Source organism: Caulobacter sp. GW821-FHT09B11, from assembly GCF_059418205.1.
Window position 1 is genome coordinate 1 of sequence record NZ_JBWKPK010000001.1, and the last position, 57,671, is coordinate 57,671.

General features: G+C 69.3%; 48 protein-coding genes (1 of these 48 running past the window's edge). 24 read left to right on the plus strand and 24 right to left on the minus strand.

All coding sequences use genetic code 11. From position 1 onward, the window contains the following. The 17 genes from AC07N1_RS00005 to AC07N1_RS00085 all read left to right on the plus strand — a co-directional run. On the plus strand, positions 1-717 hold a 717-nt coding region (locus AC07N1_RS00005), incomplete at its 5' end, for an efflux RND transporter periplasmic adaptor subunit (protein WP_494669881.1). Positions 718-720: 3 nt separating this feature from the next. Further along, positions 721-3,906 carry an efflux RND transporter permease subunit gene (locus AC07N1_RS00010; protein WP_494669882.1) on the plus strand — a complete coding sequence of 1,062 codons (3,186 nt, stop codon included), beginning with the start codon at positions 721-723 and terminating at the stop codon, positions 3,904-3,906. A 284-nt stretch (positions 3,907-4,190) separates the two neighbouring features. Beyond that, a complete protein-coding gene (locus AC07N1_RS00015; RefSeq protein WP_494669883.1) occupies positions 4,191-4,379 on the plus strand; it encodes a Flp family type IVb pilin in 189 nt (62 codons plus the stop codon). A 96-nt stretch (positions 4,380-4,475) separates the two neighbouring features. Next, a complete protein-coding gene (gene cpaB, locus AC07N1_RS00020; RefSeq protein ID WP_494669884.1) occupies positions 4,476-5,372 on the plus strand; it encodes a Flp pilus assembly protein CpaB in 897 nt (298 codons plus the stop codon). Between the two features lie 71 nt (positions 5,373-5,443). Continuing rightward, positions 5,444-6,829 (plus strand): type II and III secretion system protein family protein, encoded by a 1,386-nt coding sequence (locus tag AC07N1_RS00025; RefSeq protein WP_494669885.1) that lies wholly within the window; start codon positions 5,444-5,446, stop codon positions 6,827-6,829. Further along, positions 6,801-7,109, plus strand: a complete 309-nt coding sequence (locus tag AC07N1_RS00030; RefSeq protein ID WP_494669886.1) for a hypothetical protein — start codon at positions 6,801-6,803, stop codon at positions 7,107-7,109. Before AC07N1_RS00025 ends, AC07N1_RS00030 begins: the two co-directional genes overlap by 29 nt. Positions 7,110-7,165: 56 nt before the next feature. Further along, on the plus strand, positions 7,166-8,596 hold the full coding sequence (locus AC07N1_RS00035; protein ID WP_494669887.1) for a pilus assembly protein TadG-related protein: 1,431 nt from the start codon (positions 7,166-7,168) through the stop codon (positions 8,594-8,596). Then, the gene (locus tag AC07N1_RS00040; protein ID WP_494669888.1) at positions 8,589-9,095 is read left to right on the plus strand and encodes a TadE/TadG family type IV pilus assembly protein; all 507 of its coding nucleotides are present in this window, start codon (positions 8,589-8,591) and stop codon (positions 9,093-9,095) included. Before AC07N1_RS00035 ends, AC07N1_RS00040 begins: the two co-directional genes overlap by 8 nt. Then, the gene (locus AC07N1_RS00045; protein ID WP_494597110.1) at positions 9,092-9,691 is read left to right on the plus strand and encodes a TadE/TadG family type IV pilus assembly protein; all 600 of its coding nucleotides are present in this window, start codon (positions 9,092-9,094) and stop codon (positions 9,689-9,691) included. Before AC07N1_RS00040 ends, AC07N1_RS00045 begins: the two co-directional genes overlap by 4 nt. Continuing rightward, positions 9,688-10,902 (plus strand): CpaE/TadZ family protein, encoded by a 1,215-nt coding sequence (locus AC07N1_RS00050; RefSeq protein WP_494669889.1) that lies wholly within the window; start codon positions 9,688-9,690, stop codon positions 10,900-10,902. The genes AC07N1_RS00045 and AC07N1_RS00050 overlap by 4 nt, the downstream gene beginning before the upstream one ends. 2 nt (positions 10,903-10,904) lie before the next feature. Continuing rightward, positions 10,905-12,251 (plus strand): TadA family conjugal transfer-associated ATPase, encoded by a 1,347-nt coding sequence (locus AC07N1_RS00055; protein ID WP_494669890.1) that lies wholly within the window; start codon positions 10,905-10,907, stop codon positions 12,249-12,251. 4 nt (positions 12,252-12,255) lie between these two features. Then, positions 12,256-13,251, plus strand: coding sequence for a type II secretion system F family protein (locus tag AC07N1_RS00060; RefSeq protein WP_494669891.1), 996 nt, complete (start codon positions 12,256-12,258; stop codon positions 13,249-13,251). A 9-nt stretch (positions 13,252-13,260) separates the two neighbouring features. Next, a complete protein-coding gene (locus AC07N1_RS00065) occupies positions 13,261-14,217 on the plus strand; it encodes a type II secretion system F family protein (protein ID WP_494669892.1) in 957 nt (318 codons plus the stop codon). Between the two features lie 13 nt (positions 14,218-14,230). Further along, positions 14,231-14,752, plus strand: a complete 522-nt coding sequence (locus AC07N1_RS00070) for a tetratricopeptide repeat protein (protein ID WP_494669893.1) — start codon at positions 14,231-14,233, stop codon at positions 14,750-14,752. Positions 14,753-14,773: 21 nt separating this feature from the next. Next, positions 14,774-15,280, plus strand: a complete 507-nt coding sequence (locus AC07N1_RS00075) for an A24 family peptidase (protein ID WP_494669894.1) — start codon at positions 14,774-14,776, stop codon at positions 15,278-15,280. 293 nt (positions 15,281-15,573) lie between these two features. After that, entirely contained in the window at positions 15,574-16,200 is a 627-nt protein-coding gene (locus AC07N1_RS00080; protein WP_494669895.1) for a helix-turn-helix transcriptional regulator, read from the plus strand. Positions 16,201-16,686: 486 nt separating this feature from the next. Continuing rightward, the gene (locus tag AC07N1_RS00085; protein WP_494669896.1) at positions 16,687-17,091 is read left to right on the plus strand and encodes a hypothetical protein; all 405 of its coding nucleotides are present in this window, start codon (positions 16,687-16,689) and stop codon (positions 17,089-17,091) included. 84 nt (positions 17,092-17,175) lie between these two features. Here the strand turns inward: AC07N1_RS00085 and AC07N1_RS00090 are convergent, their stop codons facing one another. The 10 genes from AC07N1_RS00090 to AC07N1_RS00135 all read right to left on the minus strand — a co-directional run bounded on the left by AC07N1_RS00090 (position 17,176) and on the right by AC07N1_RS00135 (position 25,790). Next, a complete protein-coding gene (locus AC07N1_RS00090; RefSeq protein WP_494669897.1) occupies positions 17,176-18,171 on the minus strand; it encodes a hypothetical protein in 996 nt (331 codons plus the stop codon). 1 nt (position 18,172) lies between these two features. Further along, on the minus strand, positions 18,173-20,692 hold the full coding sequence (locus AC07N1_RS00095) for a fimbria/pilus outer membrane usher protein (RefSeq protein ID WP_494669898.1): 2,520 nt from the start codon (positions 20,690-20,692) through the stop codon (positions 18,173-18,175). A 4-nt stretch (positions 20,693-20,696) separates the two neighbouring features. Next, positions 20,697-21,500, minus strand: coding sequence for a fimbrial biogenesis chaperone (locus AC07N1_RS00100; protein ID WP_110119377.1), 804 nt, complete (start codon positions 21,498-21,500; stop codon positions 20,697-20,699). A gap of 32 nt (positions 21,501-21,532) precedes the next feature. Further along, positions 21,533-22,111: a hypothetical protein gene (locus AC07N1_RS00105; protein WP_494669899.1), complete on the minus strand. Its 579-nt coding sequence runs from the start codon at positions 22,109-22,111 to the stop codon at positions 21,533-21,535. Beyond that, a complete protein-coding gene (locus AC07N1_RS00110) occupies positions 22,108-22,722 on the minus strand; it encodes a hypothetical protein (protein WP_494669900.1) in 615 nt (204 codons plus the stop codon). Before AC07N1_RS00110 ends, AC07N1_RS00105 begins: the two co-directional genes overlap by 4 nt. Positions 22,723-22,736: 14 nt before the next feature. Beyond that, the gene (locus AC07N1_RS00115) at positions 22,737-23,309 is read right to left on the minus strand and encodes a hypothetical protein (protein WP_494669901.1); all 573 of its coding nucleotides are present in this window, start codon (positions 23,307-23,309) and stop codon (positions 22,737-22,739) included. Between the two features lie 3 nt (positions 23,310-23,312). After that, entirely contained in the window at positions 23,313-23,912 is a 600-nt protein-coding gene (locus tag AC07N1_RS00120) for a hypothetical protein (RefSeq protein WP_494669902.1), read from the minus strand. A gap of 17 nt (positions 23,913-23,929) precedes the next feature. Further along, positions 23,930-24,493, minus strand: coding sequence for a hypothetical protein (locus tag AC07N1_RS00125; protein ID WP_494669903.1), 564 nt, complete (start codon positions 24,491-24,493; stop codon positions 23,930-23,932). 25 nt (positions 24,494-24,518) lie between these two features. Beyond that, positions 24,519-25,106: a hypothetical protein gene (locus tag AC07N1_RS00130; protein ID WP_110119383.1), complete on the minus strand. Its 588-nt coding sequence runs from the start codon at positions 25,104-25,106 to the stop codon at positions 24,519-24,521. A 117-nt stretch (positions 25,107-25,223) separates the two neighbouring features. Continuing rightward, positions 25,224-25,790, minus strand: coding sequence for a hypothetical protein (locus AC07N1_RS00135; protein ID WP_494669904.1), 567 nt, complete (start codon positions 25,788-25,790; stop codon positions 25,224-25,226). A 439-nt stretch (positions 25,791-26,229) separates the two neighbouring features. Here AC07N1_RS00135 and AC07N1_RS00140 point away from each other — a divergent pair, with 439 nt between their 5' ends. Next, positions 26,230-26,802 carry a helix-turn-helix transcriptional regulator gene (locus AC07N1_RS00140; RefSeq protein WP_494669905.1) on the plus strand — a complete coding sequence of 191 codons (573 nt, stop codon included), beginning with the start codon at positions 26,230-26,232 and terminating at the stop codon, positions 26,800-26,802. Between the two features lie 6 nt (positions 26,803-26,808). Here AC07N1_RS00140 and AC07N1_RS00145 read toward each other — a convergent pair whose 3' ends face one another. The 12 genes from AC07N1_RS00145 to AC07N1_RS00200 form a co-directional block, all read right to left on the minus strand. Continuing rightward, positions 26,809-27,489: an HTTM domain-containing protein gene (locus tag AC07N1_RS00145; protein ID WP_494669906.1), complete on the minus strand. Its 681-nt coding sequence runs from the start codon at positions 27,487-27,489 to the stop codon at positions 26,809-26,811. Further along, positions 27,486-27,905, minus strand: a complete 420-nt coding sequence (locus tag AC07N1_RS00150) for a hypothetical protein (protein WP_494669907.1) — start codon at positions 27,903-27,905, stop codon at positions 27,486-27,488. The genes AC07N1_RS00145 and AC07N1_RS00150 overlap by 4 nt, the downstream gene beginning before the upstream one ends. A gap of 76 nt (positions 27,906-27,981) precedes the next feature. Further along, a complete protein-coding gene (locus AC07N1_RS00155) occupies positions 27,982-29,529 on the minus strand; it encodes a TolC family outer membrane protein (RefSeq protein ID WP_494669908.1) in 1,548 nt (515 codons plus the stop codon). Beyond that, positions 29,526-30,122 (minus strand): hypothetical protein, encoded by a 597-nt coding sequence (locus AC07N1_RS00160; protein WP_494669909.1) that lies wholly within the window; start codon positions 30,120-30,122, stop codon positions 29,526-29,528. The genes AC07N1_RS00155 and AC07N1_RS00160 overlap by 4 nt, the downstream gene beginning before the upstream one ends. Before the next feature lie 12 nt (positions 30,123-30,134). Beyond that, positions 30,135-30,581: a toxin-activating lysine-acyltransferase gene (locus AC07N1_RS00165; RefSeq protein WP_494669910.1), complete on the minus strand. Its 447-nt coding sequence runs from the start codon at positions 30,579-30,581 to the stop codon at positions 30,135-30,137. Positions 30,582-30,659: 78 nt separating this feature from the next. Beyond that, positions 30,660-37,475, minus strand: a complete 6,816-nt coding sequence (locus AC07N1_RS00170; protein ID WP_494669911.1) for an SPM autocatalytic domain-containing protein — start codon at positions 37,473-37,475, stop codon at positions 30,660-30,662. Between the two features lie 243 nt (positions 37,476-37,718). After that, positions 37,719-38,429, minus strand: coding sequence for a hypothetical protein (locus AC07N1_RS00175; RefSeq protein WP_494669912.1), 711 nt, complete (start codon positions 38,427-38,429; stop codon positions 37,719-37,721). Positions 38,430-38,541: 112 nt separating this feature from the next. Then, positions 38,542-39,939: an HlyD family type I secretion periplasmic adaptor subunit gene (locus AC07N1_RS00180; protein WP_494669913.1), complete on the minus strand. Its 1,398-nt coding sequence runs from the start codon at positions 39,937-39,939 to the stop codon at positions 38,542-38,544. Then, entirely contained in the window at positions 39,936-42,086 is a 2,151-nt protein-coding gene (locus AC07N1_RS00185; protein ID WP_494669914.1) for a type I secretion system permease/ATPase, read from the minus strand. Before AC07N1_RS00185 ends, AC07N1_RS00180 begins: the two co-directional genes overlap by 4 nt. A gap of 519 nt (positions 42,087-42,605) precedes the next feature. Further along, positions 42,606-44,879: a TonB-dependent receptor gene (locus AC07N1_RS00190; protein WP_494669915.1), complete on the minus strand. Its 2,274-nt coding sequence runs from the start codon at positions 44,877-44,879 to the stop codon at positions 42,606-42,608. Between the two features lie 231 nt (positions 44,880-45,110). Then, entirely contained in the window at positions 45,111-46,364 is a 1,254-nt protein-coding gene (locus tag AC07N1_RS00195) for a gallate dioxygenase (protein WP_494669916.1), read from the minus strand. Positions 46,365-46,377: 13 nt separating this feature from the next. Continuing rightward, positions 46,378-48,150, minus strand: a complete 1,773-nt coding sequence (locus tag AC07N1_RS00200; RefSeq protein WP_494669917.1) for a tannase/feruloyl esterase family alpha/beta hydrolase — start codon at positions 48,148-48,150, stop codon at positions 46,378-46,380. A 263-nt stretch (positions 48,151-48,413) separates the two neighbouring features. Between AC07N1_RS00200 and AC07N1_RS00205 the strand changes: the two genes are divergently transcribed. From AC07N1_RS00205 to AC07N1_RS00230, 6 genes are all read left to right on the plus strand, one after another. Further along, positions 48,414-49,100, plus strand: coding sequence for a 4-carboxy-4-hydroxy-2-oxoadipate aldolase/oxaloacetate decarboxylase (locus tag AC07N1_RS00205; RefSeq protein ID WP_494669918.1), 687 nt, complete (start codon positions 48,414-48,416; stop codon positions 49,098-49,100). 4 nt (positions 49,101-49,104) lie between these two features. After that, positions 49,105-50,190 (plus strand): 4-oxalomesaconate tautomerase, encoded by a 1,086-nt coding sequence (locus AC07N1_RS00210; RefSeq protein ID WP_494669919.1) that lies wholly within the window; start codon positions 49,105-49,107, stop codon positions 50,188-50,190. Continuing rightward, on the plus strand, positions 50,187-51,071 hold the full coding sequence (locus AC07N1_RS00215) for an NAD(P)-dependent oxidoreductase (protein ID WP_494669920.1): 885 nt from the start codon (positions 50,187-50,189) through the stop codon (positions 51,069-51,071). Before AC07N1_RS00210 ends, AC07N1_RS00215 begins: the two co-directional genes overlap by 4 nt. Next, a complete protein-coding gene (locus AC07N1_RS00220) occupies positions 51,072-52,019 on the plus strand; it encodes a LysR substrate-binding domain-containing protein (protein WP_494669921.1) in 948 nt (315 codons plus the stop codon). A gap of 51 nt (positions 52,020-52,070) precedes the next feature. Next, complete coding sequence (locus AC07N1_RS00225) at positions 52,071-53,345, plus strand: MFS transporter (RefSeq protein WP_494669922.1); 1,275 nt, start codon at positions 52,071-52,073, stop codon at positions 53,343-53,345. A gap of 128 nt (positions 53,346-53,473) precedes the next feature. Continuing rightward, positions 53,474-54,499: an amidohydrolase family protein gene (locus AC07N1_RS00230; RefSeq protein WP_494669923.1), complete on the plus strand. Its 1,026-nt coding sequence runs from the start codon at positions 53,474-53,476 to the stop codon at positions 54,497-54,499. Here AC07N1_RS00230 and AC07N1_RS00235 read toward each other — a convergent pair. Together AC07N1_RS00235 and AC07N1_RS00240 are read right to left on the minus strand one after the other, a co-directional pair. Next, the gene (locus AC07N1_RS00235; protein WP_494669924.1) at positions 54,496-55,599 is read right to left on the minus strand and encodes a pectinesterase family protein; all 1,104 of its coding nucleotides are present in this window, start codon (positions 55,597-55,599) and stop codon (positions 54,496-54,498) included. The genes AC07N1_RS00230 and AC07N1_RS00235 overlap by 4 nt on opposite strands. An 88-nt stretch (positions 55,600-55,687) precedes the next feature. Continuing rightward, positions 55,688-57,671 carry the 3' portion of a TonB-dependent receptor gene (locus AC07N1_RS00240; RefSeq protein ID WP_494669925.1) on the minus strand. Its footprint extends 1,076 nt past the window's final position, so only the last 1,984 of its 3,060 coding nucleotides appear in the window; the start codon falls outside the window, past its right edge; it ends in the stop codon at positions 55,688-55,690.

Sequence of the window (57,671 nt, forward strand, 5' to 3'; positions counted from 1 at the left end):
GCCCTGGCCCGCGAGGAGCGCCTGTTCGCGGCCGGCGTCACCGCCCGCCAGGAGGTGGAGGCCGCCCGCGCGTCGGCGGCCCGCGCCGAGGCCCAGTCCGTCGCCGCCCGCGCCCGCAGCGCCGCCTCGGGGGGGCCGGGCGCTTCGGGCCTGGTGACGATCCGCAGCCCGATCGCCGGCGTGGTGCTGGCCCTGCCGGTCGCGCCGGGCGGCTTCGTCGCCCAGGGCGGACCGGTCGCCGAGGTCGCCGATCCCGGCCAGGTCGAGGCGGTGTTCAACGCGCCCGCAGAGGCGCTAACCGCGCTGAAGGTCGGGACGTCGCTGCGCATCCTCGGCCCCGACGGAACCGAGACCGACGCCGTGATCGTCGGCGTCGCGCCCATGGCCCAGGACGCCACCGGCGCCGCCGTGGTCCGCGCCCGGCCGCGCGACGGCCGGCTGGCGGCGGGCGCGGCGGTCAGCGCCGCCTTCGCCACCGGAAGCGGCGGCGCGCTGGCCGTACCTTCCGAAGCCGTCCAGACCCTGGAAGGCGCGCCGGTGGTGTTCGTCGCCGAGGCCGAAGGCTTCCGCGCCCGGCCGGTCACGGTGGGCAAGTCGGGCGCCGGCCTGACGCAGATCCTGTCTGGCCTGAAGGCCGGGGAGCGGGTCGCAGGCCGCGGCGCCTTCGTCCTGAAGGCCGAGCTGGCCAAGGGCGAAGCCGGGCATGGGGATCACTGAGCCATGCTGAGCAAACTCGTAGCCTTTTCGGTCCGCCACCGCTTCGCCGTGGTGGCCGCGACCCTCGCCGTCGCCGCGTTCGGGGTTGTGGAGCTGTTCAAGCTGCCCATCGACGCCACACCCGACATCACCAACAAGCAGGTGCAGGTGACGACGGTCGCCCCGGCCCTGTCGCCCGAGGAGATCGAGCAGCGGGTGACGACGCCAGTCGAGACGGGCCTGGGCGGCGTGCCCGGCCTGATCGAGACCCGCTCGATCTCGCGCAACGGCTTCAGCCAGATCACCGCCGTCTTCGAGGAAGGCGTCGACATCTACTTCGCCCGCCAGCAGGTGGCCGAACGGCTGGAGGCGGTGCGCGCCGACCTGCCGGCCGACGCCAAGCCGGCCATCGCCCCGGTGACCACCGGTCTCGGCGAGGTGATGATGTGGACCGTCGAGTACCGGCCGGTGAAGTCGCCCCGCACCGGCGTTCCCGGCCCGCAGCCAGACGGATCCTACCTGACGCCCGAGGGCGAACGGCTGGTCGGCGAGAAGGACAAGGCCACCTACCTGCGCACGGTGCAGGACTGGATCGTGACGCCGCAGCTGCGCACGACCAAGGGCCTGGCCGGGGTCGACGCCATCGGCGGCTACGTCAAGGAATACGCCGTGCGGCCCGATCCGGCGCGGCTGGCGGCCTATGGCGTCGGCCTGAACGAACTGGTCGAAGCCGTCGAGCACGCCAACACCGTGGCGGGCGCGGGCTACATCTCGCGCGGCGGCGAGGCCTTCGTGGTGCGGGCCGACGCGCGGGTGACCTCGCTGGCGGACCTGGCCTCGGCGCCGGTGACCAGCCGGGGCGGCCTGGTGGTGCGCGTCGCCGACGTCGCCCAGGTCGAGATCGGCCAGGCCGCGCGCCTGGGCGCGGCGCAGGAGAACGGCGAGGAGGTGGTGATCGGCACGGCCCTGATGCGGGCCGGCGAGAACAGCCGCACGGTCGCCAAGGCGGTCGGCGAGCGCCTCAAGGCCATCGCCCCGTCGCTGCCGCCGGGCGTGGCGGTCAAGACGGTGCTGGACCGCACCGACCTGGTCGACCGCACCATCGCCACCGTGCGCCGGAACCTGGCCGAGGGCGCGCTGCTGGTCGTGGTGGTGCTGTTCCTGCTGCTGGGCAACGTGCGGGCGGCGATCATCACCGCCCTGGTCATTCCGCTGGCCTTCCTGGTGGGGGTGATCGGCATGAACCGCTTCGGGGTCAGCGGAAACCTGATGAGCCTGGGGGCGCTGGACTTCGGCCTGCTGGTCGACGGGGCCGTGGTGGTGGTCGAGAGCACCCTGACCCGGATGGGCGCGCGGCGGGCTCTGGAGGGCCGCGACCTGACCCTGGCCGAGCGACTGGAGGAAGCCGCCGGCGCGGCCGCGAAGATGGCCAAGCCGGCTGCTTTCGGCCAGGCGGTGATCCTGCTGGTCTACGCCCCGCTGCTGGCGCTGGAGGGCGTCGAGGGCAAGATGTTCCAGCCGATGGCGGCGACGGTGATGCTGGCCCTGGCCGGCGCCTTCGTCCTGACCTTCACCTTCGTGCCGGCGATGACGGCGCTGTTGGTGAAGGCGCCCAGGACCGCGCACCAGGAGACCAGGGTCGAGAGCCTGGCGCGACGGCTTGTCGAGCCCGCCACCCGCTGGGCGGTCGATCGGCCGCTGGTGGTCGGGCTGGGCGCGGCCGGCGCGGTGCTGGTCGGCCTGCTGACCTTCCTGTCGCTGGGGCGCGAATTCATGCCCACCCTGGATGAGAAGGACGTGCTGGTTCAGGCCCTGCGCACGCCCAGCGCCTCGCTCGAGCAGTCGATCGAGATGCAGGGACGGCTGGAGAAGGCCCTGCTGAAGGTTCCCGAGGTGGCCTTCGTGTTCTCCAAGACCGGCACGGCCGAGATCTCGACCGACCCGATGCCGCCGTCGATCAGCGACACTTTCGTGGTGTTGAAACAGGCGCGCGACTGGCCCGACCGCGGTCTGAAGAAGGCGCAGGTGGTCGAGAAGATCGAGCAGGCCGCCGCCGGCCAGATCGGCTCGGCCTATGAGATCACCCAGCCGATCCAGATGCGGTTCAACGAGCTGATCTCGGGCGTGCGCTCGGACGTGGCGGTGAAGATATACGGCGACGACCTGGCCGCCATGGAGCGCACAGCCGGCGAGGTGGCGGCGGCCTTGGGCAAGATCCGGGGCGCGGCCGACGTGCGGGTCGAGCAGGTCTCGGGCCTGCCGATGATCACCGCCGAGGTCGATCGGGCCGCGGCGGCGCTCTACGGCCTGCACGCGGCCGACGCCGCCGACGCGGTGCAGATCGCCCTGGCCGGTCGCGAGGCTGGACGGGTGTTCGAGGGCGACCGGCGCTTCGACGTGGTGGTGCGGCTGCCCGACGCCGCCCGCAACGACCTGGCCGTGGTCGCCCAGACCCCGCTGGCGATCAACGACGGGGCGGGCTTCGCGCCATTGGGTTCGGTGATCCGCTTCAAGGAGGGCGAAGGCCCCAACCAGATCAGCCGCGAGAACGGCAAGCGCCGCATCGTGGTGCAGGCCAATGTGCGTGGCCGCGACCTGGGCGGCTTCGTCGAGGAGGCGCAAGCCGTGGTGGGCCGCGAAGTCGAGCTGCCGCCCGGATCCTGGACCAGCTGGGGCGGGCAGTTCGAGAACCTGCGGCGGGCCGAGGCGCGGCTGGGGCTGCTGGTGCCGGCCGTAGCCCTGCTGATCGGCGGGCTGCTCTGGATGGCGCTGGGCTCGGCCCGGCAGGCGGCCCTGGTGTTCGCCTGCGCGCCGCTGGCGCTGGTGGGCGGAACCCTGGCCCTGGCGGCCCGGGGCATGCCGTTCTCGGTGTCGGCCGCCGTCGGCTTCATCGCCGTGTCGGGGATCTCGACCCTGAACGGCCTTGTCCTGCTGCAGGCGATCGGCGAGCGGCTGGAGGCGGGCCTGCCCCCGGCGGTCGCCGCCGTCGAGGGGGCCATGTCGCGGCTGCGGGCGGTGCTGACCACCGCCCTGGTGGCGATGCTGGGCTTCCTGCCGATGGCCCTGGCCCACGGCGCGGGCGCGGAAGTGCAGAAGCCCCTGGCCACGGCGGTGATCGGCGGCCTGGCCGTGGCCACCCTGCTGACGCTGGTCGCCCTGCCCAGCCTGGCGGCCCGACTGGCGCGCCCGACGGCGGCCCACGACGCCTGACTATCGGTCGCGGCGTCCGGGGAATGTCGGCGCGCCGACAACCCTGCGACGCCGCGACCACCTACACACGCAGAAATGTATTCACCCGAAGCGCGACCATTACCCCTCCAATACTGCAAAATAGTGCGCATCACATATGCGCTCCAGGAAACCGTAGCGCTTTTTAATTAGGCCGATCGGTGTATTTACTTACCAATCCATTAAGACCTTAATTCCCTCCGAAGGGGGAAACCTCTTCTTCGCCCGTAACAATAGAAGCTCGGGCAGGACATCAAGAGGAGGAAATGCGAATGAATACTCTGCGCAATCTGATCTTCGAGGAAGACGGCGCCGCCGCGGCGGAATACGCCCTCATCCTGGCCATCATCGGCAGCGCCATCGCCGTGGCGGCCGTGCTGCTGGGCACCAACATCGGCACCGCCATCACCGACGCCGCCACCTGCGTGGCCAATCCGTCGGCCGCCAACTGCTGAACCAAGTCGTGGGCGACGCGGGCGGCACGCCGCGTCGCCGACCCATGGCGAAGGGCTAGGACAGGCCCGACGTCGACGTGGGGAGGGGGTCGAACGATGCAGACCAAGACCATCATATCCCTGGGCGCAGCCGCGGTGCTGGGCCTGGGCGCCGTTCTCGCCGCGCGAGTCTACATGAGCGCCGGGCGCGATGACGCCCCGGCCGTGAAGGAAACCGGCTCGACACCCGTCGTCGTCGCCTCGCAACCCCTCGCCAGGGGCTTCAAGCTGCAGGGCGCGGTGCTGAAGGTCGCGCACTATCCGGCCGACGCCGTGCCCCAGGGCGCGTTCCGCACCATTCCCGAGGCCGCTTCCGGCCCTGGCGGCGCCCGTATCGCGCTGAAGGACATCGCCGCCAACGAGCCGATCCTGGCCGACCGGGTCTCCGGTTCGGGCGGACGCTCCAACCTCGCCAGTTCGCTGGGCGAAGGCATGCGGGCTGTGTCGCTGCGCGCCAACGACGTGGCCGGCGTCGGCGGCTTCGTGCTGCCCGGTGACCGGGTGGACGTCATGCTGACCCGCAGCAAGGACAACAACCAGCCCGAGACCAGCCTGACCCAGGTGCTGGCCGAGAACGTGCGGGTCGTGGGCGTGGACCAGTCCGACGACCAGAGCGCCGACAAGCCCGTGGTGGTCAAGGCGATCACCGTCGAGGTGACGCCCGACCAGGCTCAGGCCATCACCCTGGCCCAGGCCGTGGGCGCGCTGTCGCTGGCCCTGCGCCAGATCTCCGACCAGTCGCCGCTGGGCCGCCGGACCATGACCCTGGCCGACCTGTCGCGCGGCATGGGGCCGACGCCCGTCTCCAGCCCGGCCTCGGCCGCGCCGGTGCGAGCCTCGGCGCCGCGCCGCCCGCCCGTCCGCCGTCCCGCGGCGACGACCATGCCGCCGATGTCGACCGAGGTCCGCGTGACGCGCGGCGTCGAGACCACCGGCTATCGGGTGGGGCTGTGACCATGGCCGCGCCCGCCCCTCACCCCTCCAGCCGCGGCGCCAGGACGGCGCGCGGCGCAGGATCCGCTCACATGACCCTGAAACACGCGCTGCTGGCGGCGGCCGCGGCCCTGCTGCCGCTGACGGCCGCCTTGCCGACCACCGCACAGGTCCAGCCCGCCGCCGTCTCCGAGACGCCCGTCCGCAAGGTCGAGGTCAGTGTCGCGGTCGGCAAGGCCCAGGTGCTGGAACTGCCCGCTCCGTACACGGACATCATGATCGGCAACCCCGACACCGCCGACGTCCTGCCCCTGACCTCGCGCTCGGTCTATGTCGTCGGCAAGAAGCTGGGCGGCACCACCCTGACCGCCTACGGCCCGGGCCGCAGGCTGGTGGCCGCCGCCAACGTGGTGGTCGGCGCCGACGTCGAGACCCTTCGCCAGCGGATGCGGGAAGCCCTTCCCGACGAGGACGGCCTGAAAGTCGCCTCGGGCAACCAGTCGATCGTGCTGTCGGGCACGGCCAGCAGCGGCGCGGTCGCCGGCCGGGCCGCGGCCCTGGCCGAGAGCTACGCCCCCGGCCAGGTGGTCAACATGCTGTCGGTGCAGGGCAGCCAGCAGGTCACCCTGTCGGTGCGCATCGTCGAGATGGAGCGCGCCACGGCCAAGGCCCTGCGGCTGAACATGAACACCGCCAACCCGGCCTCGGCGAACTACCACAACTTCGTCATCGGCACCGGCGACACCGGGGTGGCCACGACGCTGACCGACACCTTCGGCCTGCTGAAATTTCCCCTGCGGGCCGGCGACGTCGACCTGGACGTGCTGTTCGACGCCCTGGAGACCAAGGGCCTGGTCAAGACCCTGGCCGAGCCGAACCTGACGGCCATGTCGGGCGACACCGCCAATTTCCTGGCCGGCGGCGAATTCCCCGTCCCCGTGGCCCAGAACCAGAGCGGCGGCCAGACGACGATCACGGTCGAGTTCAAGCAGTTCGGCATCGGCCTGGCCTTCACCCCCACCGTCCTGCAGGACGGGCTGGTGAACCTGGTGGTCAATCCCGAGGTCTCGAGCATCGATCCCAACGCCTCGTTCGTCAGTAACGGCCTGCGGATCCCCGGCATCAAGGTGCGGCGGGCCAAGACCACGGTCGAACTGCGCGACGGCGAGTCCTTCACGATCGCGGGCCTGATCCGCGACGACTACCAGGACCAGATCCGCCAGTTCCCGATGCTGGGCGACCTGCCGATCCTGGGCTCGCTGTTCCGCTCGACCAGCTACCAGCGCAACCAGACCGAACTGGTGATCCTGGTCACCCCGCATCTCGTGCGGCCGACGCGCGCCCGGCAGGCGACGCCCGCCGACCGCTTCGTTCCGCCGTCCGACACCGAGCTGTTCCTGCTGGGCAAGACCCAGTCGAGCCAGCCGGCCACGCCAAAGGGAGGGGCCGATGCGCCTCAAGGCCATGTCCTTCAATAGGATCCTGCTCGCCGCCGCGGCGCTCGCCGCGTCCCTCGCCGGCTGCGCCGACGCCCGCAAGGACCTGTCGCCCGACTTCGGCGTCGCCCTGCGGTCCAACCTCGCCGCCCAGATCGCCGATCCCGAGGCCCGCTACCAAGGCGTGCTGCAGCCGGGCGGCGACGGGGTCCGCGCGGCCCTGGCGGCCACCCGCTACGGCAAGAACCAGGTGATCCAGCCGGTCCAGGCCAGCACCTCCAGCATCGACAACAAGGGAGCGGCCAAGAGTCCGGCCAACTGACCATGCCCCGCGCCCCTTCCCTTCTTCGGCGTTTTGTCCAGGACCGTTCGGGCACGGTGGCCACCCTCACCGGCGTGGCGCTGATCGGGCTGGTGGCGGTCGGCGGCCTGGCCTTCGACGTGAGCCGCGCCCTGGCGCTGCGGGCGGAACTGGAGAACGCCGTCGACGCCGCCGCCCTGGCCGGCGCCAGCCAGCTGGACGGCGCCAGCGGCGCCATGGGTCGGGCCCAGACGGCGGCCATGGGCAGCCTGGTCAGCAACCGCCAGGCCCTGGGCGACACCTACGAGAGCAACGTCGCCGTCGCCGCCAGCGACATCACCTTCCTCTCCAGCCGCGATCCGGACGTCACGGCGAGCACCGACGCCACCGCCAAGTTCATCCGCATCAACCTGGCGCCCAGGGCGCGCGGCCTGGTGTTCGGGGCGTTGACCGGCGCGTCCGGCTTCAACGCCACGGCGCGGGCGGTGGCCGGCTACGGCACGGCGATCTGCAAGTCGCCGCCGCTGATGATCTGCAATCCGAACGAGGCCACCAGCCTGACGTTCGATGGCGACAACTACATCGGCAAGAGCTTCGTCCTGACCCCGCCCCCGGGCGGCAACGGGGCCTGGGGCCCGGGGAACTTCGGCTTCCTGTCGGTCGGCTCGGGCGCCGCCGACGTCAAGAACGCCATGGGCCGCAGCCCCCCCCTGACCGAGTGCTTCGGCACCACGGTGCAGACCCAGACCGGCAACATCGCCTCGGCCGACGACTACTTCAACGTCCGCTTCGACATCTACAAGTCCTCGGCCGGCGGGCTGAAGAGCGACCCGCTGTACCTGCCGGCGATGAACACCATGGTCGGATCCAAGACCGCGGCCGGCAACAGCGCCTGCACGCCCAGCGTCTCCGTGCCCAGCAACAGCTGCTCCAGCAGTGCGGCGGTCAGCACCGGCATGGGCCTGCCCCGCGACTGCAACCAGTCGAGCGTGGTGGGCAGCGGCGTCTGGAACAAGGCCCAGTACTTCGCCACCAACCACTCGGGCATCAACCCGACCACCTACACGCCGCAGGTTCCCGCGGGCTCGACCGGCACCGGCTGGAACGCCTTTGGCCCCGCGCCGGTGGCCGGCGCCACCAGCCCCACGCGCTACCAGGTCTACAAGTGGGAGCTGGCGATGCTGAACGGGACGATCTCCAAGCCCGCCGGCGCCTTCTCCGACAGTCAGACCGCGACCAGCGGCTCGCACGATTACGCCGCGCCCCAGTGCAACAAGACCGGCGCCCAGGTCGCCCCCGACCGCCGCACGATCTCGGCCGTCATCGTCAACTGCAACGCCGACAACGTCCACGGCAGCTCGACGGTGCACGTCATCGCCTATGTCGACCTGTTCCTGATCGGCCCAGCCGTCAGCAACTCGATCTACGGCGAGGTCATCGGCGCGACCACCGACGTCTCCGCCGTCGGCGCGGAGACCAAGCTCTATTCGGTGCGGCTCTATGACTAGCCGCCCCGCCCTCTTTCGCCGGCTGCTGGCCGGGCGCGACGGCTCGGCGGCGGTCGAGTTCGCCCTGGTGCTGCCGTTCATGGTGCTGCTGTGCTTCGCCTTCGTCGGCGCGGGACGGCTGTTCTGGAACTACCACATCGCCGTCTCGGCGGTGCGTGACGCGGCCCGCTACGCCGCCCGCCTGCCGATGGACTGCGGGGGCTTCACCGGAACGAGCGCCGCCCAGAACCTGACCAACACCCAGAACCTCACCCGCACCGGCACGGTCGACGCCTCGGGCGCGCCGCTGATCGCCACCTGGACCAGCAACGCCACGGTTACGGTCAGCTTCTCCTGCGTCGCCAACAGCGGCGCCTATCTGGGGCGCTACGAGGACATGACCGGCGTGCCGCGCGTGCAGGTCTCCGCCACCCCGCCCTACATCGAGTCCTTCGGCCCGCTGACGGGCGTCACCCTCACCTCGTTCACGGTCAGCGCCCAGGAGGCGTGGACGGAATGACCCGCCTCCCGCCCCTCATCCGACGACTGGCCCGCGACGACGGCGCCGCAACGGCGACCGAGTTCGGCCTGGTCTGCTTCGCCTTCGTGAGCATGCTGCTGGCCGTGATCGACATGGGCCGGCTGGGCTGGACCATCAACACCGCCAAGACCGCCACCCGCGAAGGCGTGCGCCTGGCCGTCGTCAGCCCGATGATCGCCTCGGCGATGGCGAACTACGACGGGCTGACCCAGAACATCCCCGGCGGCGGAACCGCGCCGAACGTGACCTTCAGCTGCGCCGGATCCTCGTCCAGCTGCACCCAGACGGCCGGGACCACCCTGGCCGGCAACACCTTCAACAACAGCACCTTCAACGCCGTCGTGACGAAGATGCAGCACTACGATCCCGAGATCACGGCCGCCAAGGTCACCGTCACCTATCACCATGTCGGCATCGGCCGGGTGGGCAACCCCTACGCCCCGGACATGGAGCCGCTGGTCAGCGTCAGCGTGACCGGCCTGACCTTCCAGAGCGCCGCCCTGCAGATCTTCGGCGTCGCGCCTTTCACCCTGCCCACCATGACGTCGACACTCAGCGGAGAGAGCCTGTCATGAGCCTGCTCCATTTCGGTCGCCCGAAATCCGTCGCCCCACCGCCCCCGCCCAGCCGCCCCACAGCCTGGCGCGTGGGGCTGTGCGGCGTGGGCCTCGGCGCGGATCCGCCGGTGGCGATGCTGTCGGCGATGTTCCCGGCCGTGACCTTCCGGCTGCTGGATTGCGCCTGGCCCGAACGCGCCGCCCACACCTTCGACCTGTTGATCGTGGGGCTGAACGGCGCCGATCCGGCCGAGGTCGAGCGGATGACCCAGCGCATCGCCGCCAGCGCCGCACGGATCGAGGTGCTGGTCGCCATGCGCGGCGCTGAGATCGACGCCACTCGCCGGCTGCTGCACCAGGGCGCGGCCGACGTGCTGCCGGCCCCGGTCAGCGACACGACCCTGGCCATCGCCCTGGAGCGGATCTTCTGCCGGCTCGACACTGGCCGGGCCCACAAGCGCAGCGGCGAGATCGTCAGCCTGCTGAAGGCGGGCGGCGGGGTCGGCGCGACCTCGCTGGCGGCCCAGACGGCGGTCATGCTGGCCGGGCGCTCCGGCGGCTCCGGCGTCTGCCTGGCCGATCTGGACGTGCAGATGGGCGTGGCCGCCCTCTATCTGGATGTCGGCGACGCGGTGACGGTGGGCCAGGTCCTGGCGGCCGGCGGCGCGGTGGAGGAGATGCCGTTCGCGACGTCCCTGCCCTGCCACCGCAGCGGCGTGGCCGTGCTGGGCGCGCCGCAGGAGATGATGCCGGTCGAAGCGTTGAGCCCGACCGTCGTCGATGGCCTGATCGCCGCCCTGCGCCGCGACTTCGAAACCACGCTCGTCGACCTGCCCACGGTCTGGACGGCCTGGACCAACCGCCTCCTGCGCCAGTCGCAGCGCATCGTCCTGGTCACCCACCTGTCGGTGCCGCACGTGCACCTGGTGCGCCGACAGCTGCACATGCTGGCCGCCCAGCGCCTGGACGACGTGCCGCTGACGCTGGTCTGCAACCAGGTCGAGCCCGACAACGCCAGCGGCCTGTCGCTGAAGGCCGCCGAGCAGGCCATCGGCCGCCCCTTCGACCTGGTGGTCCCCGAGGACCGCAAGCTGATGCACCAGGCGATCAACCAGGGCGTGGCGCTGAGCGCCGTGCGCCGGGGGACCAAGCTGGAGGCGGCGATCGCCCGCCTGGCCGACACGCTGGTCGCCACCCAGCCCGTCGCGCTCGCCCAGGCTGGGAGATAGCCATGCTGTGGAGTGAAGAAACCCACCGTATCGAAAGCCAGGCCGCCGCGGCCGAATTCGCCCAGGCCCCGCCGATCGACGACGCTCTTGGCCTGAAGGTGCGGCTGCACCAGCGGCTGATCGACCTGCTGAACCTCAGCCTGCTGGACCGCACCCCGCGCGAGACCCTGCGCCAGGAGATCCGCGGTGCGGTCAGCGGCCTGCTGGCCGACGAAAAGCGCCTGCTGACCCCGGCCCAGACCGACCAGCTGGTCGACGAGATCCTGGACGAGCTGCTGGGCCTGGGCCCGCTCGAGCCCCTCCTGAAGGACGACACCGTCACCGACATTCTCATCAACACCCACGAGATGGTCTATGTGGAGCGGGCCGGCCGCCTGCAGCGCACCAATGTGCGCTTCCAGGACACCCGCCACCTGGTGCGGATCATCAACAAGATCGTCGCGGCCGTGGGCCGGCGGATCGACGAGAGCCAGCCGATGGTCGACGCCCGCCTGGCCGACGGCTCGCGGGTCAACGCCATCATCCCGCCGCTGGCCGTGGACGGGCCGCTGGTCTCGATCCGCAAGTTCTCGCGCGTGCCCCTGGCCATGGACCGGCTGGTCGAGCTGGGCAGCATCACCCGCGAGATGGCCCTGGTGCTGGAGGCCGTGGTCCAGGCCCGGCGCAACGTGCTGATCTCGGGCGGCACCGGCTCGGGCAAGACCACCCTGCTCAACGCCATGTCGGCCTATATCGACGACCACGAGCGGATCATCACCATCGAGGACTCCGCCGAGCTCCAGCTCCAGCAGTCGCATGTCGGCCGGCTGGAGACCCGCCCCGCCAACATCGAGGGCCAGGGCGAGATCCAGCAGCGCGAGCTGGTGCGCAACGCCCTGCGCATGCGGCCCGACCGCATCATCGTTGGCGAAGTCCGTTCGGGCGAGGCCTTCGACATGCTGCAGGCCATGAACACCGGCCACGACGGCTCGATGACCACGGTGCACGCCAACACCCCGCGCGACGCGCTTTCGCGGGTCGAGCAGATGGTCGGCATGGCCGGGCTCGACATCCCGGCCCGCTCGGTGCGCGGCCAGATCGCCTCGGCCATCCACGTGGTGGTGCAGGCCGAGCGGATGGAGGACGGCGCCCGCCGCATCGTCTCGGTCTCGGAGATCACCGGCATGGAGGAGGACGTCATCTGCATGCAGGAGATCTTCCGCTTCCGCCGCGCCGGACGGACGACCGACGGCAAGGTGGCCGGCGCCTACGAGGCCACGGGCGTGCGTCCGCGGTTCATGGAGGTGCTGCACGCTCGCGGCGTGGACCTGCCGTCGAACCTGTTCTCGCCTGGCCGGATCTCGGGGTGACGCCATGGACAGCCTGCTTTTTCCGATGGCGCTGGTGCTGGCCTTCGTGGCCGCCGTGCTGGCCGGCCAGACCCTCTTCGACCTGCTGCTGTCGGCCCGCGAGCACACCCAGAGGGTCAATCGCCGCCTGACGCTGATGGCCGGCGGCATGAGCCAGGACAAGGTCTATGAGGCCCTGGTGCGCGACCCGCGCGGCAGCTGGATCGACCGCTCGTCGTTCGGCGCCCTCTACGGCAAGGCCGTGCTCTATCTGCGCCAGTCGGGGATTACCGCCGGGCCGTTGCAGGTGATGGGCGCGACGGCGGCCGTCGCCGGCGGCCTGTGGCTGCTGGCCCTGGTGTTCCTGCGCGGCCAGCCGGTGGAGACGCCGGTCTCGCAGGTGCTGGTGACGGCGATCGGCGCGGCGGCCATCAGCATGGCGGTCGCGGCCATGTGGATCGTCAACCGCCACGCCACGCGCCTGGCCAAGCTGGAGGAACAGCTGCCGCTGTCGCTGGACGTCATGATCCGGGCCCTGCGCGCCGGCCATCCGGTGATTTCGGCCGTGGGCCTGGTGACCCAGGAGATGCCCGATCCGATCGGCAGCGAGTTCGGCCTGGTGCTGGACGAGACGACCTACGGCGTGGAGTTCCGCGACGCCCTGGCGAACCTCGCCCGGCGCACCGGCTCGCCGGACGTGGCCTTCTTCTCGGTCAGCATCGCCATCCAGAGCGAGACCGGCGGCAATCTGGCCGAGATCCTGGCGGGCCTGGCCACCGTGATCCGTGGCCGCGCCTCGCTGGCCAAGCGGATCCGGGCCCTGGCCAGCGAAGGTCGGATGTCAGCCCTGATCCTCAGCCTGCTGCCGGTGTTCTGCGTCGGCGTGGTCAGCGTCTTCCGGCCGGAATTCTACACCAGCAAGTTCTCCGACCCCGCCTTCTGGCCCGTCGTGGCGGGCGTGATCGGTCTCTATTTCATCGGCCAGCTGATGATCCGCCGGATCGTCAACTTCAAATATTGAGGCCGCGCCATGGACGCTCTCTTCTCCATCGCTCTGCAATTGGGGGTCTTCCTGGCCGTCGCGGCCATGGCCCTGCTGGCCTTCCGCCAGGTCGAAACCGGCGCGGCCATGCGGCGACGCATGCGCGAGCGGGCCGTCGGCGGGGCGTCCCTGGCCGCCGGTCCGGCCGGGGGCCTGCTCAAGGACACCAAGCCCAAGGCCTCCTGGCTGGGCTGGCTGCAGTCCAGGACCACGAGCGGCGACGAGAAGAAGCGCTCGCGCCTGGCCAGGACCCTGGCCGAGGCCGGCTTCGACCAGCCCGCGGCCGTGCCGCTGTACTTCCTGGCCCGGGTGATCGGGGCCGTGGGACTGCCCGCCGCCCTGCTGATCGCCCAGAAGCTGTCGCCCAATCCCGTCGTCGGCCTGCCGGTGATCGCCGGCGCGCTGCTGCTGTGCGGCCTGGGCCTGGTGGTTCCGGCCATCTTCGTCGACATGCGCGCGGTGGGCCGGCGCGAACGGCTGGAGCACCAGTTCCCCGACGCCCTGGACCTGATGGTGGTCTGCGTCGAGGCGGGCCTGGGCGTGGACGCGGCCTTCATCCGCGTCAGCCACGAGATCGCCCCCTCGCACCCGGAGATCTCGGGCGAGTTCGGACGGGTGTCGCAGGAACTGCGGGCCGGGCGCAGCCGCGCCGACGCCCTGCGGCGGATGGCCGACCGGGTCAATGTCGACGCCCTGCGCGCCTTCGCGGCCCTGATGATCCAGACCGACAGCCTGGGGGCCAGCATCACCCAGACCCTGCGCTCCTATTCGGGCGAGCTGCGCGAGCGGCGGTTCCTGCGCGGCGAGGAGAAGGCCATGCGCATCCCCGTGCTGCTGACCCTGCCGCTGGTGGCCTGCATCCTGCCGGTGATCATCACCGCCCTGCTGCTGCCGGCCGGGCTCGACGTCGTCCACAACCTGATGCCCGCTCTCAAGCGGCACTAGAGGAGAGGCCAAGATGCGACGCCTGCTGATCGCGACCGCCCTGCTGCTGATCCCGCTTTCCGGCTGCGCGACGCTGTCGCGCCTGGCGGCCCTGGTCTCGCCGCACCGCGCGGCGCCGCTGGAGATCCGCGCCCTGGCAGCCCTGCCCGCGCCCGACCCCGCCGCGGCGGTCGATCGCCTGTACGGCCGCGCCGCCGAGGCCATCAACGCCCGCGACTACGCCCTGGCGCTGGAGCTGCTGCAACTGGCGGCGACCCGCGCGCCGGCCGACGTGCGGGTGCTGAACGCCCAGGGCGTGGTCTACGACAAGCTGGGCCGCTTCGACCTCAGCGCCCGCTACTACGAACGGGCGCTGGCGGCCGATCCGACCTCGCGCATCGTGCTGAGCAACATCGCCTACTCCGCCCGCCTGCAAGGCCGGGAGGTCGCGCCGGGCGCATTGCAGGCCGCCGCGTCGCCGCCGCCTCCCCAGGCCGTACCGCTGGCCGGCGGACCGCCCGACGACGTCGCGCCGCTTCCCGGCGGCGGATCCTGAGACTGATCCAGGAGACCTGGGATGGAAATCGACTTCGTCCGCCTGGCTGGTTCGATCGCCTATGCCGGCCTCTTCGTGATCGCGGCGCTGTGGGACATGTGGAGCCGCAAGATTCCCAACTGGATCCCGGCCGCCCTGCTGGCCCTGTTCCTGACGGCGCAGTTCCTGCTCTGGCCCGTCTCGAGCTGGCTCTCCAGCCTGATGGCGTTCGGCCTGGTCATGCTGGCCGGCGTGCCGATGTTCGCCCGTCGGCTGGTCGGGGCCGGCGACGTCAAGCTGCTGGCGGTGGCGGCCCTGTTCGCCGGCATGGAGAACCTGCTGCTGCTGACCATCGCCACGGCGATCGCCGGCGGGGCCCTGGCGCTGGTCGCCCTGGTCGCCCGCCCCTACGCCGTGGCCATGCCCGGCTGGATCAGGACGCGGGCCGGCGTGCCCTACGGCGTCGCCATAGCGGTCGGCGCCCTGCAGGTCGGTACGGCGTCAGGCCTGCTGGCCGTCAGCCATCGCCTGGTCCACCTTCAACTCTGAAAGTAGTGGAACTGCATTTCACTGCATTTGCAGAGATATCGCCTGCCAGGAGAAACTGCGACGACGCCCCTCGATTTGATAGCGTTTTCTTCCGCACATAGTCTTTTTGACTACCCAATGCAGGGTATGCGACGCCACGCGAAATAATATCAAATCAATTACACAAGCCTTCAGTGTCGAAATTAAACAAATCTGTTTTTGAATTGCAGCAGTCACAATCCGTGGATGCAACGCAGACTTAAAGCAAGATCTTGTTCTCGGGGACTCGAAGGCGACCAGACGGGGCGTCGCACATGGGACTGATCAAGATGATCGAGGTGGTGGATTCGGAAGTCGAACGCGGCGTGTTCGAACCGCACGTCGCCAACGCCATCCTCAACCTGCTGAATTTCGGAGTCATCGTCTCCGACAGCGAAGGCTGCGTCTACGCGGCCAACGACCTGGCCTGGAGTTACGTCGCCCACGGCGACGGGCTGGCCGAGAAGGGCGGACTGCTGACGGCCGAGAACGGCTTCGAGGCCGAGGCCCTGCACACCCGCATCGCCGCGGCCGTGCGCCAGGGCCGATCCGGGGCCATGCTGATCCACCGGTCGCGCAGCCAGAAGCCGTTGGTCGTGCTGATCGAGCCGTTCAGCACCGACGACAGCGGCTTCCGCTGCGCCCTGGTCACGGTCCGCGAAGTCGGCCGGGCCTCTCCCCGCATCGCCGAGCGCGCGCGGATGATGTTCAACTTCTCGCCGGCCGAGGCCGAGATCGTCGCCCGCGTGGCCCAGGGCCGCGAGCCGGCCGAGATCGCCGCCGAGCGCAAGGTCAGCATCAACACCCTGCGCGTCCAGATGGCCTCGGCCATGGTCAAGGTCGGCGTGCACCGCCAGGCCGAACTGGTCTCGGTCATTTCTTCCGCCGATATCATCGAATGAAATAAATTCGCGACTCTATTCTTGCCATTAGTAAGGCTGCGTTATTGTGGCGCGACCTGCATATGTTAATATTTGCAGGTCGCGAGGGCAAATCCCCCCGTTTTGTCACCGCCGCGACGATGACCGGTTCGTCGGGGCTGTCCGCAACGCCTCGGCGATCATCGGCGGAGCCGCCCCGCCCGTCGAGCGCCGGATCAGGACATCAGCACCCCCTCGTCCTGATCCGGCGTCGGTCGATCGCCGCCGCTCGCGCGCGCCAACCAACACAACCCAGCATTCACAACGCCCCTTGCGGGGCTTTTTATTGTCTAGATCAGGCGTAGTAAGAATGCATTACGCATGCATCATTAGGCGCCGCATCTAACGAATATTCTATTGCGACAGTCTGTCATTCTTACTACTGATTTCGTTTACCATGTTTTAGGGCGAGGTGCTTAACCCTCACCCGGGATGATCCTCCCGTCATCCTCGTTCCTGGGGTTTTAAATGCGCTTTCCGATGATCCTGGCCGCCGCCTTCACCGTCCTGGCCGCCACCACCGCTTCCGCCGCGCCGGCCAGCTACGAGCTTCGCCTCGAAGGGCACGTGCCGGTCATCTGCCGCGTCGCCCTCGACGCCTCGACGGCCTCGAGCACCGAGACGACCGACCTCGGCCGCATGACCGAGTTCTGCAACAGCGCCGCCGGCTACGAAGTGCGCCTGACCCACGCCCAGGGCCTGACCGACGCCGCGGTCTATGTCGACGGCGAGAAGATCCCGCTGTCGTCGACCGGCGTGACCCTGATCAGCCGATCGAGCACCGCCGCCTCGCAGAGCCACGCCCTGCGCCTGGATCCGGGCGCGGACGCCGGCCAGGTCGGCAACCTGTCGCTGAACATCACCGCCCTCTGATCCACTGCCCGCCCCTCTCGGGCGGCGGATAAAAGAAAGCCCCGTCGGCTCGCGCCGGCGGGGCTTTTTCAGGCTGGGCCGAGGTCACATGCAGGAGACGGGAGTCGTGCCGGTCGGCACCGCCAGAGGAGTCACGGTCACCGTCAGGATGTCCTGGTAGTTGGGCGCGGGGACCTTGCCCGCCCCGCCTTCCAGCAGGGTCGGCGTCACCGCCAGGTACTGTCCCGACAGGCCGGCCCGCGCACAGGTCACGGTGCTGAAGGTCGGCGAGGCCGTGGTCTTGGTCTGCCCCAGGAAGGCCAGCTGATAGGGGATCCGCTGGTTGGTCGTGGCCAGGTTGCCGCCCGGATAGGTCATCCGGAACTGGTTGGCCGAGGTCAGCGCCACCGAATACGGACCCGAGCTGGCGACGCGGACATTGCCCGTGCGCTGCTTCACCGAGTTCGGCGTGGTGGGCAGGTCGGCCGTCGCCAGGGTTCCGATCTCGCCGAAGTCCAGCGCCGGACCCACGAAGCTGGCCTGCAGGGCGCTGAGTACGTTGATGCGGATGTCCAGCGAGTTGGAGATCACGCCGGACTCGTCGGCCGCGCCGCCGGTGCGCTTGCAGTAGTATTTCTGGTCCAGATAGAGATCGGTGGTTCCGGCCGGCAGGTCGGCGCCGCTGGGCACGGTGATGGTGACCATGAAGGTCTTCACGTCGGGCTGGCCGACACCGCCGAAGTTCAGCTCGACCTCGTTGGGATTGACGTTGTTGGGGTCGAGCACGTGCCCGGGCGGGTTCTCCAGGATCTGGCCGCCGGTCGAGGTCTGGATGATCGTCAGGCTCGATGGCGTGTCCGGCCGGCGCAGGTAGATGAAATCCACCTCCTGCGTCTTCTTGCCGCCCACCGCCGGCGGACGCCGGGCGGTGATGGACAGGGTCTGCACCGTCGTGCCGCTCGGATTGAACGGGTCGAAGGTGCCCGACAGGACGACGGGATCGAAGGTCACGCACTGGGCCAGGGCCGAGCCCGAGGCCAGCAGCGATCCGCCGAGGCCGGCGGCCAGGCCGAGGAGCAGGAGATGCGATCGGCGTTTCATGTCAGCCTCCGGACGCGGCGGGCTTGAGGTCCCCGGCCTTGACGAAGCCCTCGGCGCTTTCCGGCACGTCGAGGTAATAGACAGTCGGGGGCGTGGTCCCCATTTCGAGCCGCCAGCGGCCGGGCCGCAGGCCCGAGGCGCCGAAGCGACCCACCCGGTTGGTGAAGATGGTGATCGGCTCGGCGCCATCGCCGCTCTTGGCCATTTCGACGGCGCGGCCGGACACCAGGGCCAGCGGCTGGCCGTCGGCGTCGACCAGGCGGCCGATGGCGGTGACCGAGTAGTCCGACCCCACCACCAGGCGATAGCCCGAGCGATACGGCGGGAAGACCCGGAACGAGCCGGAGCCGAGGTCGTAGCCGGCCGGGGCGTTGGGCGCGTCGACCGTGATCGTGCGCTCGGCGTAGGCGGCCAGGCCCGTCTCCAGCGCCGTGCCCATTTGCCCGGAGTTGGAGCTGTAGCCGAACGGCGTGGGGTTCACGACGATGTCCGCGCCCTTCAGGCTCTTGTGACCCTGGATGATGGCGAAGCTGTCGTAGATCGGCCGGCCGACCGACACCGCGCCGTCGGCGAAGCCGATCGAGGTGCCGACCCGCATCGAGGTGCGCCCGTTGTCCGGCCCGTCGAAGGCCTGGAAGTGGGACAGGCCCAGCTCCGCCCGGTTGGCGATGTAGTTGACGCTGCCGTTGAACGCGGCGTCGTCGGGCGAGCGCGAGACCTCGGCGAAGGCGTTGTAGGAGCCCACGCCCTGGCCGTGGATCGTCTGGTAGGCGATCCGCGCCCGGTCTTCGCGACCATCGTACTCGGCCCGCAGGCTGGAGTTGTTCGAGAACTGCCAGGACAGCGAGATCAGGGCCGAGGTTTCGCGGCGTCCGGGCACGTCGTCGTACATGAGGTTGGCCGTGACCGCGAGGCTCGAGGTCAGGCGGTAGCCCATGCCCAGCCGGTAGGCGCTGGCGTCCGGGAACGCGTCGCGTCCGGCCGAGTAGCGCCCGTCGAAGCTGGCGTAGATCGCGTCGCTGAAGGCGTGCGAATAGCCGACCCCGATCTCGTAGGCGTAGCGGTTGTCGGGGATGAAGGTCCCGACCGGGCCGAAGTCGCGGCTGCGGGTCTCGAACGACAGGTTCAGGGCGTCGGCGCGGCCGCCGGAGAACTGGAACAGCCGCTGGAAGCTGACGATCGCCGCATAGCCCGAGCCGTAGACGTCGATGTGCGACAGGGCGAAATCGACGCCCAGCGTGCCGATCTTGGTGCCGAACAGACCTTCAGCGCCCATCATGACGGTGGTGTCGTCGGCCTGGCCGTTGACGCCCAGGGTGACCCGGTCGGTGACGCCGCGGCGATAGAAGCCGCTGACCGTCCATTCCTCGGTGTAGTCGGGGCCGTCGAGCAGCAGCGGCGCCTTGACCCCGGCGAACAGGCCGAACTCCGACAGGCCCGGATCGAGCTGGGCGCGGTCGAAGAAGACGTTGAACTGCAGGGTCTCGCGCCGGCCGGTGTCGTCCTCGATGACCAGGCGGACGTCGTTGGAGCCCTGCGCGAACGGGAAGTCGCGCACGTTGTAGCGGCCGGGATCCAGGTGCAGCCGACGGGTCAGCTGGTTGTTGAGGATCACGCTGACGTCGGAGGGCCGGGCCAGGGTGAAGCTCTCGCGGCCGCGCGGTCGGGCGATCGTCTGCGGCTGCAGCACGCTGTAGGAACGGAAGATCGAGATCCCCGCCATGTCGGGCGCGGACTGGAAGCCGCGGCCGACGGCCTGCAGGTCGCCGGCGGTCCAGCGCAGCACGTTCTTGACGTCGTCATAGACGAAGCGCGTGCCCAGCCGTTGGAAGTCGTTGGTCGCGCCCGGCTGCCAGACGGCCTCGTTCTCGAACACCAGCCCGTTCATGCGCAGCGCGCTGTCGAGCAGGAAGGTCGGGTCGCCGAAGCCCTCGTCGAAGCCTTGCTCGACGTAGTCGACGGAGCCGCGGATGTTCATGTAGCCGCTGAAGCCGGCCGGCGGGAGGTAGGTCCCCACGCCCATGCGGTCCATCGGCGCGACCTGCAGGCTGCGCACCACCTTCAGCTCGGCGGGGATGACGATCCGCAGCTCGAGCGCCCGGGGGTCGTAGGTCATGCTCATGTTGGCGGCGGTCACCGCCTCGGGCGAGACCGTGCTGCGGCCGGCCAGCGACGAGCGCAGGGCCGCGATCGCCGGCGTGTCCAGCAGCGGAGCCAGCAGGCTCAGCAGCCGGTCGGACGGCATCGACAGCTGGCCATCGGCCGAGATCGCCAGCGGCATGTCGCCCAGATAGTAGTCGCCGGTCTTCAGCGGCACCGTCAGGTTGATGTCGCGGCCGGTCGGATTGAGCTGGCGACGAGCGTCGGCGGCCGTGGCCGCGCCGGGGGACGGGGCGCTGGTCGGCTCCTGGGCCGCGGCCAGCATGGCGTAGGGGATCGGCTCGGCCAGGGCTGCCAGGGGCGCGACGAGGGGCGTCGCGCCGGCCAGGCATCCCGCCAGCAGCCAGCGGCGGTAGGTCAACGACCTAGCGCCCTTCGTCGGACGAGAATTGAGCCTCAAGGGAGCCTCCTGCTGCCGCCGTCAAGGGCAGTTCGATGGGAACGGCGATCCGCCGCGTCTGGCCGGGGGCGATCAGGCCGAAGCCGATCGTCTGTTGGATCTCCGGACCGGGAATGGTCCGCGTGAAGACCGCCTTGCCCGCGGCGTCCTTCTCGATGATCCGCAGCTTTCCGCGGGACAGGTATCCGTGCGTGTTGGACGTGTTGGCCACGTAGACGATCGGCACCGGCTTGCCTTCGGCGTCGGTTCCGATCTCGCTCTTGGACAGGGCCAGGGACGGCTTGCCGCCGGCGGGGCCGACGCTGGCCAGGACCTGGAAGTTGTAGAGGATCTGGATGGCCGACTGGCCCTCCGGCAGCTTCACCGGCATCTGCGCCACGGTGACGTAGTAGTGCTTGCTCTGCGCCAGGGCCGGATCGCCCACCCACTGGATCCGGAACGACTGCGTCTCGCCCGGCTGGATCACCGCCTGCGGCGGGAAGATCAGCAGGTCGTTGGTCGGCGCGTCGCTGGGATGGGCGCCCTTGTCGTCGAAGGACAGCTCCTCGGCGTGCAGCTCGACCGGCAGCGGGTTGGCGAAGGTGTTCTGCACCGTGACGATCTGAGACATGCCCCGACCGGTCGGCTTGAGGTCGATGACGACGGGCTGGACGGTCATGGCCAGGGCGCTTCCGCCCAGGCCCGGCGTCCCCTGCGCCGCGAGGGCCGAGAGACAGAGGGCGGCGACCGCCCCCAGCCAACGCCCCCGGTAGTTTTTCGAACGAGTCATTCGGTGTCCGCTCCTCATGGGTGTTCGAGAGTTCAGTTCTGGGCTTCCAGTTCGACGACGAGGGTCCCGGCGTAGTCGCCGGCCACCATCGGCGCCCCGCCGCCAGCCACGGCGACGACGAGGTTCATCTGTCCGGCCGCGCCGTTGGCGGTGGCCAGGTCGATCGGGGTCAGGGCCGTGCTCGAGCCCGACGCGCTGGCCCCGGCCCAGTCGGCCGTGACCTGGAAGTCGAGGCTGTCGCGGAAGCCCGCGGCCGGCGCGGCGCCGCCGATGCGCGACAGGCCCGCGCCATCGGTGCGCACCACCAGGCGGTGGGCCGAGTTGCAGACCACCGGGAAGGCCAGGCTGATCGAGGCGTCGCGCGGCTGGGCCGTCTGGGGATCGACGAACTCGGTGAAGCGCACGACGCCGGCCTGGCCGCCCTGGGCGGTGAAGCTGGTGTTGGCGCCGGTGGCCGCCGAAGGCGGCGACAGCACGCAGGCGCTGGGCGCCTGGGCGATCAGCTCCAACTGGCTGGCGGCCTGGTCGCCCGTGGTGTTCACGGTCTGGGCCGAAGCAATCGAGGCGACGCCCAGCGTCGCGGCGGCGGCGAGGATGAGGGCGGTCTTCATTGGGGTTCCACCGTCAGCCGAAGGGTGTCGCGGTAGACGCCGGACACCAGCGGGGCATTGGTCTGCAGGTTCGTGGCGCCCGGCTGGATATCCAGCCGCAGGGTCACGTCGCCGACGACCGGCTGGTCGACCGCCTGGGCGCTGTCGCGGATCTGGCGGGCGCTGGCGTCGGCCTCGAAGCGGTTGCTGACCGGGCCCCAGGCCAGTGTGGCGGTGTAGGGCACCGCGTCGCTGAAGCCGGTCGGGGCCGGGGTCAGGCCCAGCTCCGAGCGCCACAGGCCGTTGTTCTGGCTCTCCAGCACGATCTGGTGGGCGTAGTTGCACACCGCCGCGAAGGTGACCTGCGCCGACGCGGCGCGGGTCGACAGGGTGACGGGGTCGGTCAGCTGGTCGACCTGCAGCGTGCCGCCGGTCAGGGTCAGGAAGTTGACCAGCTGGCCCGCGCCGAGCGTCGGCGAGGCGATCGTGCAGACCTTGGGGACCTGCCCCCGGACCACGAAGTCGCGGGTGTTGTCGTCGGTCTGCGCCCGGGCGATCTGGCCCAGCAGTAGCAGGGTGACGGCCGAGGCCCCGGCGAGAACGGCGGCCTTCATGCGATTGGTGCTGGTCATGGCGCCCTCCCCGCTCAACTGATCGCCGCCAGGGTGACGACAATCGCCCCCTGATAGGTGTCGTCGGCGACCGGCCGCAGGCTGGGACCGCCGGCGGTGGCGAAGTCCGACAGGCTGATGGTGATCTGGCCCGATCCGCCGGTGTCGCGGGTCTGGGTGGCGGCCGCGTTGGCGGCGTCTCCCGTGGCGTAGCTGGCGTCCACCGTGGTCCAGCCCGAGGCCGTGGCCGTGTAGTCGACCCCGCGCGAGAAGCCGTCCGGCGGCGTGGTCGTGAAGGCCTGGGCCGTCATCTGGGTGGCGGAGATGGTCAGCTGGCTCGGAGCGCCGCACTGGGTCCCGGTCAGCACCTTGGGCGGCGCCGACAGCGTCGACAGCAGCAGGCCCGTGGTGGTGTCGATCATCACCCCGACGTCGAACAGGTTGTCGCCGTCGGAGAGGTCGCCGATCGTGCAGATGTTGTCGGGCACGGTGGCGGTGATCTGGATCGGCCCGACGCTGTCGGACGGTCCGTAGGTCTGGGCCGAGGCGCCGCCCGTCGTTGCTAAGGGAGCGATGGCCAGGGCGAGGATGAGGAAGACACGCCGCATGGTTCAGCTCCCCGAAGCGGCCAGGCCCGCATCGGGCCCGAGGGTGATGGTCACGAGCGCGAGGTACGCGCCCGGCTGCAGCAGGTCGTCGCTGCTCACGGCGAAGTCCGAGACCACCAGGGTCAGGTCGGTCTCCTGCGGCGCGGGATTGGTCGCGCTGGACCCCGCGCCCGAACTGCTGCCGGCGCTGGTGCGGACGCTCGCCGCCGTCGCGCCCCAGGCGCTGATCGTGCAGGTGTAGTCCACGGAGCCGACGAAGCCGGCCTGGGTGGCGGCGGTCACCGCCAGCGGCGAGGCCGAGATGGCCAGGGCCGCGCCGGCGTAGTTGCAGAAGGTGCCGGGCAGCTGGATGGACTGGCTGGCGATGGTCGTCAGCCGGCCCACCCGCGCTCCCGAGGCTTCGGAGATCTGGCCCAGGGCCAGGGTTCCGGGATTGGGCGTCCCCAGCACGCAGACCTGGGCCACCTGGGCGTCCAGGCCGACGGCTCCCTGGACGGGATCCTGGGCGTGGGCGCCGGTCGCGGCGGACAGCGAGCCGAGGGCCGCCAGGGCCGCCGCAAGGCTCGTAACGCCCTTGGCGAGACAGGTCCGGTGCTGGATCATGACGACCTTCCTCCCCTTCAGGTGGCCGGAGCCAGCGTCACGGCCACCGAGCCCGAATAGGACCCGGAGATCAGCCGGCCGCCGGCGGGCGTGGCCGCGTCGGCGAAGCTGACGACGATGTCGCTGGCGAAGATGCCGGTGGAGCTCGCCGAGCCGCCGCCGGACGTGACGGTGGTGTCGGACGCCGACACCGAACCGCTGGCCGGAGCGGCCGAGGCGGTGGCGGTGTAGTCGATCCGACGTTCGAACCCGGTCGGCGCCGTGTCGGTGAAGCTGGTGTTGAAGATCGGCTGGGCCTCGACCGCCATGGTCGCGGACACGCCGTTGCACCAGCCGTTCAGCGTCGCCGTCCGGCTCGTCAGCTTGGCGCCGTCGAGCCGGCCGATGGCCGCGACGTCGCCGGCCTGCAGCGACAGTTCGCCCAGGTCGAGCACGACGTTGTCGGTGACGAACAGGCAGCGATTGGCCACCGTTCCATTCACCTGCACCGTGCCGGTGACGCTCTGGGCCTGGGCCTGCCCCCCGGCCGCGACGAGCGCGAAGCTCGCCGCGGCGGCGGTCAGGAGAAGGGTGCTACGCATGGCGTTTCTCCCCTTTCCCGCGCGATCACGAGGGCTCGATGGTGATCGAGATCGTGCTGGCGTAGTTGCCGGCCATCAGCAGCGCGCCCGAGGCGGTGTTCAGCGCATAGGCCTTGACCGTCAGGTTGCCGGCGCTGTTGGCCAGGCTGGTCGACAGGTTCTGGACCGTGGCGGCCGGCAGGGCGGCGGCGGTGACGTAGCTGACCGTCTGGGTCGTGCTGTTGGCCAGGGCGGCGTCGAGCGCGGCGGTGTAGTCGATCACGCCGGTGTAGCCGGTCGGGGCCGAGGCGCTGGGGGTCAGGGCCAGGCGGGTCGAGCTCAGGGTCACCTTGGGGGCGGCGCTGTTGCAGTTGACCCGGAACTGGGTGGAGCCGCCGGGGCTGGCGTTGGTCGAACCCGACAGGGTGGTCGACAGAGTGCCGTCGGCCTGGGCCAGCTCGCCCAGCGGGATCGAACCCGAGAAGGTGCCGCCGCTGCCGCCGGTGATGACCACGCACTTGGCCGCGACGCTGCCGGTGACGTTGACCGTGCCGGTGACCGTCTGGGCCATGGCGGCCGGGGCGATCGCCAGGCCCAGGAGGGCGGCGGCGCCGATGAGGATCGTCTTGTTCATGTCTTCACTCCCAAATGTCGCGCCGGCGGACCGGCTTCTGTCTCTGTTGTTCGGGCCGAGGCCCCCTCCCCCTGAAAGGACGCCGGATCCGCCGGGGGAGCGGACCCGTAAGCGCGGTCACGGCGAGACGCTGAGCGTCACCGTGAGCGAGTCCGAATAGGTGTTGGCGGCCGCCAGGATCTGGGCGCCGGCATAGGCGCCGCGATGAACCCGCACGTACGAGCCGCTGGTGTCGTAGGACGAACCGTTCAGGCGCAGGCCCTGGCTGGCCGAGGCCGGCCCCTTGAAGCCGCAGGTCGCGCCCGAGGTCGTCTTCAGGTCGCCGGTGTCGCAGGTGGCGTTGACCGTGCCGACGCCGACGTCGCCCACCAGGTTCAGGTCGACCAGATAGGGCGCCAGGTTGGTGTAGCCGGTCGCCGGCGTGACGCTGGAGGCCAGCAGGCCGCCGTTGCTCGAGATCACCGCCGCCCGGAACGGCACCGTGCATTGCAGGGTGAACGGGAAGTCGGCGGTGAAGGCGTTGTTGACCTCGCCGACGTCCTTCGTGCCGCTCGGCGCGGCGCCCGGCGAGAAGCCGCAGCGGCCGCCGACCGACGCCGTAACCGGAATGGACAGTACGATGTTGGGGGGCGATCCGCCCGCATAGGCGGTGACCTGGGCGCGGCTTTCACCAACGCTCGCCACGAATAGAGCTCCTGCGAGCAAGCTCCCGCCAAGTATCCAGTCCTTCAAGGACGGCTTGCGCTGGCTGCGCAGGGCGCGAGGAAGCGTCGATAGCTTGCCGGCCATGTCCCGATCCCTGCTTCTCTTAAAAAGTTCTTAATGAACGATTGCAGAGAACCGGGGACGTGAAATCCCCCACCTTGGGTACAGAATACAGTTTCACCCAGCGGGGGAATTCATGGAAGTTGAGGAGAATATTGGAAAACTAAATTGATATTAGTAATGCAAATCGATGATCTGGATTTGGATGATAATCATTATCAGCAAATGATGCGTCAAACTGACGCGAACGGACCCTTATTTATCCTAGGTTGTGGATAACTTCGCCGTAACTCGATTTAAGTAAGGCATAAAAATGGCGCGACCTAAGTAGCCGCGCCCGAAAGGGAGGGAAGAGGCCATGGATGGTTCCCACGCTTCGCTCATAGACATCAGCGCGGTACGCTTTTGCCTGGATGAAGACGAGATCGCCCGCATCGTCATCGACTCCCACGGAACCGTGCTGTGGCGCTCTCGCGCCGCGGCCGTGATGCTGTCGGGCGTGAGCCCCCTGGTCGATCGCGGCGGCAAGGTCGGTGGCGTCGACCGCCGGGCCCACCAGTTCCTGGTCGAGCGCATCGCCGAGGCCCTGGCCGGCCAGGAGGTCTGCCAGATCATCGACTGCGACCAGGACGAGCGCTACCTGATGCGCATGCGCGTGGTGCAGGACGGCGCCGACCGGGCGCTGGTGATCGTGCTCAAGGACTTCGACGCTCCCGCCCACCTGCCGCGCCTGGAGGCGATGTTCGGGCTGAGCATGATGGAGGCCCGGATCCTGGCCGAGATCATCGCCGGCAACAGCGCCGAAAAGATCGCCGAGCAGAAGGGCGTCTCGATCCTGACCGTCCGCACCCACATCAAGCACATTCACGGCAAGATGGGCGTGCGCTCGAAGGAAGAGATCCTGGCGTCGGTGATCAAGATCTTCGCCTGAACAGGCTTAGAATAGTCGATCCTGGAGCCAGAGAATGGCGGGATAAGCCGCCAGCCAGGTCCAGAAGAAGCGGTTGAGGCCGAACAGGCAGGCGTTGGCCAGGTGGAAGACCGCGGCCACGACCAGGCCCGCGATCAGCGTCGGCCGCGACAGCAGGCTCAGCGGAAAGGCCAGCTCGAAGGCCATCACCGCCCACGACATGACCAGCAGCAGGCGCGGCCGCGCCGCCCAGCCGCGCAGGCTCTCGGCGACCGGATAGGCCGAGAACTGGAACACCTGCCGCAGCGCCACGCCCGACCGCCAGTCGGGGTTGATGATCTTCACCCAGCCCGACACGACGTAGGACAGCATCAGCTGCGCGCCCAGATAGCCGAAGAACAGCTCCTTCAGGCGTGGCGCGGGCACGAGAGCCGCCAGCGTCAGGCACCACAGGGCCAGCAGGCCCATGCGATCGCTGCCGCCGTTGTAGGGTCCCTGGAAACGCCGCAGCACCATCAGCGACACGACCGCCAGCCCCGCCAGCGGCCAGGGCGAGGCGATCCCCGTCACGACCAGCAGGCACAACGCGATGCGCGCGGCGAACAGCGGGCGATCCGGGCGCGAGACGGACAGGTGCTCCAGGCTCTGCTGGATCAGGGCCAGGGCCAGAAGGACCTGGCTCAGGCGGGCGGCGGCCTCCAGGGTCATGCCGCGTCCTTCCACCGACGCGGCTCGGCGGTGAACAGCACCTCGCCGACGATCGCCCCGTCCTCCCAGGCCAGGAAAAGCAGTCGAAAGCTCAGCCAGCCGCTCGCCTGAGGGCCGAGGCCGGCGGCGATCCGGTGGAAGATCTCGTCCTCGCTGTGGGCGGTCGGCTGATCGACGAGGCGCTCGGCGCAGCTGACCAGGAACAGGTCCTCGTTGCGGCGCGGGTTCCAGAACAATCGCCCCAGCATGGCGGCGGGCGAGACCCGCTGCGGCCGCGGTCGAAACTCCCGCCATTCGGGGCAAGCCTCGGGCGAGGCCAGCAGCGCGTATTCGATCCGCGGCGACGGCGCGATCACGTCGAAGAAGTTCCACGACGGGATCAGGGCCGGCAGGAGGAGCTTCAGCGACTGCAGCATGGCCCCAGCGGAACGTTGGACGACGGGCGGAGAAGGTCGCAGTTACGCGCCCCGCCCCGCCCTGTCGAGCATACCCTCAGCGGCGGGTCGCCCGCGGCTCGGTGGGCGTCGTGACGGCCAGCGGCCGGTCGAGCGCCGGCGCGGCCGGTGCGAAGTCCGCCTGTCCGCCGCCGGCCCGGGCCATGGGCAGCGGGTCGAGCCCGCCCCGTCCCGCGCGATCCAGCGCCACCAGCAGGCCCTCCCACGGCACGCCGCCCTTGCCCCGCACCTCGCGCAGGTGGGCCGACGGATCATAGAGCCGCACGCCGGTGGTCAGCACGCCCATCTCCAGCAGCCCCAGCTGCCGCAGCAGGGCCGCCTCGGCGACATAGGCGTCGCGGCGCGAGCCCAGCAGGGCCAGCTGGGCCTCGCGCAGGGTCTGCTCGGCCACCAGCACGTCCAGCGTCGAGCGCTGGCCGACCCTGAACTCCTCGCTCATGCCGTCGAAGGCGACCTCGGCCGCCCGCACCTGGGCGATCTGCACCTTGATGTTGGCCCGTCCCGCCGCGGCCTGGTTCCAGGCCGACAGCACGTTCTGGATCACCTGCCGGCGCGCGGCCTCCACGCGCAGCAGGTCGGCCCCGTTGCGATTGAGCGCCTCGCGGTACGAGGCCCGGTAGGCGCCCCCGGCGAACAGGGGCTTGCTGACCGCGATGGTGGCGGTCCAGGCGCTGTCCTGGTCCTGGCTGTAGAAGGGCGCGAACTCGCCGGACGTCCCGTAGGCGGTGCGCGCGGTCACCGTCGGGCGGGCTGCGGTCTTGGCCAGCTCGGCCTGCAGGTGGCTCTCGCGCTCGGTCAGGCGCGCCTGTTCCAGATCGGGGTTGTCGCTCTCGGCGCGGTCGAACGCCTCTTCCAGCGTGCCCGGCAGCAGCGGCAGCGGGGTCTCGGGATCGAGCTCGCCGGGGTTCTCGCCGACCAGGGCGGCGTAGCTGGCCCGGCTGGCCTCGAGCTGCACCTGGGCGGCCATGATCTGGGCCACGGCGGCTTCGCGCTGGGCCTGCGCCTGGGCGACGTCGGTGCGGGTCACCTCCCCCGCCTCCTGGCGAGCCTTGGTGATGTCCAGCTGCCGCTCCAGGGCCGCCAGATTGCTGCGCCGGACGTCGAGGCTCTGGCGGTCGCGGCGGACGTCGGCATAGGCGGCGATCACCTGCAGCAGCAGGTCGCCCTCGGCCACGCGCAGGGCCGCGCGGCCGCCGCGGATGCGCAGGGCCGCCGCGTCGATCGCGCCGCTGGTCTGGCCGCCGCTGTAGAGCGGCTGCTCGAGGATCACCGTCGCCTGGCCCTGGTTGGTCTCCAGGCGGCGGCCGACCGTGGGATCGGCCACCCGGCGCAGGGCCTGGGCCGCGTCGCCGAACCGGTTGTCGGCGTAGTCGCCGGTCAGGCGCATCTCGGCCGACGGCCGCAGGCCCGCGTGGGCGCGCACATAGGCCTCGTCCAGCGCCCGCAGCTCGTAGCGCTGGCTCTGCAGCAGCGGATTGCCCTGATAGGCCCGCGCCAGGGCGTCGGCGACGTCTTCGGCCCGGGCGGCTCCCGGGGCGGTCGCGATCAGGCAGAGGGCGAGCGCGGCGCCGTTGCGCCGCCTCACGGCGTCAGGGCGTCGCGCTGGAACGCGTCGCTCCCCGCTTCGCCGCTCGTCGCGCCGCAGCCGTTGGCGCGCGCCGCGGTCAGGGCCCGCTCGAACCCCTTCAGGCGAAAGCGCTTGGGCGTCTCGTCGCGACCGGCGCGGATGGTCACGGTGCGCGCGCCCAGCAGCTTGTCGTGCGGGATCAGCACGACCCCGCCGGTCGGGTTGAACAGGTTGTCGGTCGACAGCGGCTCACGCCGGGCGGCCAGGGCCGGGAAGTCGTCGCGCCAGGCCACGGGCGGCTTGTCGTCGATGCTGTACCAGGCGCCGGCCACGTCGACGTCCTCGCCCAGGTGGAAGCCGAGCACGTCGCGGGCGTAGGTGATGCGCCCCTGCAGGACGCCCGAAGGCGCGTAGAGGCGGCAACGGGTCAGCCCCGTGAAGCCGTCGCGCTCGATACGCATCTCCCACCCCTTGAGGTGATAGGCCTTGGTCTTGACCTTGTAACCGGCGCGCCGACGCATCCCGTCGGTCGGGAAGGACGGGATTTCCGGCGGCAGGCTGGGCCAGGAGAGCCCCAGGGCGCCCGCGGCGGCGAGAGAAGCGATCAGCACGACGGGACGAACTCAGGCTTGGAGTTGCGGGGGATAGGTGACGACCTGGCGCTGGCCGTCGGCGCCGACGGCGTGGAACTTGAAGGTCTGGCCGGGGAAGACGCTGGCGCCGAGATCGGCGAGGATCTCGTCCTGGCCGCCGAACGGCGCCACCAGCTCGATCAGCCACGGGCGGTCGCCCGCCTTCCACTCGTCGGCCCGCAGCTTCTTGGCGCCGGCCACCAGGCGCTCTTCGGTCTCTTCCGAGACGAAGGCCCAGAACGCCACCGCGGCGGGGCTGTTGGGGCCGTTCCAGATGCGGAACTGCTCCAGCAGCAGGGCCGGCATGGCGAACCATTCCAGGTCGCCGATGAACAGCTGCTTGTGCACCGGCGACTGGGTCAGCAGCCAGGTGATCTCGCCCAGAACCTGGGACACCGTCTTCTGGGGCGTGGTCGCGGAAGCTGCGCCGTCGGCCATGATCGAAACTCCGTTGGGTCGGCCGGCCCTCCGTCGTGGAGAGCCGGCGTTTTAACACAGGGTGGCAGCAGGAACGGGCTAGGCGGTCATAAGCTGAGAGGCCGCGGCCTTGAGGCCGGCCGAGGCGGCCAGCGGCAGGTCGCGGGAGGCGCCGTCGCGGGTCCAGACGGCCGCGCCGCCGCCGGCCTGGCCGCCGAAGCCGGCCATGGCCTGACGCAGCAGGGCCTGGTTCTGGACCAGCGCCGGGTCGAGCGCGCCGGAGGCCGCCAGGCCCAGGCCAGAACCCTGGCCGGGGGCGGCGTCCATAGCCGCCAGCCGCGAGGCCAGCGAGCCGCCGCCCAGCAGGTCCGAACCGGCCTCCTGGCGCCACCAGGCGCTGGAGGCCTGGCCGGCGCCGCCATAGGCGGGGCCGGTGTCCAGAGGCTCGCCGCCCGCCAGCGACAGGCCCAGCGACGGGGCTCCGAAGCTCACCCCCAGACCAGAAAAGGCGGTGGCGGCCGAAGCCCCCTGCCCGCCGCCGGCCTGGCCCAGGCCCGTGGCGCTCACCGTCTGGCCCGCCTGGGCGTAGGCCTGGTCGACCACGTCCCGGCGCGCCTTGGCCGCGGCGTTGAAGTCGTTGGCCACGGCCTGCTCGGCCGAGATCAGCCGCACCTTGCCGGTCGTCTCCTGGCCGGTCAGCCAGCCGGCCTGCTCCGAGGCGCTCATCTTCTTCCAGCGTTTGGCGATCGAGGCGTCGACCCGGTCGTTGTCGCTGAAGTCCAGCTGGGCGGCGGCCTTGACCTCCTCGTAGCTGGCCCCGATCGCGTCCAGCAGGCCCTTGCGGGCCTTGATCCGCGCGGCCTTGGCCAAGGTCTTGGGATCGTTGGACAGACGGCCAAGCTCGCCGTCCTCGTCGGCCGCGCCCCACTCGGCCTGGTACGCGCCGGCGTAAAGGCCGTCGCTGCCCAGCACCCGCCGCGCCAGGGCCACGTCATAGCCCTCGCCCGTGCGGCCGTCGGCCCACACGAAGCTGATCGTGTTCTGCACGAAGCTCTCGGTGGTCAGCTCGCGGGTCTGGCCGGTGGCCACGCCGCCCAGGTTGATGGCCACGATGCCGGCCTGTTCCAGCGTGCGCAGCTCCCTGGCGGTCGAGCGGCCGTTCTGGTTGGCGTCGACGAACAGCAGGATCCTGGAGAAATCCTTGTCGTTCCTGTCGAGCAGACCATCGCCGTTGCTGTCCCAGGTGCGCAGGCCTTCCAGGTCGCTGGTCGCGCCCGGCTTGTCCTGCACGAACGACAGCTCCGACAGCTTGTTGATCGCCCCGTCGCCGTCGCGGTCCACGGCCAGGAAGCCGTCCGTCGGCCCCACCCAGCCGATCCGCGAGATCCCGCCGCCGGCCGTCCTGACCACCACCTCGGAGCTGTCCACCGCCGACAGGTTCAGCCCGTCGCCGTCCAGGTCCAGCGCGATCGGGTAGGCGTAGTCGTAGTTGTAGACGATCGACTGGGTCCACGCGATGTCGAGCTTGCGAAGGTCGATCGAGATCCCGCCGGCCAGCACGTACTCGACCGTGTTCAGGCTCTCGTACATCACCGTGTTCGAATAGCCGTCCATGGTCACGTACTTGACGCCGCCGCCCTGGATCTTCACGCGGTCGACGACCTGCGAGGCCGTCAGGGCCGTATTGGTCAGGTCCCTGGCGCCGATGTAGAGGTCGTAGCCGACCACCTCGTAGATCACGTCCTCGGCCGCCACCGTCGAGCCGAACACCAGGGTGTCCTCGCCGCCGGTGTCGATGATCGTGTCGAGGTTGGAGATCACCAGGCCATTGGCGTCGCGGGCTCGGTCGTAGGCGAACTGGTCGTCGCCGCCGGAAGTGATGATCGTGTCATCGCCCCAGCCCCCGACGATGACGTTGCCCTTGGTCTCCGACTGGCCGGAGCCGGCCCCGTAGATGGTGTCGTTGCCGTTGTAGCCGAAGATCAGGTCGGCGCGGTTGGCGCCGCCGTAGAGCGCCGTGTTGGGATTGTCATCGCCGGCCATGGCGTACTCGACGGCCGCCACGTCCAGTTGGCCCGCCCCGTCCAGATCGACCGACTTCAGCCTGTTGTTGCCGGCGACAGGATAGGCCCCCGTGTTGCCGTACATGCGGATGACGTCCGCGGTGCCGCGAATGCCGAAATCCAGCCAGCCGGTGGCCCCGCCGGCCGCCCCGATCCACAGGTCGTTGAAGGTGATGTTCTCGCCGAACTGGAAGGTGTTCCAGCCGGTGTTGTCCTCATAGACGATGTCGGAGCCGTCGCCGCGGTTCAAGACATAGGTGTCGGCCCCGGCACCGCCCTGCAGGATGTCGTTGCCGGCCCCGCCGACGAAGGTCTCGTCCGCCGCGCCGCCGTACATCGTGTCGGCATAGGCCGTGCCGATCACGCCCTCGACGCCGATGTAGCTGTGGTTGGAGACGGTCCCGTCAACGCCCCGCACCTGGCCCGTGCCCGAGCCCAGGTTGATGGTCAGCGCCGCCAGCGTGGTCGTGGTGGTCTCGTAGTGACCGCCGGTGACGACCCAATTGTACTGGTAGGTCCAGTCGTCGTACTCCCAGTAGCCGTCCTCGACCCAGGTCTGGTAGGTCGAGGTCCCGGCGGCGAAGCCTTCGGAGTAGTCGACGAAATCCTTGCCCTCGCCGCCGACGAACACGTCCTCGCCGTTGGTGGCGATGAGCCAGTCGTCGCCGCCCAGGCCCTCCAGCCGGTTGTGGAAGAAATTGCCCTTCAACTGGTCCCCGGCCTGGGAGCCGCGCAGGTTCTCGATCTCCTGCAAGGTGTCGCCCTCGGCGTCGCCGCCGTACACGTCGCCCGTGGAAAGATCGACATAGACCCCCGCCGACGAGCCGGCATAGCTGGCGGTGTCGTAGTAGCCGCCGCCGACCAGCAGGTCGGCGCCCGCGCCGCCTTCGAGGACGTCGTCGCCTTCACGACCGTAGAGCTGGTCGTCGCCGTCCAGGCCCTTGAGCACGTTGTTGCCGGCCGTACCGTAGAGGCGGTCGGCGTAATTCGAGCCCGTGGCGTTCTCGATGCTGACCAGGCCTTCGCTGACGATCCAGGCGCCGGTGACGGCGTTGGTGACGATCGCCGCACGGCTGCCCGCATAGGCGGCGTACCCGTCGGGATGAGCCGCCGTCCACTCCGGCGGCCGATAGTCGATGTCGAAGGCCACGCCAAAGCCCAGGCGCTCGGCGCTGATGGTGTCCTTGCCGTTCGGGTCGCCATTGAGGTCGCCGTCGCCGCCCCAGAACCAGTTGAAGGTGGCGTCCTCGGCGATCAGGAAGGTGTCGTCGCCGTCGCCTCCCTGCAGCACCTCGCCGCCTTGGCCATCAGCGATAATGTCGTTGCCGGCTCCGCCGTGGACGGTGTCCCCGCCATTTCCACCGGCCAGATAGTCATCGCCGGCTCCGCCAAAGAGAGTGTCGTCGCCGTCGCGCCCGATCAGGGTGTCGTTGCCGTCGCCGCCGTCGAGGTAGTCGTTGCCGCTGCGCCCGTCCAGCCAGTCCCAGCCGCTGCGGCCGTACATCGCGTCGCCGCCCGCGCCGCCGACGAAGATGTCGTCGCCGCCGTCGCCGGTCGACCAGTAGGAATTGTCGACCTGTTCGTAGTCCCAGCCGTTCCAGTAGTAGTCATACTGCTCGACCCAGACCGAATGGGTGTCGTCAATGGTTACGCCGCCGACCGCCAGGCGCTGGTCGATGAAGTCGTTGCCCATGGTGGTCGCGCCGGGATTGGTCAGCGTGTAGCCGACCTTTGTCATGTCATCGATGTTGACGATCTCGCCCTCGGCGTTCCAGTCGGAAATCGCCGCGTTGGCGACCCGCGAGGTGGGCTGGGTGAAGAAGCCGAAGGGCGCCTCGCCGCCGGTCGCCACCAGGCGCAGCACCATCCGCCGATAGGCCGTGCCAGGCGGTGCGGTCACCGAGCCGCTGATGGTGTTGTAGTTGGTCAGATCCCCGTGCCACGATCCGCCTTCCAGGCCCTGGCCGTTCATATAGGTCGAGCCCAGGTGGTTCATGTTGGCGTCGTAGAACTCGACGTACATCTGGGCCAGGCCGCGATGGTTGGCGGCCTTGACCGACGCCTCGTAGGTGACGCCCGCTATCGAGACCATCAGCGCTGAGCGCACGTCGATGACCGACCCCGCCGCCGGCGTGCCGGGCATATGCGTCCAGAACACGTCGTTGCCGCTACCCGACCAGTCGGCGTTCAAGTTCACGCCGCGCTGCGGATTGGCGACCTGCCAGGTCGCCATATCCCAGCCCTGCATGCCATTGTCGAAGCGGGCGTTGAGGATGTCATTGTCGCCCGGGCCATCTTTGGACTGCGCCAAGATCGAGAACAGGCCGTCGCTGTTTGCGCTACGGGCCTGGATCTCGGCCCCGGCGCCGGTCGCGTGAATGCGGACGTTCTCGTAGGCCGTGCCGTGGCCCTTGAGATCGAAGCTGTCGAGGAACCCGCGCAGCCCGCCGTAGAAGTCGGAGGTTGACCAGCTGTCGAGGCCCAGTTCGCTGACGCGCTGAAGCGTGATGATCCAGGGATTGGCGAGAACTTGGTTCTCCAGGGCGCCTATAATCTTGTCGATAAGGGCCTTGGCGCCGGTGTAGGTCGACAACTCGCTGGCGTTCAAGGCGTCGGTCCCGTGGGTGAGCGCCTTGTCGATCAGGGCCTTGTTGGCCGCGTAGTAGCTCTGCTCCGCCTCGGTCAGGGTGGCGTAGGCTCCAATGATGAAGCTCTTAATCAGGTCGCGATTGTTGGCGTAGAAGCGATAGTCGCTGGCGACCTGCAGATCGGCGGTCAGAGACGTAAGATCGGCCGCCGGCGAGCGGGCGACCACGCGCTTGGCGAAGATGTCGCCGCCGACGATCTTGGTGTTCCGGATCGCCGTGAGGGTCCCGTATTCCACCGCCTGATCGGCCGACGCGAAGTTGCTCTGGACGCCGTTGATCTTCACCCAGATCTGATTGCCGGTGTGGCCGTAGGCCTGCGTGGTGCCCGCTCCGTTCAGGTTGCTGACATAGGCTGTGGTGTTGGTATAGGCGATAACGCCGATCAAACCGTTCAACGTGTCACGCGCGGTCGTCGCCATCGTGGTGACCAAGGCGCGGTTGCCATTGTTGGTCACGGTCACCGCGCCCAGCTCATAGCGGGCGTAAGGGAGCTGCAATTCGGTATAGGCGCTCGCCGACGGGACTTTCGGCTTTTTCCGACCGAACAGGTTGCCGATCAACGCGCCGATCACGAAACCGACGAAGGACCCGATACCCGGAGCCCAGAAGTTGCCGAGCTTCGCCCCCCACTGAGCGTAGACGAGGTAGCTGCCGACGGCGGAACCAATCGACGAAAGCGCCACGCCCGCCTGTGTCTGCGGGCTGACCACCATCGCGCCGAGCTTCGCGCCGAGGAAGGACCCGATGGCGCCCATGAAGCCGGGCCCCGACGACGCCTCCACGCCGCCGCCGGTCACCCTCGTGACGAAGCCGCCGAAGATCTTCGTGGACCCCAGCGTCGAGTCGAGCAGGTTGCCGATGATCTTAGAGGTCACATAGGTGCTGGCCGTCGTGAAAAGCTCGGCCCCGAAGCCCTTCAGACCGAGCGCCTCGCCCAACTCCATGGACAGCCAGGAACTGATCGAGCCGATTGCCGCCTGTCCGGCCTTGACGGCGACCTCCGCGCCGAAAGCGCCGAGCCCGCCCTGGGTGGCCGCCTTGATGGCGCTCTCGGCCGACTGAGTGGCGAGCGCGGCCCCCAGTCGCTCGCCGATCTCTCCAAGGAGCGAAGAATAGACGATGGATTTGGCGGTGTTGTCGCCCGCCAGGAAATTCCCCAGCGACGAACCGGCCACCCCGCCCAGCGAGGAAACCAGCTCGGCCGACGCCTTCTTGTTTCGCTCCTGCTCGGCGGGCGTCAGGTTCCAAGACGACAGGTCTATGGGACCATTGCTCGCCAATACAATCGGCTGCGCCCCATTGTTGTAGGACACCTTCTGCGGCTTGAATATCTGAAAGAGGAAGCTCTTAACGTCACCAGGGAACGCGAACATTTTGGACGCGATCTGTTGGACGGCGTGCCAACCTCCGCCGGTATTCCGGGCGGTGACGACGATTTCCTCAAGGGCGACGGAATTGTCCGGCCGGGCCAGAGGCGCGCTGCCCGAAAGCTTCGCCTTCCCACCGTTCACCTCCGCCCGGTAATATCCCCCGAGCCCGCCCGGCGTGAAGTTTCCGATGACGACAGTCGGTCCGCCGCCGATCGAATAGTGCAGGGAGCCGTCCGGCCGGATCTCGGCCCAACCGCTGTCGTTCGCAAGGAAGCGGTCCAGCGCGTCGGTCAAGCGTCGCCAACCGCGGCTCGCAGCCCCGATCGCCGGCGACATCAGGCTGCCGGCGGCCGGAACCGGCGCCGCCCGTGACACCGCCCAGACGCCGCTGATGAAGGTCGCCTGATCCACATCCAGGTTTGTCGTGACGCCGCGATAGATGCGGTCGCTCGGCAAGCCAAGGGCGTCGCCCCAGTAAAGCTGGGCGCCCATCCGATTGAGTTCGGCATAGACCGTATGCCCGACGATGGTCGCGTCGATCGGCCAGCCGATGACGACCATCTCCCCAATGGTCTGCTGATAGATCCCCTCGATTTCGTCCGTGTTCGGCAGGCGCTGGTTGGTGTTCACGAACTGGGCGTAGTTCTCGACCTGCAGGCGGGCGAAATCGTCCACCGCCATCCCATAGCCATGCACCCCCTCGAAGCCGCCGAGGCCATGGTCCTCCCAGAACGCCTTGAACATGTTGCGGACATAGGAACCCGTGGGCGAGCCGGGAACGACGGCGCTGTCGTAGGACAAGGCTGCGTACTCGTCACCCAGCTCTTGGGCCATATACCTCCAGGCGCCGGCGACATCCCCGCCCTGCGCCATCTGCAACGCCGTGCCGGCGTTCCCGGAGGTGACAAGGTTCTGCCCAAGGCGGCGCGCCCGCGGCTTGATCGTCGGGCGGCTGAAAGCGCGCTTGTAGGCATCGAGCAGCGGCTCGATGAGGGGCGCATAATTCCGACCCGGCGAACCAATAAGGGGAGTTGCCATACTCATCACCCAAGCTTTTCAACTAAACGAGTCAGAATATTATTTTGAGAAGGTAGATATAATTTCCGGAACATCGAGTATTGCCCCAACCATCTCGGACAGCGGCTCTTCGCAGCCATTGGGCGCGTCTGCTATTGAGGCCACACTGAAGACACCGGCCTTCGTTGTTCCAACCCCCGTACAACTCAACGCAACACCGGGTTTTCCATTTCGATAGGCCAGCATGTCGCACTGAAGCAGAACGTTCTCCTGGCCGATGCTCCATTCCAGGGACGGCCCCGAGCGCTTCAGCGCGCCCCCGCCGCCGTTCGCGCTGCAACTCAGGTCGCTCGACATGACGCTCAGCGGCGCGCGTCCGGGGGGATTCATCATCCTGGCGCCGAGCGTCGACCTGGGGCGCAGCCGCCTGAAATCTGCGAACCGCTCGGGGCTATCCTTGAAATCGACCACGACGCGCACGCTGTCAGCCAGAGGCGACGCCGCCTCGCCGGGACGTCCGGCGCCCTTCTTCACGTAGAACTTCACCCTTGGCTTTTGCTCGGCGTAGTCGGGCACATAGACGTCGTAATATGACTGCGTCGGCACGGCGTACGCAGCGCCGCCGGCAGTGATCCCGAGCAAATCGCCCTGATATCCCGACTTCCACGACTTCAGCTCATCGGCTGAAAAGACGCGCTCACGGGACGACGCCTTTTCCGCCTGCGGCTTGTCACAGGCCGAGAACGCCAGAAGGACGACGAGAACGGCCAAGGTCCGTTTCAACGCATCTTCTCCGAGCCCGAGCACGCTTCGGCAAGCGCCGGAAAGCGCCTGTTGCCGCACGCCGCAATTGCGGTCATGACCAGCAGGCCCACGACCGCCCTCACCGTTCCCTCCCCGCCTCGCCCATGGTCTTGGCGACCGGCGACCAGATGAAGTCGATCACGCGGCGCTTGCCGGTGACGATCTCGACCGAGGCGCTCATGCCGGCCGACAGCAGGGCGCGGCGGCCCTCGACGCTCAGCTGGGTGGTCGAGAGCTTCACGCGCACGGGGAACACCAGGCCGCGCTTCTCGTCGACGATGGCGTCGGGGGAGATCTGTACGACCTGCCCCTGCAGCGTGCCGTAGCGGGTGAAGGGATAGGCCTCGAGCTTGACGATGGCGTGGTCGCCGGTGCGCACGAAGCCGGCGTCCTTGTTGAGGACCAGGGCCTCGACCACCAGGGCCTCGCCGTCGGGGACGATGGTGACCAGGGCCTTGCCGGTCTCGGCCACCTCGCCGAGCGTGGTCACCGACACGGCCTGGATGACGCCGCCGACCGGGGCGGTCAGGGTCTGGAGCTGGCGCTTCTGCTCGGCCTTGCGCAGGGCGTCTGCGCGAGTGGCCGCCAGGCCCTCGGCCTCGGCGCGCTCCTGGGCGGCCTGGCCGACGAACTGCTCGCGCAGTTCGGCGGCGTCGCGCGACAGGGAGCCGACCTGGGCGCGGGCCTCGTCGAGGCGGCCGCGCTGGGAGATCAGGTCCTGCTCGGCGGCGACCATGGCCTGCTCCTGCTGGAGAAGCTTCTGGCGGGCGCCGTAGCCCTTGGCTTCCAGCCCCTTCTGGTCGTCGAGCTGGCGCTGGAGGATCGGCAGGGTGCGCTGCAGCTTGACGATCTCGGCCTCGGCCTGGCGGGCGCTGGCCTCGGCGCCGGCGCGGCGCTCACCCAGCGAGGCGCGCTTGGCCTCGTAGGCCTGGATGCGGGCGGCCACCAGTTGGCGCTCGGCCTCGACGGCGGTCGGCTCGGAGTCGGGCGGCGCGATCACCGCCCCGCCGCGGCCGGCCGCGTAGCCCAACAGGGCGTTGGCGCGAGCCAGGGTCAGGCCCGCGGTGGAGAGCTCGGTCACCGCGCTCTCGGCGTCGGCGTCGGCCACGGTGGGGTCCAGCGCGATCAGCAGTTGGCCGGGGCGCACCCGCTCGCCTTCGCGCACCGCGATGGCGCGAACGACGCCGGGATCGGAGGGCTCGACGCTGCGCAGGCGGCCGGTGGGCACCAGGCGGCCTTCGGCGACGGCGACCATGTCGACCTTGGCCCAGCACGACCAGGCCAGGGCCCCGAAGGCGGCGGCGACGATGGTCCAGCTGATGGCGCGGCCGATCGGCGACGGCGGGCTTTCGACGATCTCGAGCGCGGCCGGCAGGAAGGCGGTCTCGACCCGCTCGCGGGCGGCGCCGGCCCGGCGGCGGCGGCTTTCTTCGCTCCAGGCCTGGGTGAAGACGCGGAGGTGGGCGGCGAGACTCATGCCTCCACTCCATGGTGACCCTGCATCTGGGCACGCCAGAGCTGGGCGTAGCGGCCGCCGGCGGCCATCAGCGATTCATGGGTGCCGGTCTCGGTGACTTGGCCGTTCTCCATGGTGACGATGCGGCTGGCCATGCGGATGGCGCTGAGCCGGTGGGCGATGACGATCACCGTCCGCCCACGAACAATCTGGCGCATGTTGGCCTGCAGGATCGCCTCGCTCTCGGCGTCGAGGGCGCTGGTGGCCTCGTCGAGGATCAGGATGCGGGGATTGGTGATCAGGGCCCGGGCGATGGCGATGCGCTGGCGCTGACCGCCCGACAGGTTGGAGCCGCGCTCTTCCAGCACGGTGTCGTAGCCTTCGGGCAGCTCCAGGATGAAGTCGTGGGCGCCGGCCATGCTGGCGGCGGCCATGACCGCCTCCATCGACAGCGACGGATCGGCCAGGGCGATGTTCTCGCGCACCGAGCGGTTGAACAGCAGGTTCTCCTGCAGCACCACGCCGACCTGCCGGCGCAGCCAGGCCGGATCGACCTGGGCCAGATCGACGCCGTCGACCAGCACGCGGCCGCTCTCGGGCACATAGAGGCGCTGGACCAGCTTGGTCAGGGTGGACTTGCCCGAGCCGGAGGGCCCGACCACGCCGATCACCTCGCCCGGCTCGACCGCCAGGCTGACGCGGCGGATGGCCTCGCGGCCGCCCGGCTTGTAGCGGAAGGTGACGTCGTCGAAGGCGATGCGCCCCTCGATGCGCGGCAGGGCCGCGCGCGACGGCGAGAACTGGGCTTCGGTCGGGCTGTTGAGCACGTCGCCCAGGCGCGCGATGCCGACCCGCGCCTCCTGGAACTGCTGCCACAGGCCGGCCAGGCGCAGAACCGGCTCGGCCACCCGGCCGGCCAGCATGTTGAAGGCCACCAGTTCGCCGACGGTCATGTGGCCAGTCAGGGCCAGGCGCGCGCCGATATAGAGGATCAGGACGGTCGAGGCCTTGTTGATCAGCTGGATCGCCTGGCCGCCCCAGATGTTCAGCCGGGCGGCCTTGAAGCCGGCGGCGACGTAGCCGGCCAGCAGGCGCTCCCAGCGGGTCTGCATCTGCGGCTCGACGGCGGCGGCCTTGAGGGTCTGCATGCCGGCGACGCTCTCGACCAGGAAGGCCTGGCTTTCGGCGCCGCGCTGGAAGCGCTCCTCGATGCGCCGGCGCAACGGGCCGGTGATCAGGCCCGCCGTCAGGGCGTAGAGGACGATGGCGATCAGCACGATCAGCATCAGCCACGGCGAGTAGAACCACATCACCACGAGGAAGATGACCGTGAACAGCAGGTCGATGACCAGGGTGACCGACGACGAGGTCAGGAACTCGCGGATCGTCTCCAGCTCGCGCACCCGGGCGATGGTGTCGCCCACGCGCCGGCTCTCGAAATAGGCCATCGGCAGGGCCAGCAGGTGGCGATAGAGCCGCGCGCCGAGCTCGACGTCGACGCGGCTGGTGGTGTGGGTGAACAGCGCCGCGCGCAGGCCGCCCAACAGGGTCTCCATCAGGATCACCGAGCCGAGGCCGATGGCCAGCACGTCCAGCGTGGTCAGGCCGCGGTGCACCAGCACCTTGTCGATCACCACCTGGAAGATCAGCGGCGTAGCCAGGGCGAAGAGCTGCAGGGTCAGGGAGGCGGCCAGCACCTCGCCCAGCAGGCCGCGATACTTGACCAGCGCCGGGATGAACCAGGTGACGTCGAACTTGCCGCCGCCGGGAACCTCCGAACGCGAGGCGATCAGCACGGCCTCGCCGTCCCAGACGGCGAACAGGTCGTCCATCGACAGCGTCTTGGGCGGCTGGCCGGGCCATTGCACCAGCACCTCGCCGGCGACCGCGCGCGCCACGATGAAGAAGTCTCCGGCGCGGCCCTTGGCGATCACCGGAAGCGGCGCGTCCTCCAGACGTCGCAGCGGCAGGCGGGAAAGCTTGGCCTTAGCGCCCATGCGGCGGGCCAGACGGACCAGATCGCCGGCGTCGGCCGGCGCGCCCTTGCCCATGGCATGGCGAAGCTGTTGGGGATCAGCGCCAATCTGATGAAACCCCAGGATGAGGACAAGGCACTCGAGGCCTTCGTCCCCCTCCGAACGCGAACTGGTCACCCTACGCCCCACCACAACCGACGCGGGCAGATTACACTTGTCACGCTAACCTTTGCAATTGCGAAACAACATCTCGAACGCGAAAATTGCGTGTCAGTCCACGGCCTACTCAACCGATTTCATTTCAAGCCGGGATCATCGGGTTCGCGCCTGCGGAAAACCCTTCCCGCAGACAATGACCAACGTCGATGAAGGGGCGGCGAGTTCGGGATGCGGCGGCGCCTGGAGATCACGCGACGCCAAGGTTTATAGGCGATTGACCATGACCGTCGACGAGCGGAAGGCGGCGATCGGAAGTTCGGGAAACCGCAGGCGTGTTCCGTGGATCTCCGCCCGGAGAGAAGCCCGGCCGCCGGATCCGGGCGTTTCGGGACCAATCGGTCACAAGGCGAACGCCCCGTTTCGAGGGCCACTCCCCCATAGCTAGAGTCGACTGGCCGTCATATCGACGTTCCCGGACGGTCAGGTCGCAACCGGAAGAACAGTCTGTAAAGCCGGTCGGCCCCGTCGCGAGACCGACCGGCGTTCGGCGCCTCAGAAGCGCTTGGTGAACGACAGCGCCACCTCGCGGCCGCGATTGTAGGCCACCTCGGCATAGCCCGAGCTGGTGCTCAGCGAGGAATTGCCCGCCACCGGATAGACCTCCTTGGTGAGGTTGTTGACCGACAGCTGCGCCTTCCAGTCGGCGACGCGGTTTTCCAGCACCACGCCGACATTCAGCTTGGTGACGGCGTCGAGCTGGGCGATCTCCTTGGTGTTGCCCGCGTCGAAGAACTGGCTGTCGGTGTAGACGATCTCGCCGCGCGGGATCAGGGTCAGGTCGCCCGAAAGGTCGACCGTGTAGGCCACCGAGACGTTGCCCTGCCACTTGGGCGTATAGGGCAGCTGGCTGTTGGTGGTGACCGCCGTGGTCGCGCCGACGATGGTCGAGACCTCGTCGATGCTGTCGTCGAGATAGCTGAAGCCGCCTTCGATGACGAGCTTGCTGGTCGGCACGTAGGTGTACTCGACCTCCAGGCCCTTGATCGTCGCCTTGCCGGCGTTGAACAGGTATGGGGCGGTGCCGACGCGGTAGGTGAACTGCAGGTCCTCGTAGGCGGTCGAGAAGATGTCGGCGTTGATCCGCAGCTTGCCGCCCAGGTCGAGCTTGGCGCCGACCTCGGTGGTCTCGGCCGTCTCCGGCTCGAACGACGGCGGCTGGCCCGAGGCGACGACGCCGTTGAAGCGGCTGTTGAAGCCGCCGCCCTTGAAGCCCTGCGACCAGCTGACATAGGTCATCACCGCCGGGTTCCAGCGGTACTGCGCCTGGAACGAGCCCGTCGTGGCCGAGAACTTCCGCTCATAGAGCTTGTAGGGCACGTAGAGCACGGTCGGGTTCGAGTAGTTGAACTGGTAGGGCCGCGAGCCCTTGGTCTCGTCGGTGTAGCGCAGGCCGGCGGTGACGCTGAGGGCCTCGGTGGCCTTGAAGGTCCACTGGGTGAAGGCCGCCCAGTTCTTGTTGCGGACCTCGTTGTTGTTGCTGTCGCGGGTGCCCGTCGGCGCGGTCGGCGGCGACAGGGTGACGGTCAGGATGTCGTCCACCGCCTGGCGAAACAGGAAGAGGCCCGCCACGCCGGTCAGGCGCGAGCCGGAATACAGCGCCTGGAACTCCTGGCTGGCCTGGAAGCCCTTGCTGGAATAGTCGGTCGCCAGGATCGGGAACGGGGTGTTGTCGGCGTCGCGGCTGCCGGCCCATTCCAGGGTGCGATAGGCCGTGATCGACTTCAGGGTCAGGGCGTCGGCCAGCCGGTATTCCAGCAGCAGCGAGGCGCCGAGGTTCTCCAGGTCGCTGTTGACCGGGTGCGTGCCGTTGTTGGCGTACTTGCCGGCGTTGTAGAAATCGTTGGCGCAGCGCTTGTCGTTGATCGACGGCACCGTCGTTCCGACCGAGGCCATGCCCGGGCAGCCGGCGGCGTAACTGACGGCGCGCGGGAAGGCCGAGGTCTCGTTGATGGCGGCGAACACCAGCGGCGCGCCGTTCTCGTCGGACTTGGTGTAGTCGCCGCGCAGTTCGGCGGTGAACTTCTCGGTCGGCGTCCAGCGGACCTTGCCGGTGATCGTGAAGGTGTCGACGTCGCCCAGCTTCTTGCCGTCGTAGAGGCGGGTGACGTACCCATCCTGCACCCGCGTGCCGTATGTGAAGCGGGTCTTGACGGTGTCGGAGATCGGCACGTTCAGCGCCAGTATGCCTTCGCGCAGGTTGTCGGTGCCGAAGCCGGCCTTGAAGCTGCCGCCGAAGTCCTCGCCCGGGGCGGCCGTGGTCAGCAGGATGGCGCCGCCGATGGTGTTGCGGCCAAACAGCGTGCCCTGCGGCCCGCGCAGCACCTGGACGCCGGCGATGTCGCGGAAGTCCATGACCCCGCCGACCGCCGAGCCCATGTAGACGTCGTCGATATAGAGGCCGACGCCCGGGTCGACCCCGGCGGTGGCGTCGGTCTGGCCCACGCCGCGGATGAAGATCTGGGCCGCCGACGAATTGCCGGTCAGCGGCGAGACGGGGGCGAACTGCAGGCTGGGCGTGGCGTCGTCGAGGTCGGCCGTGCTGGCGATCTGGCGACGCTCCAGCATGTCGCCGGTGAAGGCCGACACCGAGACCGGAGTGTCCTGCAGGTTTTCAGTGACGCGGCGGGCGGTGACCACCACCTCCTCGATCACGAAGCCGCCTTGATCGGCGGGCGGCGTCGCCGTCTGGGCCAGAGCCCCCTGCCCCGCCCCTATGAATCCAGTGACAGCCGCAGCCGCGGCCAAGAGCATAGTCTTCCTACGCATGCGCCCCTCCTCCCTAGAGACCTTCGCCTTCGGCCTCCTGGCGGGAGGCTTCTCAAGGACGGACCGAGATTTCGGCCAAGGTCAGCTAACAGCGTTCCGGCGACGCGGCGGTTATAGATAAACGCGGGAACCTATAACCAAGCCCGGAGCCGTCGGCCGCGCCGCCAGGACAAGGAAAGGCCCGGCGCGAGAACGCGCCGGGCCTGAAGGTTTCGGAGGAAAAGCGGTCCGTCAGTTGCGCGACACGGAATAGGTGATCTGGGCGTTGCGGGTGGCCAGAAAGGCGTCGAGGGTCAGCCCCTTCATCGCCGCGTAGATCTGCGGATTGGGCACGCCCAGCACCGCGCCCAGCTTCTCCAGCACGAAGAAGATGAAGCCGTAGCGGATCATGCCGCCCCAGTCGCGGCGGCGGATCAGGTCGCGTTCCTCGTCGCTGAGGCGCGCCGCCTCGAACTCGGCCTCCGGATCGGCCAGGAACCGGGCGCGGGCGGCGGGCTCGACGAGGTTCTGCAGGAAGCGGTTGGCGCGATAGGCCTTGGCGCTGACCTCGAGGGTGAAGGGATAGGTGCCTTCCAGGTCCTCGACGCCTTCCAGCTGGCGCGTCGCCTCGTGGCGGATCCGCTCGCGCTCGGCCTGGGCCGTGTCTTCGCCCAGATCCTCGTAGCGGACGGTGGCGATGGCGGTCATCGACGGCAGGTAATAGGTGCGGTGATGGCAGGCGACCTTGTCGGACATCGCCCCGCGCATGATCAGCCACATGATGACTTCCGCACTCTCGAAGCCGCCCAGGCGAGCGTATTCGGCGTGGGTCATGCCGGCCAGGCGGTCGGGCTCGTTCTGCAGCATGTCGAGGAAGGCCTCGTCCCAGGCGGTGTTGTTGAACCCCGCCCGCTCGCCGTGCACCTGGTGCGACAGGCCGCCGGTGGCGACGATCACCACCCGCTTGTCTTCCGGCCAGGCGTCGATCGCCTTCCGCAGGGCCTTGCCGAGGTCGAGGCAGCGACGGGCCGACGGCGCGGGGAACTGCAGCACGCCGCATTGCAGCGGCACGATCGGGATCGGCCAGGCCTCTTCCGGCGGCGTCAGCAGGCACAGGGGCGACAGGCAGCCATGGTCCAGCGGCTTGTGCTGGAACAGCGACAGGTCGAAGTCCTGGGCCATGACGGCGCGGGCCAGGTAGCGGGCGAACTCGGCATGGCCCGGCACGGCCGGCAGGTCGCGCGGCCCGCCGCCCTCGTCGGCCACGGCGTACTCGCTCCCCACGCCCAGGGCGAAGGCCGAATAGTGGTCGAACGAGAACGAGGTGACGTGGTCGTTGTAGATCATCACCAGGGCGTCGGGCTTCTGCTCGGCCAGCCAGTCCTTCAGCGGCGCGAAGGCCTCGAAGATCGGGGCCCAGACGGGATCCTGCGCCAGCTTGCGGTCGCGGGCGTAGCCGATGGTGGGGGTGTGGGAGACGCCGATCGCGCCGATGAGCCTGGCCATGACGGATCCTTCCTCAAGGCTTGATGCTGGGAACACAGGCCAGGGCGCCGGCCTCGACGCGGCAGTCCTGGTGGAAACGCGGGGCGATGAAAGGGGCGGCGTAGGCGTCGCGCACGGCCGGCTCGTTCGCCGGGGTCTTCGGCGCGAAGCTCTCGGGCGCGTCGGTCGAGCCCGTCCCCGTATAGGCCGCCACCTGCGGATAGGCGTAGACCGGGCGCACGCGGCTGGGCTTGAGGGCCGAGGCGTCGGGCATCGGCATCTGGCGCATGTCGGCGCCGGCCGGCGGCGGACCCATCGGCATGGCCGGCAGATCGACCTTGGCGGCAAGCACGGCGTTCGGCGCCTGGCCGGCCTCGACCCAGGCCATCAGCGGGCTGACGATGTCGAATTGCGACAGGCCGTCGCCGCCGAAGCAGTGATAGAGGCCGGGGAACACGAACAGCCGCATCATGGCGTCTGCCTTGGCCTGGCCCATCTGGGCCACCACGCCATTGCGATAGGCGATGGTGTTCAGCGGCGAGATGTGCGGATCCGACCAGCCGTGCCAGAGGATCAGCTTGCCGCCCTTGGCCGCGAACGGCGACAGGTCGGTCTCGGTGGCGTCGTAGAGGCCGTGGGCCCAGGTCAGGCCGGCGAACTGCTCGGGCGTGAACTTGAAGTCGGCCAGGCTGTAATCCGCCGGCGGATTAGCCTGCGACAGCAGGTACTTCACCGGCTGCTCGGCCATGTTGTAGCTGTTGGGCTTCTGGTCGATGGAATTGGGCACGAAGACGCCGGCCCAGGACAGTTCCGAGCCGACCTGCAGCTGGCCCAGGGTGAAGGGCTTGCCGTTCGCATCGCGCGGGCCGTCATAGAGCTTGCGGGCGGTCTCGACCTCGGCGGCGGTCAGGCAGGCGTCGGTCGCCTGTCCCGGCTTGCACTGGGCGACGGCGGGGTCGAAACGGCAGGCGCGCGGATCGTCGATCTGGCCGTCCTTCAGGCCGTCCAACTCATCGCACGAGGCCAGGGCGGCGGCGTGCAGGATCGGCAGGCGCGAGGCGATCAGCACCGACTTGCCGTCCGGACCGGTGTTCGAGGCCGCCTGCCAGGCGTGGTAGAAGCTGTTCTGGACGGTGAAGACCATGGCCGGCGCACCGGCCGCGATCCCGTCGAAGTCGCCGGGGAAGCGCTGGGCCTCCATCAGGGCCTCGCGACCGCCGTCCGAGCAGCCCGAGAAATAGCTGTATCGCGGCGCCTGGCCGTAGAATTTCGCAATCAGGGCCTTGGAGGCGACCGAGGTCAGGTGCACGCCGCGATAGGCGAAGTCGACGCGCAGTTGCGGATCGGCCCCGAAGGTCCCATCGCCCATGGCGGCCATGCCGCCCTTGCCCTCGTGGCCCATGTCGGTCGAGGCCAGGGCGATGGCGCCGTCCTTGACCGGGGTGCAGCCATCGGCGTGCTCGGTGCGCACGTTCAGCACGCCGCACAGGCCGCCGCAGCCGACCTGCAGGTAGCGTTGGGTCCAGCCGCCGGTCGGCAGGCGCAGCTCGAAGCGGATCTTCGGGGCGATGACGCCTTGGACGGCGCAGAAGGCCTTGTCGCCGGAGCCCGACAGCTTGGCCGAGGCAATCGTGGTCTTGGCGCCCACCGCGTCGCTGACGTCGACCAAGGCCAGGGCGGCGCAATCGACGACCGGTTTTACGGGCGCCAGCTTGGCCAGGGACGCCGCCGGCTGTGCGCCCGCGAGGCTGGCGCCGGCCAGGGCGAGAAGACCGGCGAGCGCCGCCAGGAACCTGCGAGAATGCAACGAAATCACCAACGTCTCCGGTCCTTTTCGGCCATGGCCCTGACGCCGGTAGCAAGCCTTGCGGCCGTCCGCGCTATAACAAAACGCCGGGGGCTATAACGTCCCGCCCGCGCCGGCGCGCATTTCGCCACGGAGCGCCGATTTTGGTTATAGCCGCCGCCCAAATTGCATAGCCGCTCCCCCAGGACCGGGTGCTAGCCAAGCCTTGGCCCAGCGCTTCTTGCGCCGGCGCCGCAGAGATTTTCGGCTTCGGAGCGCTTGCCTTGCACAAGGTCGTCACCAACCCGCCGCGGGCGTCGAAGGAAACGGTCGAGGGCCTGGCGGCCTTCGGCGTCGCCACCATCCACGAGGCCCAAGGGCGCATCGGCCTGCTGTCGCCGAAGCTGCGGCCGATCTGGCCGGGCGCGCACGTGGCCGGCACGGCGGTGACGGTCTCCTCGCCGCCCTGCGACAACTGGATGCTGCACGTGGCCATCGAGCAGTGCCGGCCGGGCGACATTCTCGTCGTCGCGCCGACCTCGTTCAGCGACGCGGGCTATTTCGGCGACCTGCTGGCCACCTCTCTGATCGCACGCGGCGTCCGCGCCCTGGTCATCGACGCCGGGGTGCGCGACGTGGCCGTTCTGAAGGCGATGGGCTTTCCTGTCTGGTCCAGCGCCATCTCGGCGCAAGGTACGGTCAAGGCGACCTTGGGCAGCGTCAACGTGCCGGTGGTCTGCGGCGGCGCCCTGATCCACCCCGGCGACGTGATCGTGGCCGACGACGACGGCGTGGTGGTGGTGGCCCACAAGGACGCCGACGCGGTGCTGGCGGCCTCGGCCAAGCGCGAGGCGGCCGAGGTCGACAAGCGCGCCCAGCTGGCGGCCGGCGTGCTGGGCCTGGATCTCTACAAGATGCGCGAGAAGCTCGCCGCCGCCGGCCTCGTCTATGTCGAAAGCCAGGACGCCTGAGCCCATGCAGACGGCCATTCCCTGCGCCGTCCTGCGCGGCGGCACCTCCAAGGGCCTCTATTTCCGGGCCGAGGACCTGCCGGCCGACGAGGCCCTGCGCGACCGGGTGCTGCTGGCGGCCATGGGCTCGCCCGACGCACGCCAGATCGACGGCATGGGCGGCGCCGACAGCCTGACCAGCAAGGTCGCGATCGTCTCGCCCTCCCACCATCCCGACGCCGACGTCGACTACCTGTTCCTGCAGGTCTCGGTCGCCGAGGCCAAGGTCAGCGACCGCCAGAACTGCGGCAACATCCTCGCGGGGGTCGGCCCCTACGCCATCGAGCAGGGCCTGGTCGCGGCGCAGGACGGCCAGACGCCGGTGCGTATCTTCATGCGCAACACCGACGGCCTGGCGACCGCCCGCATCGAGACCCCCGGCGGGCGGGTGAACTACGAGGGCGACTGCCGGATCGACGGCGTGCCCGGTTCGGCCGCGCCGATCCCGATCGCCTTCGCCGACGTCGCCGGCTCGTCCTGCGGCGCCCTCCTGCCGACGAGCAACGTGGTTGACGTCATCGAAGGCGTCGAGACCACCCTGATCGACAACGGCATGCCGGTGGTGGTGGTCCGCGCCGCCGACCTGGGCGTGACGGGTAGCGAGGCTCCGGCCGAGCTGGAGGCCCATGCCGCGCTCCGCGCCAGGGTCGAGGCGATCCGCCTGGAGGCCGGGCGGCGCATGAACCTGGGCGACGTCACCGACGCCACCGTGCCCAAGATCACCCTGGTCTCGCCTCCGACGGCGGGCGGCGCCCTGTCGACCCGCAGCTTCATCCCGCACACGGTGCACAAGGCGATCGGCGTGTTCGGCGCGGTCAGCGTCGCCACCGCGGCCTGCCTGAAGGGCTCGGTCGCCGCCTCGGTCGCCAGCCTGCCGGACCTGACCGGCGAAATCTCGGTCAGCGTCGAGCACCCGACCGGCGAGTTCACGGCCCTGCTGACCCTGTCGCCGCGGGGCGAGGTGGTGTCGGCCGCCCTGCTGCGCACGGCGCGCCTGCTGATGACCGGCCAGGTGTTCGTGCCGGCCAGCGTCTGGGACGGTCGCCGATGAGCCCGCGCCTCGCCCTGATCGGCTTCGGCGAAGTCGGTCAGACGCTGCACGCTGATCTGGTCGCGGCCGGCTTCGCCGACATCGTCGTCCATGACCGCCTGCTGGCGGACGCCGCTTCTGGTCCGGCCCGCGCCGTCGCCGAGACCGGCGCGCGCGCCGCATTCGACATCGCCTCGGCCTGCCAGGACCGCGACCTCGTCATCAGCGCCGTGACCGCGGGCGAGGCGGTGAACGTCGCCCGCACGGCCGCGCCGCATCTGGGCGAGGCGTTCTTTCTCGACCTCAACTCCGTCGCGCCCCAGACCCGCCAGGCGCAGGCGGCGCTGATCGAGCGCTATGTCGAGGCCGCCGTCATGGCTCCGATAGCGTCCAGGCGGATAGCGACCCCCATCCTGCTCGGCGGACCGCGCGCGACGGCGATCCTGCCTCTGCTCGAGCGCCTGGGCTTTTCCGCCGAGGTGTTCGGCGACGTGGTCGGCGGCCCGTCGGCCGTGAAGCTGTCGCGCAGCATCTTCGTCAAGGGCCTGGAGGCGATCGTCACCGAGAGCCTGGCCAGCGCCCGCCACTACGGCGTCGAGGCGCAGGTGCTGGCCTCGCTGAGCAACACCATTCCCCATCCGGACTGGCCGGCCCTGGCGCGCTACCTCCTCACCCGCCCCCTGGCGCACGGCGTCCGCCGCAGCGAGGAGATGGCCGAGGCGGCGGCGATGCTGGAGGCGGCCGGCCTGCCCTCGCCCATGGCCCGGGCCACGGTCGAGGTGCACGCCCGCCAGGGCTCGCTGGGTCTCGCCGCGCCCGCCGACCAGGCGGCCGAGCTTGGGGACTTGCTCGACGCGATCGAGCGGCGGACAACGGCTGCGGCCATCCAGCGGAAGACCTGAGTGCGACGCTACCTGCAACAGCGCCTGAAGTTCCGACACCTGCGCGTGATCGACGCGATCGCCACGCATGACAGCATCCTGCAGGCCGCCCGGGCGCTAGGCCTCAGCCAGCCGGCCCTGACCAAGAGCCTGCAGGAGATCGAGGAGATCGTCGGCGCGCGGCTGTTCGATCGCCATGCTCGCGGCGTGGATCCGACGCCCTTCGGCCTGACGGTGGCGGCCGCCGCCCGCCGGCTGCTGGCCGAGATCGGCCGACTGGAAGATGAGCTGGACGCCCTGGAAGGCGGCGACGGCGGCCCGGTGGTGGTCGGCGCCCTGCCCGTGGCGGCCGCCGGCGTGCTGCCCGGCGCCTTGGCCCGCCTGAAGATCGCCCGGCCGGACATCGAGGTGCGGGTCATTCAGGGCCGCACCGAGGAACTGATCTCGCAGCTGTCGCGGCGGGAACTCGATCTGGTCATCGGCCGCCTCTACACCCTGGCCGAGCCCGACGGCCTGGTGCGCACGCCATTCTATTCCGAGCCGATTTCCGTGGTGGCGCGATCCGATCACCCGATCTTCGATCGCCGGGACGCGACGGCGGCGGTGCTGGCCGACTATTCGCTGGTGCTGCCGACGGTCTCGCAGCGCGTGGGCCAGGAGATCGACGTGCTGCTGGCCGAAATGGGCGTCGCCCCACACCAGCCGCTGCGCTCCAGTTCGGTCGCCATGATCCGCGAGATCCTCTACGCCACCGACGGGGTGGCGGTGATCCCGCACATGATGCTGGCCGGCGACCTGCTGCGCGGGGCGCTGCGCCTGCTGCCGCTGCCGGCCACCGGACGTCCGCGCCCGGCAGGGCTGATCCGGCGGGGCGACACGGCCCTGCTGCGCAACACCCAGGCCTTCGTCGACGCCGCCCGCGCCTATGTCGGCGAGATCGAGAACCGATTGGCCGGACCGCCCGACTAGCCGGACGCGCCAACGAGAAAAGAACCAGGCAGGGGCGAGGAAACAACGAGAATGCAACGACCAACGGCTCCCGCGCCATCCGAGAAGATCGGTCGCTATCGCTGGGTGATCGTCAGCCTGCTGTTCGCGGCGATGGTCATCAACTATGTGGACCGGCAGACGATCGGCCTGCTGAAGGCCGATCTCTCTCACGAGTTCGGCTGGAACGAGAAGCACTACGCCGACCTCGTCTTCTACTTCCAGCTGGCCTACGCCGTGGCTTACCTCGCCTGGGGCAAGATCATGGACAAGATCGGGGCCCGCTGGGGCTTCGGCGTGGCCTTCGCCATCTGGCAGATCGCCCACATCGCCCACGCCGCGGCCAAGGGCTTCGGCGGCTTCGTCTTCGCCCGCATGGGTCTTGGCGTCGGCGAGGCCGGCGGCTTCCCCGGCGGCATCAAGGCCGTGGCCGAGTGGTTCCCCAAGAAGGAACGCGCCTTCGCCACCGGCATCTTCAACGCCGGCACCAATATCGGCGCCATCGTCACGCCCCTGGTCGTGCCCGGCATCGTCCTGGCCTTCGGCTGGCAGATGGCCTTCATCGTCACCGGCGTGGCGGGCCTGATCTGGCTGCCGATCTGGCTGCTGGTCTATCGCCGTCCGCGCGAGCACAGGAAGCTGGGCGCGGCCGAACTGGCCCACATCGAGCAGGATCCCGCCGACCCGGTCGAGAAGATCGGCTGGGCCAAGCTTTTGACCAAGCGCGAAACCTGGGCCTACGCCCTGGGCAAGTTCCTGATCGACCCGATCTGGTGGATGTTCCTGTTCTGGCTGCCCGACTTCCTGGGCAAGCGCTATGGCCTGGACCTGAAGACCTTCGGCCCGCCGCTGATCGCCATCTATCTGCTCAGCGATGTCGGATCGGTCGGCGGCGGCTGGCTGTCGTCCAACCTGATGAAGCGCGGCTGGTCGATCAACCACGCCCGCAAGCTGACCATGCTGATCTGCGCCCTGCTGGCCGTGCCGGTGATGTTCGCCTCGTTCGCCAGCTCGGTCTGGGTCGCGGTGCTGATCATCGGGGTGGCCACCGCCGCCCACCAGGGCTTCTCGGCCAACCTCTACACCCTGCCCTCCGACGTCTTCCCGCGCGGCGCCGTCGGCTCCGTCGTCGGCATCGGCGGCATGCTCGGCGCCCTGGGCGGCATGGTGTTCTCCAAGTACATCGGCCAGGTCCTCGAGACGATCGGCGCCTACACCCCGATCTTCATCGTCGCCGGCAGCGCCTATCTGGTGGCCCTGCTGGTCGTGCATCTGCTGGCCCCCAAGATGGAGCCGGTGAAGATCTGAGGCGCGCGCCGCCCCGCCTATAACCGGGCGGCATAGCCGTTCCGATCATCCGATACGACAGGGTCGTGCCGAGGGGGCATTTTCCGGCCACGCGGCCTCGTCTGCGCGGTAAGGAAAGTTCCCTTCGCATGAGCCTGATCATCGACTGCCACGGCCACTACACGACCGCGCCGGAGCCCCATAACGCCTGGCGCGAGGCCCAGGTGAAGGCCTTCGAGGACAAGACCGCGCCGCCCCCCTATCCCGAGATCTCCGACGACCTGATCCGCCGGTCGATCGAGGGCGCCCAGCTGCGGCTGATCCGCGAGCGCGGCGCCGACATGACCATCTTCAGCCCCCGCGCCTCGACCATGGCCCACCATGTCGGCGACGAGGGCGTCAGCCGGGCCTGGGCGCAGCGCTGCAATGATCTGATCAAGCGGGTGGTCGATCTCTATCCGGAGACCTTCGCGGGCGTCTGCATGCTGCCCCAGTCGCCGGCCGCCGACCTGCAAGGCTCGATCGCCGAGCTGGAGCGGTGCGTGAACGAGCTGGGCTTCATCGGCTGCAACCTCAACCCCGATCCCGGCGGCGGCCACTTCGCCCATCCGCCGCTGACCGACCGTTACTGGTATCCCTTCTACGAGAAGATGTGCGAGCTGGACGTGCCGGCGATGATCCACGTGTCGGGCTCGTGCAATCACGCCCTGCACGCCACCGGCGCCTTCTACATCGCCGCCGACACCATCGCCTTCATGCAGCTGATCGAGGGCGACCTGTTCGCCGACTTCCCGACCCTGAAGTTCATCATCCCGCACGGCGGCGGCGCGGTTCCCTATCACTGGGGCCGCTACCGGGGCTTGGCCGACATGCTGAAGAAGCCGGGCCTGGACAGCCACCTGATGAACAACGTGTTCTTCGACACCTGCGTCTATCACCAGCCGGGGGTGAACCTGCTGGCGCAGGTGATCGACAGCAAGAACATCCTGTTCGGCTCGGAGATGGTCGGCGCCGTGCGCGGCATCGATCCGACAACGGGTTTCCATTTCGACGACACCAAGCGCTATGTCGACGCGCTCGACATCCCCGACGCCGATCGCCACGCGATCTTCGAGGGCAACGCCCGCCGGGTGTTCCCGCGCCTCGATGCGATCCTGAAGGCGCGCGGGCTCTAGCTGACGTTCCAGCCGGCGAGCACCGCTTGCTGGCTCATGCCTCGGGCTTCGGTTGCGGTAAGCGTGCGACCGCGCCGGAACGCCGCCGCGCCCGGGCCGCCGGAGCCGAACTGCGAGAACCGCACCGCCTCCGGTTGGAGCATGGTGCGCGGATTGCCGTCCTTGCCGGTGTACCACATCTCGGTCCAACCCTCGGGCGCGACATGGTCGTCCATCCAGCAGTCGATGAAGGCGGCCGCCGCGACATATTTCGGGTCGCCGTAACGGCCGTCGGGGAACTGGCCGGAGGGCCGCCAGGGCCGGCCCAGATACACCGAATGGCGCGTCGTGCCGGGGGCCTTGGTCAGCCTGCAGTCCTTGAAGACGAAGCCGAACGGCTGGTCGATCGGCGTGCTGGGGGCGACGACATAGCCGTCGACCGGATCGACCGGGCGCGGCAGCGAGCGGATCTCGCAATCGCGGAAGAACGCCCTGCCCGCCCCGAAGATGAAGTCGTAGCTGCCGGCGATCAGGCAGCGCTCGAACAGGCTGGCGCCGGTGTCGGGAAACAGGGTGTCCTGGTAGCTGAGGATGTCGACCTCGGTGAACCGGGCGCGGTCCGAGCCCTTGTCGAGCATCAGGGCCACGGCCTGAGGGCCGCCGCCGTCGTGCGAGTGAAGGCCGCCGGGCTTGGACATTTCCGCAAGACCATCGAAGGCGTTGCGGATGGTCAGGTTGCGGGCGGCGAAATCGGGCGCGCGGACGAACAGGGTCGGGGTGCGGAAGGTGCCCCAGCGCTTGCCGTCGGGCGCGATCAGGCCCGAGGCGGCCAGGTGGCTGATGATGCTGGCCTGGCGATCCTCGCCGACCAGGTGGACGGAGGGCCTGTCGATCACGACCTGCTCGTCCCAAACGCCGCGCGTGACCAGGATGCGGAACGGCCGCTTTCCATCCTTGGGCGCGGCGGTGACGGCTGCCGAGAGGCGGTCATAGGTCGGGGCGGAGAAGCGGCGCGGATCGTCGGCCCGCTTCAGCACGGCGTCGTAGCGGGGCGCCGCCGAGGCGATACCCGGGACCAGCAGCAGACCGGCCGTCACGGACCGGCGCGAAACGATCGTCATCGAAGCCTCAAAAAGAAAAGGCGGGCGCCGGTCCTGGAGGAAAGACCGACGCCCTGAATTCCCCTGGGAGGAGGAAGCTTGTTCCAGCCTAGAACGAGTACCGCAGGCCGAAGTTATATTGCCGGCCGGTATGCGAGTAGACGTAGACGCTGTCGCGTTGGCTGTCGGTGTACTGGGCGTTGACCTCGTCGGTCAGGTTCAGGCCTTCGAAGGTGACCTTCAGGCGCTTGTTGATCGCATACGAGGCCGAGGCGTCGACGGTGAAGGTGTCGCGCACCCCGTCGATGTCGTTGGTCGACGTGCCGCTGGGCACGGCGGTCAGGTACTTGTCGCGATAGGCCCCGGAGACGCGGGCGCTGAACCGGTCGTCCTCGTAGTAGAGGGTGGCGTTGAAGGCGTTCTTCGACAGGCCCACCAAGTCGTTCTGCACGTAGCCGGTCGAGGACAGGCTGGAGATGTAGTCGATCTTGGAGTCGACGATCGTGACGTTGAAGATCGCCCCGGTGTGGCGCAGCGGGCCGGGCAGGAAGCTGAACGGCTGCTGGTAGCTGATCTCGATCCCCTTCAGCGGCCCGCCCTTAGTGTTGACCGGCTGGCTGAACAGGAAGGTGTCGCCCGCGCTCACGCCGGGCAGGCCGTCGAGCAAGCCGATCGGAAAGCCCGAGGCGGCGAAGGTCTGGGAGACCCGCTTGGTCTGGATGTAGCTGTCGATGTCCTTGTAGAACAGGCCGACCGACAGCAGGGCGTCCTTGGCGAAGTACCACTCGGCCGACAGGTCGTAGGTCGTGGCCCGGATCGGGTCGAGGTTGGGATTGCCCGAGCTGACGCTGAACACGCCGGCGACGCTGAGGCTGCCGCCCGGGGTCAGGCTGCCGAGGTTGGGACGGGTCATCACCTTGGCCGCGCCAAAGCGCAGCAGGAAGTCGGGCGTGACCTCGGCGGTCAGGTTGAGGGCCGGCAGCACGTCCTCGTAGTCGCGCTTGACCGTGGCCTGCTGGGCCGCGCCGGACACCAGCTGGTAGCCGGTCGAGCTCTGGTCGGTCTTGACGTAGCGCACGCCGACGTCGCCGCGCACGGGCCAGGCGAAGCGGTCGGTGTTGAAGTCCAGCTGCACGTAGGCGGCGCTGTCCTTCTCGGTGACGCTGCGGATGTTGCCGCGGGCGGCCGAGTTGCTGGCTCCGGACAGCTCGAACAGGCCCGTGCCGCTGTAGATGTTGAACAGCTTGGCGAAGGCGTCGAGGTCGGGGGCGGCCCAGGCGGTCGGGATGCCCGAAGCGCCGAGGTTCTTGCCGAAGCCGCTGACCAGCTTGGTCAGGCTGGCCAGGGTGACGCCGGCCGGCAGGGTCGGCACGACGGACTCGCTGACTCGCGCCAGGGCCCAGGAGTCGAACTCGTACTTCTTGAGGTTCACGCCCGCCTTCAGGCGGAAGGTGTCGGAGAGCTCATAGTCGCCGTCGAGCTGGGCGGTCTGGATGGTGTTGGTGACGCCCTGCGGCCGCAGGCGGATCTCAGAGCGCGCCGCACCGAAATTGTAGGCCAGCGGGTCTGTGACGTCGAAGCCGAAGTTCATCGCCGGCAGGTTGGCGTTGTTCCGATAGTCGTACGAGAAACCGTCGGCGTTCTCGCGGTTGAGGATCACCGTGGTCTGGATCGGGTTGTCGAAGTCCGACTTCGAGAAGCCGACCAGGCCCGTCACCTTGAAGCGATCGGTGAAGTGGTGCTCGGCGGTGAAGGTGGCCTGGGTGTACTTGGTGTCGAGCTTGTCGAAGCGGGTCTCGCTCTCGACGTCGACGTCGTCGAACAGGCCGTAGACCATGTCGCCCTTGGCGTTGACCACGCCGTCGCGGACGATGATCTCGGGCCGGCCGCCCTGGGCGGCGTTGCGGGCGAAGGACAGGGCTTCCAGCCAGTTCTCGGTGCGCTTGGCCTTGAAGTCCGAATAGAGGAAGTCGGCCGAGATCAGGGTCTTCTCGTCGGGCCGGAACTGCAGCGAGCTGGTGATCCCCAGGCGCTTCTGGTCATGGGTCAGGCGGCCGTAGCGCGGGAAGCGCGGGGTGAAGACGCTGGCGGAA

Excerpts from the sequence above, each read along its gene's own strand:
- AC07N1_RS00010 (WP_494669882.1), top strand. The coding sequence starts at position 721 with ATGCTGAGCAAACTCGTAGCCTTTTCGGTCCGCCACCGCTTCGCCGTG.
- AC07N1_RS00015 (WP_494669883.1), top strand. The coding sequence starts at position 4,191 with ATGCGAATGAATACTCTGCGCAATCTGATCTTCGAGGAAGACGGCGCC.
- cpaB (WP_494669884.1), top strand. The coding sequence starts at position 4,476 with ATGCAGACCAAGACCATCATATCCCTGGGCGCAGCCGCGGTGCTGGGC.
- AC07N1_RS00025 (WP_494669885.1), top strand. The coding sequence starts at position 5,444 with ATGACCCTGAAACACGCGCTGCTGGCGGCGGCCGCGGCCCTGCTGCCG.
- AC07N1_RS00030 (WP_494669886.1), top strand. The coding sequence starts at position 6,801 with ATGCGCCTCAAGGCCATGTCCTTCAATAGGATCCTGCTCGCCGCCGCG.
- AC07N1_RS00040 (WP_494669888.1), top strand. The coding sequence starts at position 8,589 with ATGACTAGCCGCCCCGCCCTCTTTCGCCGGCTGCTGGCCGGGCGCGAC.
- AC07N1_RS00045 (WP_494597110.1), top strand. The coding sequence starts at position 9,092 with ATGACCCGCCTCCCGCCCCTCATCCGACGACTGGCCCGCGACGACGGC.
- AC07N1_RS00050 (WP_494669889.1), top strand. The coding sequence starts at position 9,688 with ATGAGCCTGCTCCATTTCGGTCGCCCGAAATCCGTCGCCCCACCGCCC.
- AC07N1_RS00055 (WP_494669890.1), top strand. The coding sequence starts at position 10,905 with ATGCTGTGGAGTGAAGAAACCCACCGTATCGAAAGCCAGGCCGCCGCG.
- AC07N1_RS00060 (WP_494669891.1), top strand. The coding sequence starts at position 12,256 with ATGGACAGCCTGCTTTTTCCGATGGCGCTGGTGCTGGCCTTCGTGGCC.
- AC07N1_RS00065 (WP_494669892.1), top strand. The coding sequence starts at position 13,261 with ATGGACGCTCTCTTCTCCATCGCTCTGCAATTGGGGGTCTTCCTGGCC.
- AC07N1_RS00070 (WP_494669893.1), top strand. The coding sequence starts at position 14,231 with ATGCGACGCCTGCTGATCGCGACCGCCCTGCTGCTGATCCCGCTTTCC.
- AC07N1_RS00075 (WP_494669894.1), top strand. The coding sequence starts at position 14,774 with ATGGAAATCGACTTCGTCCGCCTGGCTGGTTCGATCGCCTATGCCGGC.
- AC07N1_RS00080 (WP_494669895.1), top strand. The coding sequence starts at position 15,574 with ATGGGACTGATCAAGATGATCGAGGTGGTGGATTCGGAAGTCGAACGC.
- AC07N1_RS00085 (WP_494669896.1), top strand. The coding sequence starts at position 16,687 with ATGCGCTTTCCGATGATCCTGGCCGCCGCCTTCACCGTCCTGGCCGCC.
- AC07N1_RS00090 (WP_494669897.1), bottom strand. The coding sequence starts at position 18,171 with ATGAAACGCCGATCGCATCTCCTGCTCCTCGGCCTGGCCGCCGGCCTC.
- AC07N1_RS00100 (WP_110119377.1), bottom strand. The coding sequence starts at position 21,500 with ATGACTCGTTCGAAAAACTACCGGGGGCGTTGGCTGGGGGCGGTCGCC.
- AC07N1_RS00105 (WP_494669899.1), bottom strand. The coding sequence starts at position 22,111 with ATGAAGACCGCCCTCATCCTCGCCGCCGCCGCGACGCTGGGCGTCGCC.
- AC07N1_RS00110 (WP_494669900.1), bottom strand. The coding sequence starts at position 22,722 with ATGACCAGCACCAATCGCATGAAGGCCGCCGTTCTCGCCGGGGCCTCG.
- AC07N1_RS00115 (WP_494669901.1), bottom strand. The coding sequence starts at position 23,309 with ATGCGGCGTGTCTTCCTCATCCTCGCCCTGGCCATCGCTCCCTTAGCA.
- AC07N1_RS00120 (WP_494669902.1), bottom strand. The coding sequence starts at position 23,912 with ATGATCCAGCACCGGACCTGTCTCGCCAAGGGCGTTACGAGCCTTGCG.
- AC07N1_RS00125 (WP_494669903.1), bottom strand. The coding sequence starts at position 24,493 with ATGCGTAGCACCCTTCTCCTGACCGCCGCCGCGGCGAGCTTCGCGCTC.
- AC07N1_RS00130 (WP_110119383.1), bottom strand. The coding sequence starts at position 25,106 with ATGAACAAGACGATCCTCATCGGCGCCGCCGCCCTCCTGGGCCTGGCG.
- AC07N1_RS00140 (WP_494669905.1), top strand. The coding sequence starts at position 26,230 with ATGGATGGTTCCCACGCTTCGCTCATAGACATCAGCGCGGTACGCTTT.
- AC07N1_RS00145 (WP_494669906.1), bottom strand. The coding sequence starts at position 27,489 with ATGACCCTGGAGGCCGCCGCCCGCCTGAGCCAGGTCCTTCTGGCCCTG.
- AC07N1_RS00150 (WP_494669907.1), bottom strand. The coding sequence starts at position 27,905 with ATGCTGCAGTCGCTGAAGCTCCTCCTGCCGGCCCTGATCCCGTCGTGG.
- AC07N1_RS00165 (WP_494669910.1), bottom strand. The coding sequence starts at position 30,581 with ATGGCCGACGGCGCAGCTTCCGCGACCACGCCCCAGAAGACGGTGTCC.
- AC07N1_RS00170 (WP_494669911.1), bottom strand. The coding sequence starts at position 37,475 with ATGGCCCAAGAGCTGGGTGACGAGTACGCAGCCTTGTCCTACGACAGC.
- AC07N1_RS00180 (WP_494669913.1), bottom strand. The coding sequence starts at position 39,939 with ATGAGTCTCGCCGCCCACCTCCGCGTCTTCACCCAGGCCTGGAGCGAA.
- AC07N1_RS00190 (WP_494669915.1), bottom strand. The coding sequence starts at position 44,879 with ATGCGTAGGAAGACTATGCTCTTGGCCGCGGCTGCGGCTGTCACTGGA.
- AC07N1_RS00195 (WP_494669916.1), bottom strand. The coding sequence starts at position 46,364 with ATGGCCAGGCTCATCGGCGCGATCGGCGTCTCCCACACCCCCACCATC.
- AC07N1_RS00210 (WP_494669919.1), top strand. The coding sequence starts at position 49,105 with ATGCAGACGGCCATTCCCTGCGCCGTCCTGCGCGGCGGCACCTCCAAG.
- AC07N1_RS00215 (WP_494669920.1), top strand. The coding sequence starts at position 50,187 with ATGAGCCCGCGCCTCGCCCTGATCGGCTTCGGCGAAGTCGGTCAGACG.
- AC07N1_RS00225 (WP_494669922.1), top strand. The coding sequence starts at position 52,071 with ATGCAACGACCAACGGCTCCCGCGCCATCCGAGAAGATCGGTCGCTAT.
- AC07N1_RS00230 (WP_494669923.1), top strand. The coding sequence starts at position 53,474 with ATGAGCCTGATCATCGACTGCCACGGCCACTACACGACCGCGCCGGAG.
- AC07N1_RS00235 (WP_494669924.1), bottom strand. The coding sequence starts at position 55,599 with ATGACGATCGTTTCGCGCCGGTCCGTGACGGCCGGTCTGCTGCTGGTC.